The organism is Paenibacillus wenxiniae, assembly GCF_039822605.1.
In the GTDB taxonomy this organism is placed as follows: domain Bacteria; phylum Bacillota; class Bacilli; order Paenibacillales; family Paenibacillaceae; genus Saccharibacillus; species Saccharibacillus wenxiniae.
Genome location: NZ_JBCGUH010000008.1, coordinates 173,014 through 230,684, shown reverse-complemented (window position 1 = coordinate 230,684; position 57,671 = coordinate 173,014). Strand labels below are relative to the sequence as shown.

The following is a 57,671-nucleotide window of genomic DNA, read 5'->3' as shown; positions in this document are numbered from 1 at the left end:
GACCTGATTCAAGTTGAGCTGGATACCGCATGGGTACAATACAGCGGCTATGATGCGGTTGAATATATTGAGAAATATGCAGGTCGTCTGCCACTCGTACACTGGAAAGACTTTAAACGTACCGACGATGGCATTCAGATGATGGAGCTAGGCGAAGGTGAAGTTGCGGTTGCTCGTGTAGGCGATGCAGCGGATAAAGCGGGTGCAGAGTGGATCATTGTCGAGCAGGATAACAGCCTGCAAGCGCCGATGCAAAGTATCGAACAAAGCATCAACTGGGTGAAAAGCTATGGCGCTAAAGGAGGACCTGTGAATGTCTGAGCAAGTTTTGAATATCGGCATTATCGGCTGCGGCGGCATCGCGCAGGGCAAGCATTTGCCAAGCCTCGCCAAACAGCCACTCGCACGCATCGTTGCTTTTTGCGATATTGTGGAAGAACGCGCAACCGAGGCAGCTGAGCAATACGGCGCTGAAGGCGCTAAAGTATACACCGATTACAAACAGTTATTGCAAGATAGCAGCATCGATGTCATTCATGTGTGTACACCAAACGATTCGCATGCAGTCATTAGCATCGATGCGCTGGAAGCTGGCAAGCATGTACTGTGTGAAAAGCCGATGGCAAAAACGACAGAAGAAGCACGTGCAATGGTCGAAGCAGCCAAGCGTACCGGTAAAAAGCTGTCAATCGCTTACCAGAATCGTTTCCGCGATGACAGTCTGTACTTGAAGCAGATGGTGGAAGAAGGCGATCTGGGCGATGTGTATTATGGCAAAGCGATTGCACTGCGTCGCCGCGCTGTACCAACATGGGGCGTATTTCTGGATGAAGAAAAGCAAGGCGGCGGCCCGCTGATCGATATCGGTACGCATGCACTTGATCTGACACTATGGCTGATGGATAACTATAAGCCGAAAACGGTGCTCGGTTCTACATTCCACAAGCTTGGCCCACGTGCAAATTCCGCAAATGCTTTTGGTCCGTGGGATCCGGAGAAATTCAAAGTGGAAGATTCCGCTTTTGGATTTATCACGATGGAAAATGGGGCTGTGATCGCGCTGGAATCTAGCTGGGCGCTGAATGTGCGTAATTTTGGCGAGGCACAAGCATTGCTGTGTGGTACCGAAGGCGGCGCCGATATGAGCGATGGACTGCATATTAACGGCGAAAAGAACGGTCGTTTGATCGATAGCCAGGTGGATCTTGGCTCAGGCGGAGTTGCTTTTTATTCTGGTGAAGCGGAAGACGCAGGTGCACGTGAAGCGAGAATGTGGCTGGAAGCGATCGTGAACGATACAGAGCCGCTTGTGAAGCCAGAACAGGCGCTGGTCGTTACACAGATTCTGGAAGCGATCTATGAATCTGCACGTACAGGCAAAGCGATTGAGCTGCAACCGGAAGCGATCACAGTGTAATGTTGTAACCAAATGAATGGTTGTATTAACGCGGATGGAATGTAGAGAACGTTCGATTTTTTTAGAGTAAGAGGTTGGAGATGAGATCGCACAGGGACTAAGATGTGTCAGGTATTCTAATCTATATGTTTGCTGTGAACGATAGTGGGCAAGCAGATGGAAATGAGATTACGGATCGGTAATTTCCTAGCCATATTGTTTCCGCGTGATCAAAGCTATTGATATTAGATATTTATAAAATTTTATTCATAAATTAACGGAAATACCAAACTTTATTGGCGCTCGGTTCGTAGTAATAAGTAGAAGACTATTCGACACAATCGGACACGACAGCGACCATTCCTTTACCTAAAAAACGGATGAGCCAGGAGGACAAACGAATGAAATTGGGCGTATTTATGGTATTGCTGAACAACAAGAGTTTCGAGGAGGCGCTTGACTATGTAGCTGAAAAGGGAGTCAAGGCAGTAGAGATCGGTTCCGGTGGTAATCCCGGTGCTGTACACTGCAAGCCGGATGAACTGCTGGCAGATGCAGGTAAACTGCGCGAGTTCAAAAAAGCAGTAGAGTCCCGTGGTTTAACGATCAGTGCACTGAGCTGTCACGGTAACCCACTGCACCCGCAAAAAGCGATTGCACAGGAATCCCATGATGATTTTGTGAAATCCGTTCAATTGGCACAAAAGCTTGATGTACCTGTCGTTAATACATTTTCCGGTTGTCCAGGTGACAGCGACAATGCCAAATATCCGAACTGGCCGGTAGCACCGTGGCCAAATGACTACACCGAGCTGCTCGACTGGCAATGGAATCAAAAAATTATTCCGTACTGGACCGAAAACGGAAAGTTCGCTTCCGATCATAATGTAAAAGTTGGGATTGAGCTGCACGGCGGCTTCTCCGTCCATACACCAGGCACGATGTTGCGTCTGCGTGAAGCGGCTGGTGAGGCCATCGGAGCCAATTTGGACCCAAGTCATATGTGGTGGCAGGGCATCGATCCGGTGGCTGCAATAAAAATTTTGGGGAAACATGGCGCAATTCATCATTTTCATGCTAAAGATACGCTTACAGACACCGATAATATGAATATGAACGGCGTCACGGACATGCACTCCTATGCGGAGATGCAAGACCGCGCATGGCAGTTCCGCACTGTAGGCTATGGTCATGATTTGAAAACTTGGGCTGATATCATTAGTGCGCTTCGTCTTGTAGGCTATGACTATGTTGTCAGCATTGAACATGAAGACGGATTGATGTCCGTCAATGAGGGTTTTACTAAAGCCGTCCACAATTTACAACAAGTAATGATCGAAGAAGAACTTGGCGAGATGTGGTGGGTTTAATAACAGGGAGGCATTAATCGTATGATTAACGTAACAGTCTGGAATGAATTTGTACATGAGCAAATCCGCGACGACGTGAAGGCTATATATCCAGAGGGAATCCACAAAGTACTGGCAGATGGACTGTCTAAGGAAGGCTTTGCCTGCCGTACAGCTACACTCGACCAGGAAGAACACGGTCTTACCGAATCTGTGCTGAACTCGACCGATGTCATGCTGTGGTGGGGCCATACGGCTCACGATCTGGTTGACGATGACATTGCAGAAGCAGTGGTACGTCGGGTTCACGAAGGAATGGGACTCATCGTTCTTCATTCCGGACATTTCTCGAAACCGTTCAAGCAACTGATGGGTACGAGCTGTGATCTGAAATGGCGTGTAGCAGACGAGCAAGAAATTCTGTGGTGTGTGAATCCGACACATCCCATCGCTCAAGGTGTGAATCCTTCGATCACGCTTGATAAAGAAGAAATGTACGGCGAATTCTTCGATGTTCCTGCTCCAGATGAACTAGTGTACTTGAGCAACTTTGAGGGTGGAGAAGTGTTCCGCAGTGGCTGCACGTACCGTCGCGGTCATGGCAAAATCTTCTACTTCCGTCCAGGTCATGAAACGTATCCGACCTACCATAATGAAGATATTATGCACATCATTGCTAACGCTGTACGCTGGGCGTATCCAGCTACCAATGCGCGTCCACAATTTGGTCGTACCGAGCCGCAACGTGCGATTGCAGCACGTCATCTGACCATCTAATACGATTAGCGTAGATGAACGATCGACAAGCTAGCGTTTGTGCTCGGATCATCGTAGTGAACTCGAAATGAGCTAGCGGTACAGGCAAAATGATGTACGGATATAGACCAGTATAGAAGAAGGCTGTTACCTTGTTGCATAATGAAATAATATGCAGCAAGCCCCTGTTAATCATACTGAAAGTAACCGTTCATACGGTATCGATTGCCGGTAAGCCTACCTTTTATGTGTTGCCATGAGCTGCATAATCATTGTATGGCGTGTTCGAAATGCGTCTGCCGGGTAATATAGCGGCAGACGCATTTTTGCGTGGAAGTCATCAGTTATCGTCGCCACAAATCCACTCTGTCCATTGTATTCGCGATCATTCGTTACGAATATAATTTTGCCTGATATAGCATAATAGGCATCGGGAAGCGAGTCTGTACAATTGATGTCTGCACAGTGTCTGCCAGGTCATAGGTTGGGTATAGGTGAAACGTATAAGAGAGGTCTACTTCATCAAAGCAAAGGAGCGATGCAGATGGTTCATCATAGACCACATGTTGAACAGAACGCGCAGCAAGCAGCACAGTCTCAGCATTCCAACGAGCAATCTTTTCATATCGGTCATGTGCCGCTGCCGCCGGAGCTGGTGGAAGCTTGTATGCGACGTGTAGAAGGCAAGCAACTGGAAGGCTTTTTAGCTGGATTTGGAAAATGGCCGGGCGATATTATGCTTGTAGGCGAAGCACCTGGTGGCAATGAAATTGTGCAGGGCCGCCCCTTTTGCGGACAGGCAGGTAAAGTGCTGGATGAATATTTACAAATTGCAGGGTTAACGCGTGATGATCTGTATATGACCAGTTCAGTGCGTAGCCGCCCGTATCGGGATCGTCCTGTCAAAGGTCATCCAGAGCGTATGAGTCGTTCGAATCGCACGCCGACCGCCAGTGAAATTTTTGCCCATGCGCCCATTCTGGATTATGAATTATCGGTGGTGAAGCCGCGTCTATTACTCACCGTCGGTAATATTGGGCTACAGCGTTTACTTGGTAGTGGCGTGCGTGTATCCGATATTCATGGACAGCCAAGACAGAGTACGATTCAGCATGTGGATCAAGATCATCCAGAGCGCGGTTATATCGAAGGAACAGAATCGTATTGGATTTTCCCGTTATATCATCCAGCTGCAATATTATATAATCGTTCGCTGGAGTCTGTCATTGAGCAGGATTTACAGCGATTGCGTGATTTTTTGCAAGAAGAAGTATGGATATCGGGTTAAATACAATAGAACAATACGTTTGAGCGATTTTAAATTCAACTATTTGTGAGATCGCTCGAATACAGGAACTAGCGCGAACGGAGCAACCGGCAAACACGGATTTTGCAGCGGCGGTAACTTGTTCACTGGAATGAGTCTCTATGAGCATTCCAGAATTGACACAGTCGAACGGCAATCACAGCTTTCAAATATAAGCAAGAGCAAACTATTATTATAGTGGATGATTTTTCATAAGGAATCTTACAAAACCGCGTAACGAAGCGCACAAATTGGGATGTTTTCGTTTTCTTATGATAGGAAATATGGTAAGATATTTGTGCTAACTTATTGTAAGTTAAAGTCTGTGAATAATGAGTTTAATTATTATCCATATGTGATTTGGCAATGGACCAGTAAAGAGGTGAAATGATGGAACAGCATCAATTGGGATTGTGTCCGCGCTTTGAGACAGCCTTTTCGTTCCTGGGTAAACGCTGGAACGGCCTCATCATTCAATCCTTGATGAGCGGACCGAAACGGTTCAAAGACATATCGAACCTCATTCCGATGATGAGCGATAAAATGCTCTCAGAGCGTATGAAAGATCTGGAAGCTAGCGGCATACTGGTACGACAGGTATACCCGGAAACTCCAGTCCGGATTGAGTACGAATTGACAGAAAAAGGTCGCGCCCTTAAGCCGGTCATGGAGCAAATTCAGAGCTGGGCAGAGCACTGGGTAGACTAATGTATACATGCTGTCTGCAAGGCGGCGGTATCGCAACATAAAAAAGCTTTCCCCGGGACCACTCCGGTGGAAAGCTTTTTTCGCATAGTCAGCAGTACATTCACGTATATCCGGTGCAAGGGGAGGAGGGGAGTCGATTAGATCCGACAGATTTCTTTTGGACACAGCTCGCAATGACAAACTTCTTGCAGCGCCTCCAGATCATGAACAATAATCATACCGTGCTCATACTCGATCGTTTCTTTTTTACGCAGGTCGCTAAGCATACGGTTGACGCTCTCGCGTGTAGCGCCGATCATATTCGACAGATCGGTATGGGTGATCTTTTTGTTAATTAGAATCGAGCCATCTTCATTATGAGGTTCACCGTAGGTGTTGCTCAGACGAATCAATGTCGAACAGAGTGCACCCGGTTTACCGTACAGCATCAGGTCACGCACTTTCGTTTGCGTCAGACGATGATGTGTGCCCATCCATTTCATAAAATCAATCGCAAAGTCACAGTGCTGGCAAATGATCAGCTCCAGATCTTTATGATCGATCACCGATACCTCCGTATCTTCCAGTGCCTCAGCCGTGAAACCGAGTCGTGTGCCTGAGAACAGATCCGCCTGACCGATAATATCGCCAGCTTGATACATGTACAAAATGAGTTCTTTGCCTTCATCTGTCGATTTGGTTAATTTAACCCGTCCATTTTTAATGTAAAAAAGCTTATCCGAGATATCGCCTTCCCAAAATAGATGCGATCCTGCTGCTATACTGCGATCTGTCGCATAAGCAAGCATGCGCTCCAGATTGGCAGGCGAGAAGCTACTGGTGTTGCTATTTTCCAACTGCTTCGTCAATTCCATTGGTTTGTTCATCATTGTTCCTCTCCTTTATGTCCCCATTATACGTGAAAATAACCAGATTGCATTAAATTAAAGGAAAAATTGGTAAAATTAATTGATATATGTCACTTCATCTCTATATGTTATCGGTAAGAGGAAAAGAAACTTTAAATTTTAATAGTTTGTGATTATTTTCACTTATAGTATAACGCGATATGATTCAAAATGCAAAAGCAAAAAACAGGAAAAGAAAATTTTTAAAAATTAAAATTGATTGTGAAAAATATCACATTATGATTTTTGTCTCTATGCTATGATCAGTGCGTAGACAAGAGCAACACACATTCTGAGGAGGATGAGAGAAATGGCTGTTAAAAATGATGCTGCCCGTACTGTAGAGTTGACTGCACAGGAAGAGATTCAAAAGCAGATCGATAAAGCGAACAAAGCTTACTCCGCATTTATGAAAATGGATCAAGAACAGATCGATCGTATCGTACAGGCGATGGCGCTTGCCGGACTCGACAAGCATATGCACCTTGCTAAAATGGCAGTAGAAGAAACTGGCCGCGGTGTATATGAAGATAAGATTACGAAAAACATTTTCGCGACCGAATATATTTACCATAGCATCAAAAATGAAAAAACGGTTGGTGTCATCGAGGATAACGCGTATGACAACTTCCAAAAAATTGCGGAGCCGGTCGGCATCATTATGGGGATTACACCAGTCACGAATCCGACTTCCACCACGATGTTCAAAGCATTAATCGCGATCAAAACACGTAACCCGATCATCTTCGGTTTTCATCCATCTGCACAACAATGTAGCCGCGAAGCTGCGAAAACATTGCTGGAAGCAGCGGTGAAGCATGGTGCACCAGCCGATTGTATCCAGTGGATCGAAAATCCATCGATGGATAAAACGAATGCGCTAATGAATCATCCTGATGTAGCGCTCATTCTAGCTACCGGTGGTGGGGCGATGGTCAAAGCAGCGTATAGCTGTGGTAAACCAGCACTTGGCGTAGGTCCTGGTAACGTACCTGCTTTTATCGAAAAAAGCGCGGATTTGAAACAGGCGGTTACTGATCTGATTCTATCTAAATCGTTTGATAATGGGATGATCTGTGCATCCGAGCAGGCGGTTGTTATCGAAGAACCTGTATTCGATCAAGTGAAAAAGCTGATGATCGATAATGGCTGCTATTTCCTCAATAAAGAAGAAGTGGCTAAGCTGACCGCTGGCGCCATGAATGTGGACAAATGTGCAGTCAATCCGGCGATTGTCGGACAACCTGCGACCAAAATTGCGGAAATGAGCGGAATTACCGTACCGGCAGATACGAAAATTCTCGTTGCTGAGCTGGAAGGCGTGGGCACCAAATATCCATTGTCTGCTGAAAAGCTAAGCCCGGTACTTGCTTGTTATAAAGTTAAAAATGCCGATCAAGGGATCGAACGCGCTGCGCAAATCGTTGAATTTGGCGGCATGGGACACTCTTCGGCCATTCACTCGAATAATGAAGAAGTCATTCAAAAATTCGCAGATCGTCTGCAAACCGGACGGATTATCGTTAATTCGCCATCGACACATGGCGCAATCGGAGACATTTACAATACGAATCTGCCATCGCTGACACTTGGCTGCGGATCGTATGGACGCAACTCCACTTCGTCGAACGTCACTGCTGTCAATCTGATCAACATTAAAAGGGTGGCTCGCCGTACCGTGAATATGCAATGGTTCAAAATCCCATCGAAAGTATACTTTGAAAAAGGCTCGACCCAATACCTTGCCAAAATGCCAGACATTAGCCGCGTTGCGATCGTAACTGATCCGATGATGGTACAACTCGGTTATGTGGAAAAAGTAGAACATTATCTGCGTCAACGTCAAACGCCGGTAGCGATCGAAGTATTCTCCGAAGTCGAACCCGATCCATCGACGGCAACCGTAGAACGCGGTCGTCAAATGATGGAACGCTTCCAGCCTGACTGCATTATCGCACTCGGTGGCGGTTCGCCAATGGATGCTGCCAAAGGCATGTGGCTGTTTTACGAATATCCAGATGTGAGCTTTGACAATCTGAAACAGAAATTTATGGATATCCGCAAACGGATTTACAAATACCCACATCTCGGTCAAAAAGCACAATTCGTCGCCATCCCAACCACATCGGGTACAGGTTCGGAAGTAACATCGTTCGCTGTTATTACGGACAAAGAAAAAGGCAATACCAAATACCCACTGGCTGACTATGAGCTGACTCCAGACGTAGCGATCGTAGACCCTGAATTTGTCTACAGCCTGCCACGTGTAGCAGTAGCGGACACCGGAATGGACGTACTGACTCATGCGATCGAAGCGTATGTATCAAATATGGCGAACGACTACACCGATGGTCTGGCGATCAAAGCGATCCAGCTCGTATTCCAATACCTGGAACAGTCGGCATTGACCGGCGACAAACTGGCACGCGAAAAAATGCACAATGCTTCGACGATTGCCGGTATGGCATTTGCCAACGCCTTCCTCGGTATCAACCATAGTCTGGCGCACAAATGGGGCGGACAATATCACACTGCACACGGTCGTACCAATGCGATTCTAATGCCACACGTTATTCGCTATAATGCGAAAAAACCGACCAAGTTCTCGTCGTTCCCGAAATATTCGCACTTTATCGCTGACGAGCGTTATGCTGAGATTGCCCGCATTTTGGGACTGCCCGCTCGTACTACTGAAGAAGGCGTAAACAGCCTGGTCAACGCCATCCGCGATATGAACCGTAAGCTGGGCATCCCTGAGACATTCCAGGAACTTGGCTTTGATGCCAAAGATTTTGAATCGCGTGTAGACTATCTGGCTGACCGCGCATTTGAAGATCAATGTACAACAGCGAATCCAAAAATGCCGCTCGTGACCGAACTGGCGGATGTGTACCGCAATGCGTTCTATGGTCGGTTTGAGTAATTGCCGTAAGCACGTAGGCATACAATCATGGAAAGATTATTTTGAAAAGTATGCCTAGCTATTACCCGCTATTGTTTCGACTTGATATGTAGCCCATGCTGCCTATGCAATCTGTTTCTCCTCCCATCATATAGATCTTTGGCTCCTGCTTGTCCCATTGGGAATTGGGATGGGCAGGGGTCTTTTTTGTGCTGGGGGTAGGGTGAATCTGCTCATGCAACTGCGTGGATGATTCGTGTAGAGTATTATAGTTTGTACATGATGTGGGATGTGGGCGTTACTTGACTTGTGAGGGTAACATCTTTATAGAGATGGAGCCTACACCACTCCGGTAAGGAATAAGGGAACGGACTCAGATGGAGCAATGAGGATCTATGGAATAGAAGGTACTTGTAAATTCTCATCGCTCCAAAGAGATAAGATATTTTGCTTCCGCAAAAATCCCTTTTCATTGAACCCTGTGTTAGAAAATCACTAACACTAAAGCTGTAAGATATTTTGCCTTGCAAAAATCATTGTTTGATTGAACTCCGTGTTAGAAGATCACTAACACTAAAGCTGTAAGATATTTTGCTTGGCAAAAATCATTGTTTCATTGTACCTCGTGTTAGACGAGCATTAACACTATAAATCGACCTTTTCCCTTATTTCTTTCCCTCCGTTTTAGGGCGTGTTTACTAACATCAATGATCATATAGTTCTATATCATTCATATTCCAGCGTTAGAATAAGAGTTATTTCTAAAATCTATATACTCTCTGATGACAGTGGAAATCCAAAATATGTAAGTTTATATGCAACATATTCGTTACTAGCTAAGAAATAACAGCAAAGCAGTCACATCCTAATATAATTCAAAATAGCCCTTAAAAGTGCGAACCCCAAGCTCCCATAAAATCCCTAGGAGGTTCGCGCCCCTTGCTACGCAAGGGATTTGAGGTTTTTTGTTGTATTTTGAACCGATTTCCAGTAGGCTAAAACGGAGGTTCGCGATTTTGATCTGTTTTTCCCTTGCTACGAAAGGGCTGAAAAGGTATACAGTCACTCTCCGTGCGAGAGTGTGGATTGAAAGAGCGTTACGTGATTGTCGTTGTACTCGTTGATAAGTCACTCTCCGTGCGAGAGTGTGGATTGAAAGAATTTGGAGATAGGATCGATAGCTGCATAAAAAAAGTCACTCTCCGTGCGAGAGTGTGGATTGAAAGTTTTGAAAGATGGTTATATGAGAACCGATTATGGGAGTCACTCTCCGTGCGAGAGTGTGGATTGAAAGTATCGGTTATAATGAACCATTGTCTCGTCCGCTGGTCACTCTCCGTGCGAGAGTGTGGATTGAAAGCTTTAGCAGACACCTTTTGTTCGTTAACTAACGTGGTCACTCTCCGTGCGAGAGTGTGGATTGAAAGGGATAAAGTGAATGAATTCCAATCATCCGAATAACCCGTCACTCTCCGTGCGAGAGTGTGGATTGAAAGATGGTGTCCGATGCGTGTATGTACACCATAATGAAGTCACTCTCCGTGCGAGAGTATGGATTGAAATCCCTCTGGGGACTGCACCCGCTGCGGCATTCAAAAGTCACTCTCCCTACGAGAGTGACTTTAAACATCTAAATTTGTATTTTTAGTTTTAATGTAGTATCTGAGCCTTCCTAATGCGAGAATCTCAGAACAGAGGCAAGGAAACAAGAGGAAAGGACGATTTCTAGTGTTAGCGATCTTCTAACACGTGGTTCAATGAAGAGTGATTTTTGTGGAAGCAAAATATCTTACTGCTACGAAACATGGGGAATCTACCGTTACCTCTAATCCATAGATTCCCCATGTTCCACCTGAGTCCGTCCCCTTATTCCTTGACGGAGTGGAGTATGCCAATTCACCTCTGTTACCACACATCACACTAACAGGTTCATTCAAATCCCAACCACCACATTTGCATTATTCCAAATCCCCACCAACTGTATCCAAAATCCCAACCCCCTGTATGAACAAAATACATAGCCCTCCTTAGCACAATCCCCATTTCAAGCCAGCGCCTATAACAGCACACGACTTGCAATGTAAACCAACTGTACTACAAATCCAACCCATCTGTATCCACTACAGAACGTGATAAAAATCATAATAACTACCCCCAACTGTGATATTTATCACATATTTACAGCCGTCCATCCCCCATAATAAAGACATAGCCAGAACACAACTCACTGGCGCAGGATGACAAGTCAGCGCATAACAATATTTGTGATTTAATTCACAAATCATGGAGGGATTATCAATGTCCGTAATCGAACGCAACGTACAGGAAAACATCCAGCAAGCCTGGAGAGGATTCAAGCAGGGGAAATGGACAAATCATGTAGACACCAAAAACTTCATTGATGAAAATATCAAGCCTTATGTTGGTAACGAAGCTTTTCTGGCCGGCCCTACTCAAAATACAAATGATCTGTGGGACATCGTATCCCGTCTATCTCGTGAAGAACGTGAACGTGGTGGGGTATGGGATGTGGATGTGAACACACCAGCTTCGATCGTATCTCATGGACCCGGCTATCTCGACAAAGCCAAAGAGCAAGTGGTTGGCGTACAAACGGATGAGCCGTTCAAACGCGCTATTCAGCCTTACGGTGGCATTCGCATGGTGATCGATGCTTGTAAAGCGTATGGCTTTGAAGTTCCGCAATCCGTGATCGACATTTTCACCAATATCCGCAAAACGCATAATCAGGGTGTATTTGATGCTTACACCGCTGAGATTCGCGCCGCTCGCAAATCCGGTATTGTGACGGGTTTGCCTGATGCGTATGGTCGTGGTCGCATTATCGGTGACTATCGTCGTGTCGCTTTGTACGGCGTAAACTTCTTGATGAAACAAAAACAACAGGAGCATGACGAAACATTGGGCGAGTACATGGATGAAGCAACGATTCGTCAGCGTGAAGAGATTAGCGAGCAGTACAGAGCGCTGAACGAACTGAAACAGATGGCTGCGGATCATGGCTTTGATATTTCCAAACCCGCGCAAAACGCAAAAGAAGCGTTCCAATGGCTGTACTTCGGTTATCTGGCAGCGGTCAAAGAACAAAATGGTGCGGCAATGTCGCTCGGACGTGTATCTTCCTTCCTCGATATTTATATCGAACGCGACATCAAAGAAGGCATACTAACCGAAGAGCAAGCACAGGAACTGGTTGACCATTTTGTAATGAAACTGCGTATCGTCAAATTCCTGCGCACACCGGATTACAATGAACTGTTCAGTGGTGACCCTACATGGGTAACTGAATCGATCGGCGGTATGGCAGTAGACGGCACGACTCGCGTAACGAAAAACAGTTTCCGTTTCCTGCACACCCTATACAATCTCGGTCCAGCACCAGAGCCAAACCTGACCGTACTGTGGTCGGAACAACTGCCGGAAGGTTTCAAAAAATACTGTGCCAAAGTATCGATCGAAACGAGTTCGATCCAGTATGAAAATGATGATCTGATGCGTCCGATCTATGGCGACGACTACGGTATCGCTTGTTGTGTATCCGCCATGCGTATCGGTAAACAAATGCAGTTCTTCGGCGCGCGTGCGAACCTTGCCAAAACGTTGCTGTATGCGATCAACGGTGGTAAAGACGAGAAATCCGGTGCACAGGTCGGTCCTGAATATCCAGCGATCACATCCGAATATCTGGAATACGATGAAGTAATGAAACGCTACAAACCGATGATGCAATGGCTGTCCAAAGTGTATATGGATGCGTTGAACATCATTCACTATATGCATGATCGATACAGCTACGAACGGATCGAGATGGCGCTGCATGACCGTGATATTTTACGCACGATGGCTTGCGGTATTGCCGGACTGTCGGTAGCAGCGGACTCCCTGAGCGCGATCAAATATGCCAAAGTAAAACCGATCCGCAACGAGCAGGGCATCGCGATTGATTTTGAAATTGAAGGCGAATATCCTTGTTATGGTAACAATGATGATCGTGTCGATGCGATTGCAGTTGAATTGGTCGAAAGCTTTATGAGCATGATTCGTCAGCACAAAACGTATCGTGAAGCCGTACCTACTCAATCCGTACTGACGATTACGTCTAACGTTGTATACGGTAAAAAAACAGGGACAACACCGGATGGACGTAAAGCAGGCGAGCCATTTGCACCGGGTGCGAACCCAATGCACGGACGCGATAAAAAAGGTGCACTCGCATCGCTTAGCTCGGTAGCGAAGCTGCCATACGAGCATAGCCTGGACGGTATTTCCAACACCTTCTCAATCGTACCGAAAGCGCTCGGTAAAGAAGAAGAAACACGCAAATCGAATTTGGTTGCGATGCTGGATGGCTATTTCGGTAGTGATGCGCATCATCTGAACGTGAACGTATTTGACCGCGAGCAACTGATGGATGCGATGGATCACCCAGAGAACTATCCACAGCTGACCATCCGCGTATCCGGTTATGCCGTCAACTTTATTAAACTGACACGTGAACAACAACTTGATGTTATTAACCGCACGTTCCACAGCGCGATGTAATCAAATACATGGCTGTAAGTATTCGGTGAGTGCATCAACAGTAGCAGAACATGCTACCACGGATGCCTGACAGTAAGGCTCCACACCACCAATGGCTGCTGGACAGAAGGCTACAGCTGGTAGATCTGGATCGGTTCGCAACATGATCGATATATTGCAAATGGAATGATCTTTTCTTCACATCATTGTTGAGCAGGGTTCATACCATGATTGATATATTGCGAACCGGCAGACTGCTACCGTCGCTATTGGATACAAGATGATCCATATCGATCTGTTCGGTCATACTACTTATGAGAAAGGGGCTGAATGATCATGGTAACAGGCCGTGTTCACTCGCTGGAGACATTTGGTACCGTCGATGGTCCAGGTATTCGTTTCGTATTATTTATGCAGGGGTGTCTGATGAAGTGCCAATATTGTCACAATCCCGATACCTGGAATCTGGATGGAGGTAAGGTGATGCAGCTGGACGAAGTGCTGGCTGAGATTGAGCCTTATCTAAATTATTACCGTAGCTCCGGTGGTGGACTTACCGTTTCGGGCGGCGAGCCAACGCTGCAAGCCCCTTTTGTCAAAGCCTTATTCCGTGAAGTGAAGGAACGCTGGAATTTGCATACTACACTGGATAGCAATGGCTACAATGATGGTGAAAAGATTCATGAGTTGCTTGAAGTGACTGATCTGGTCATGCTCGATCTGAAGCATATTAACGATGAGAAGCATCAAAAGCTAACCGGTGTATCCAATGAGCGCACACTGAAGCTGGCACGGTGGTTATCGGATCATGGCCGCAAAATGTGGATACGACATGTATTTGTACCGGGCATCCATGATGCAGAGGAAGACCTGATCGCACTTGGTGAATTTATCGGCACATTAGATGGGGTGGAGAAGTTTGAAATTTTACCGTACCATCAGATGGGCATTTACAAATGGCAGTCGCTGGGTCGCATCTATCCGCTGGATGGCGTGCCTTCGCCGACAGAAGCCGAGGTGGAACGAGCTTATCGCCTAATTGAACAGGGGCGGCGTCAAACCGCTTGCGTTCGGTAAAAGATAAATGATAGTTGATTTGAAACACATTTGTATTCGGTTAAAAGATGTAACGATGTCAGATGTAAAGTGTAAGGTATGAGCGCTGACGTTGTGAAACACTAGGATTCGTTAAGCATAGATTACATCATAGATGGAACAGTTGCTTCTGCTTGTTTTCCTTTCCGCTCTATCTGCTGTGATACGTTCTGCTGACTGCTGAATCTTAATTCAATACAAGCTTTCCGTCGGTAAACTTATTTCCAATCGTTCATCAAGCATCTTATCGTAACGTGTATCCTGCGTGCAGGAATGATTACACGATGCGGTAAGATGCTTTTTATATGCGACGAAACTTGTTTACAACCGGTGCGGCTCCGTATAATAAATAAAAATGCAGCTAGCCGTCTTACGGACATAAGGGAGGATGAGTAGCATGAATACAGCACTAGCAGGCTGGACGTTGGAGCAGAAAGTTGGACAGCTGTTTGTATGCGGATTTCACGATATTGTACCGGATGAGCCAATCAAACAATTGATACAGCAATATCATATTGGTGGTGTCATTTATTTTCGTCGCAATATCGGTACAGCTACTCAAATCCATAGTCTATCCGCGAGCTTGCAGAATATGGCGAGCCAGCAAGGATTACCGCCGTTACTGATTGCGATTGATCAGGAAGGCGGCATGGTCAGCCGTATAGATGGGGAAGAGCTGAGTCAGATTCCAGGCAATATGTCGCTCGGTGCGGCAGATGATCTGGAGCTTACGGCAGCGGCGGCAACGATCAGTGCGCGTGAGCTGCATGCGCTCGGCATTAATGTGAATTTTGCTCCGTGTGTGGATGTGAACAATAATCCGCGTAATCCGGTCATTGGCGTACGCTCGTATTCGGAAAAGCCGGAAACGGTCGGATTGCACGGTGCGGCTGCAATTGAAGCGATGCAGGCGCAAGGCGTAGCGGCTACAGCCAAGCATTTTCCAGGGCATGGCGATACCGATGTGGATTCCCATTACGGACTTGCTTCGGTACCACATGATCGTCAGCGTCTGGAAGAGATCGAATTGCAGCCGTTTCGCTATGCGATCAAGGCAGGAGCCGATCTGATAATGACGGCTCATGTCATCTTTCCAGCGTTTGAACCAGAGCCTGTACCGGCTACGCTATCTTCATCCGTGTTGACGGGACTGCTGCGCGAACAGATGGGCTATAAAGGGGTAATCGTGACCGATTGTCTGGAAATGCATGCGATTGCAAAGCATTTTTCCATTCCAGAAGCAGCGGTTCGGGCCATACAGGCAGGAGCCGATCTATTGCTGGTCAGTCATACATTGGAAGATCAGATTGCAGCGATTGAGGCGGTTCGAGCTGCTGTGCAGCAAGGACGTATATCGAAGCAGCAGCTTGATGCGGCATTGGAACGGATTTTGGAACTGAAAGCACGGCGACAGATGGATGCACCGCCTGCAAGTGAAGCACAGTTAGCTGCATTGCTTAATGCACACGATACCGAAACCGTACTGCGACGAATCGCCGCTCATAGCATCACGATCGTGAAGGATGAGGGTCAGCTTCCACTCCGACGTTCTGCATCCGCTGTAGAAGGTGTGGTGATCTGGCCGCAGGTTATTCGCCGAACCGAGGTAGATGAGCCTGCACGTTATCAAGTGAATCTGGCTGAAGCTTTATGTTTGCAGGGCTTACCGGCACGTCAGCTTGTTATCGACGTAGAGCCAGACGAGTTGGAGCGTCAGCAGACTATGCAGCAAGCGCAGGAGGCAGGCTTTGTTGTGATGGTTACGTATACAGCCGCAGGCGAGTTACCAGAAGGACAGGCGCTACTCACAAAAACACTGCACGAGCACCTGCATGTGCCGTTTATCGTAGTCTCGATGCGCAATCCGTATGATTTGAACGCATTCCCGGACGTTAAAACGTATATTTGCGCTTATGAAAATCGTAAATATGCCGTAGAAGCAGTAGCAGCGGTGTTGGCAGGCGCAGCAACAGCAACAGGGCGTTTGCCTGTCACCTTAAATGGGCAATACGGCGTGCAGATTTGACCTGGTTGTACGGCTAAGCCTATACATTGAACATGCAGTTCTTCTTTAGATGTGAGACTGTGGTTCCGTTATCGACATCGACGAATAGACAAAATTCGCGCAGATCGTGATAAATATCAAATTCCAAAGCCTGTCCGTTCGCAGAGGACAGGCTTTTTTATTGTGATTTACAGAATATGTGTATATGATCATGTAATTGTGGCTGAAATGTGAACAACGATATTTTAACGCTGCTTTTACGAATCAGACAGAAACTTTTCCCAAATTGGAGCGTCTTATATAACGTGTCATTTCGGGGGAGTTTTATTTTGACATCTGCATGTATAGAAAAAAAGACATAAGAAGGAGTCGAACAATGAAATTCAAGAAAAGCATATTAATCGCCGTACTTGCCTTTACACAGGCAGTTGCGACATTCCCTGCATGTCAGGCATTTGCAGCAGAAGGCGATACAACAAACGGGATCGTAAAGGATGTGTATGGTGATCAATCATTAAATAATAATGGACTATCTACAGATTCCGGTGCAATGGGCACCGATCCAACAGGTATGGATAACACAGGAACAGGCACGAATGGTACGACCGTTCCAACTACACCACCTGTAACGACCACACCACCTCCTACAACCGTGCCACCAGCGACAGGTACATCTTCTGTAGTAACCGACGTGTACACGGCAGGACCTAACAAACTGATCTTTATGATGAATTCCAATCAGATTTATCGTGATGGCAAGTTGTATTTCTCCAACCAGCCGATGACCGTTAAAAATGGTGTCTCTTATGTATCTGTACGTGCACTGGTGGAACGTGTTGGCCTTACGCTTACATATGATTCCAGTACAAAAGAAACAGTAATGTCCAAAGATGGCAAAGAACTTCGTTTTAAAACAGATAGCAAAATTTACACCGTAAATGGCGTGCAATCGATGATGAAAGGTGCTTCGTTCCAACAAAAAGGAACATTTATGGTACCGCTGACTTCGATCACAGCCGCGCTGAATATTCCTTATACGGTTCAAGGTAAAATGGTCATTATGGATTTGCAAGTGAAGCCAACCGCTTCCTTTACGATATCCCCTAAAGATATTTATGCGACACAAACAACGGTAACGTATACAACCAAATCCAACACACCAGATGGCACGCCAATTACGGATGAGCGCTGGACAGGCCGTGAAGATGTGTTCGCAGAGGCTGGCGCGCATGTTGTAACGTATCAGGTTATGGATGCGAATGGACAGTGGAGCGACCCGTACAGCGTAACGATCAATGTACTTCCTCCGAACCAACCGCCTGTAGCGATGTTCACAACGAACAGCGATTCGTATCGTATGGGTGAATTGATCAGTTATACGGATATGAGTACAGATGATGAAAATGCAATTACCAAAACAGAATGGTCTAACAACCAGCTTGCTTTCTTCACACCTGGACCACAAACGATCACGCTGATTGTAACCGATAAGCACGGTGCAACAGGCACATATAGCAAAACAATTAATATTACAAACGACACATTGTATACAGCAGATGAGTTTTACCCGCTCTTCACACCAATTGGTGATTCGTTTGATTTTAATGGTGGTGAAGTGCCAGGACTTCAAGTGGCTCCATTCGAGGCTTCTTCCGAGCCTGTACGCTTGATTCGCAGTAATAGTCCAGAACGCGTAATGTCGGAAGGTATTGTGTATCAAGAGTTTGCAAATGGGCCAACTCGTTTTATGATTCACCATCTGAACGAAACAGGCAAACGCGTAAAAATGTACGTGATTGCTACGAACCCGAATGCAACACCAGCGAATATTAATCAGCTGGCAATCGGCTTTGGCGGACCAAACCAGTACGCTACAGCCGTAGGTAAAGTATCGGTTGATCGTTACTATCAATCGCTGCAATCCGGTAAAGATGCAACAACTATGACATTGCAGCCTGGACAAAGTCAGGTGATCTTCAATCAGTTGAACGCATCAACGATGCCAAATGATACCGTTATCTCACTATTTGCTGATCTGGTGAGTGACTCTAACATTCAATACACTGTGTTGATGGTGGACGAAAATGCAGATCCATTGCAGGCGATGAACACATTGCCGAAATTGGATCGCGATGGTATTCATAACCGTGGTACTTATGATAATTCGACTCGTTTGATTCATATCCCAGGTCTGATCGGAAATACAAGAGTTCGTTTGCCAATGGGCGACAACAACAGTGACCCTAATCTGGTCGGTACAGATCCATTGTCTGGCACAGATGCATCGAACGCTGGTAACTTTGGCGTATTGTACAGAATCAAACTCGATATGGTTGCACCGAATACGCTTATTTCCTTTAATGCTCGTGGCGGTCGTTACACTGGCTACATTTTTGTAAATGGCGTCAGCACACCGGTTAAGCGGAATTCGGCAGTGACAACAGCGAACGAGAATGTTGTTCTGTACCGTACAGGCAATCTGGATACGGAAGCTGTAGAAATCTGGTTCACAGCGGCACCAGGTAGTAACCTGCCTGTTAACTTGCTGTTCAACCAGATGCCAGCGAAAAAGCAATAATATAGTAGCTACGATATATGATATTGAGCTGATCTGTACAACATCACGTTGAATGGGCGTTACCGTTTCTTATTTATTTAGGATGAATAGGTTATGTCCAAAAGTACAGTTTTGCTCATGAGAAACGGAGTCGCCTCAGGCGGCTCCGTTTTTTATTTGAGATACTCGCAAAAGGACACATGATGTATACACGCTGCTTTTTGATACCCGATATATAAAACTAGAATATAGTTACAAAACCAGAACGTAGGTGCAAACTCGTCTACGTTCTGGCTATTTTACAAGATGTGGATCTCAATCCATCGATATATAGTAGGCATCAGACTAGAGAAACGATATGAAAGAACTGTAGTTCTTTTTAAAATTCGAGACGATTCCACTATAATTGTTCGGCACAGCGATTATTTTAGTGTATAATAGTTATGATTACGAATAGTGAATAGAAAGAGTGCGAAAGAACAGCACATTTATATTCACAGCAATGGAATATAGTTGAACATCCGGCAGTAGGATAGCATATGCCGGAATAATGACAGGAGGAGAACTCATGCTGTCTACAGAGCAGATTATTGACATTATGTCCAAGCAAGGGCTGCGTATTACCGATCAGCGTCGCACGCTGGCACGGCTATTTGCTGAAGCGCCGGGTTATCTGACGGCGAAGGACGTCTACGAATATATGGAACGTAAATATAGCGGACTTAGTTTTGATACGGTATATCGGAACTTGCGTGTAATGCAAGAGCTTGGTGTGCTGGAGCAGGTTGTATTTGAGGATGGCGTTAAATTTAAAAGCCACTGTAGCCAAGATCATCATCACCATCATATGATCTGTCTGCAATGCGAGAAAACGTACCCGATCGCTTTTTGTCCGATGGATATGACGGATATGCCCGAACAATTTGAAGTGATTCGACATAAGTTTGAAGTGTTTGGCTATTGTAAAGATTGTCGTGTGCAACTTGGTAATCTTCCAGGTGAGCCAGGCAGTACGACAGGTGGGGACGGTAAAGAAGGCCCGGCACTACATGTGAAAAAAAATGCGCTCGCCACCGCCGCTACAGGTGAATCTGTGGCAGGGAAAAGTCAGTGAATAAGCCGCAAAAATGGAGTCGGCGAGCGGTGCAGGTACCGATTCATTTTTATCGCAAATTTATTTCACCGCTCAAACCGCCTAGTTGCCGTTTTTACCCGACCTGCTCTCAGTATGCACTGGAAGCGATTGAGGTACACGGGGTGTTAAAAGGAAGCTGGCTTGCTGCAAGACGAATTAGCAAATGTCATCCATTTCATCCGGGTGGCATTGATCTCGTTCCACCTGCACGAGAGCGCACGCGCACATCGCTTGACAGTGCTGACGCCGATTAGGTATATTGAAGAGCATAGGAAGATGATAGTCATCCAGTGAACGGATAAGTATACAGAATAGGCACAGTGCAGAGAGCCGGAGTTGCTGCGAACCGGTCTGAGAGCCGCTGTAGAAGATGGTCCGGGAGGAACTGAAGTCGAGCGAAGCGGGATGACCGTAAGTAAGGCTACAGCGTGAGCCAGCGTTAATGGCTAGCCTGTACAGGCTAACGAGCCTGCTGTTCGTAAGGAAGCAGGGAAGTTGGGTGGTAACACGTGAGCACAGCTCTCGTCCCATAGGGGCGAGGGCTTTTTTGTGTCTGTTTGTGTCCGCACAGCTTATTGTCGCTGTTGAGCCAATTTATTTAGGAGGGGTATTCATGCCAGAAGAAAACAAAACGTTTTATATTACGACACCGATCTACTATCCGAGTGACAAGCTTCATATCGGTCATGCCTACACGACTGTCGCAGGCGATGCTATGGCGCGCTATAAGCGACTGAGAGGCTATGAAGTACGCTATTTGACCGGTACAGATGAGCACGGTCAAAAGATCGAACGCAAAGCTGCCGAAAAGGGACAAACCCCACAGCAGTTCGTCGATGGCATCGTAGAAGGGATTAAAAGCTTATGGGATAAGCTGGACATTTCCTATGATGACTTTATCCGTACAACCGAGCAGCGCCACAAAGATGTCGTACAGAATATCTTTGATCGTCTGCTGGAGCAAGGTGATATTTATAAAGGCGAATACGAGGGCTGGTACAGTATTCCGGATGAGACGTTTTATACGGAGACACAGCTTGTCGATATCGAGCGGAATGATCAAGGCGAAGTGATCGGCGGAAAAAGCCCGGATAGCGGTCACCCGGTCGAACTTGTGAAAGAAGCATCGTACTTCTTCCGTATGAGTAAATATGCGGATCGCCTGCTGCAATATTATCAGGATCACCCTGACTTTATTCAGCCGGAATCACGTAAAAATGAAATGATTAACAACTTTATTAAACCAGGACTGGAAGATCTGGCTGTATCGCGTACAACATTCGACTGGGGCGTTAAAGTTAAAAACGATCCAAAACACGTTGTCTACGTATGGATCGATGCGCTGTCCAACTATATTACAGCGCTTGGTTATGGCAGCGACAATGAAGAGCTGTTCAACAAATTCTGGCCAGCCGATATTCATCTGGTAGGTAAAGAAATCGTCCGTTTCCATACGATCTATTGGCCGATCATGCTGATGGCACTGGATCTGCCTTTGCCGAAAAAAGTATTCGGTCACGGCTGGTTGCTGATGAAAGACGGCAAAATGTCCAAGTCCAAAGGCAATGTGGTTGATCCGGTAACATTGATCGACCGTTACGGTCTGGATGCACTGCGTTATTACTTGCTGCGTGAAGTGCCATTCGGCTCTGACGGTACATTCACACCGGAAAGCTTTGTTGATCGTGTCAATTCCGATCTGGCAAACGATCTCGGTAACCTGCTTAATCGTTCGGTAGCGATGATTGATAAATATTGTAGCGGCACTGTGCCTGCTTATGCGGGTGCAGTTAATGAAGTGGATAGTAAGCTACAGGAGTTTGTGGGACAGACCATCGACAAAATCGAAACGGCGATGGAGAAGCTGGAATTCTCGGTTGCCCTGACGGCCATCAGTCAATTGATCAGCCGTACAAACAAATATATCGATGAGACACAGCCGTGGGTACTGGCGAAGGATGAAGCTAACCGTCCACAGCTCGACTCGGTAATGTATCATCTGGCGGAAGCACTTCGCATTATCTCGATCGTGCTGCAACCATTCCTGACTCGTGCGCCACAGCAAATTCGTGAGCAAATTGGCGTCGCGGATGGAGAGCTGACAACATGGGATAGCACACGTCAATTCGGGCTGGTGCCTGCCGGTACGAAGGTAACAAAAGGCGATCCGATCTTCCCACGTTTGGATGCAAAAGAAGAGGTTGCTCACATCGTAGAAGCGATGGGCGGCGTACTCAAATCTGCGGATGAGTCTGCACCTGCACCACAAGCAGACGCAAGTAAGCCTGCGGCAGAACCGGAAGAAGGCAAAGCAGAGATTAGTATCGACGATTTTGCCAAAGTAGAGCTGCGCGTTGCCCAGGTAATCGCCGCAGAACCGGTGAAAAAGGCAGATAAGCTGCTCAAACTGCAACTGGATCTTGGATTTGAGCAACGTCAGGTCGTATCCGGCATTGCTAAGTTTTACACACCGGAAGAACTCGTTGGTCGCAAAGTCATCTGCGTCACGAATCTCAAACCAGTGAAGCTGCGTGGTGAGGAATCCCGTGGTATGATTTTGGCGGCTTCCGAAGGCGATCAGCTAACACTGGCTACCGTGCCGGATAGTATGCCAAATGGTGCGCTGGTGAAATAAGATTGTACAAAAGGGATATGGCTAGGAACGGATATCGCTCATTTAGCTATTACGTAATGTAGTAGCGATCAAGGAATCGAGCGAATGTTCAAAAGAAATAATAGCTACGTTGCCACTTCAAACGGACGCTTGACGAACGCTTGAAACGGGTAGCATAGCTGCCAGAATCGAACCTTTTGCAGGCCTGGGAGCCTACATCTCACCGCCTACAAAAGGTTCTTTATCTGGCAAAAAAAGCACGCGAAAACTTGCCAATCACGCGACATTCCATGTATGATTATTGAATGAACCATAATCAATGGCCGCGTGTAATTGTCGGCACATTAACGAGAACGTGCATTCAAAGGGGGAGCAAGATGCCAACGCCCAGTATGGAAGACTATTTGGAGCGCATCTATCAATTAATTGAACAAAAGGGATATGCGCGTGTATCGGATATTGCCGAAGGGCTGGAAGTACATCCTTCGTCCGTTACCAAAATGATCCAAAAGCTGGATAAGGATGAATACCTTATTTACGAGAAATACCGTGGTCTTGTGTTAACGAGCAAAGGAAAGAAAATGGGTAAACGGCTCGTAGACCGCCACCAGTTGCTGGAGGATTTTCTGGATATTATCGGTGTAAATCCGGACTATATATACAAGGACGTTGAAGGCATCGAGCATCATTTGAGCTGGGATTCGATCACTCAAATCGAGACGCTGGTGGAATATTTCCGTCGTGATCCAGAGCGAGTGGAAGAACTCAAAAAGCTGCAAAACGAGCTAGTTAGCGACTCATAAGGCAGACATCTGTCGATTCCATGACAGATGTCTTTTATTTTGTGCGCAACTTTTGAAAGGGGATGCGGTCTAATTACATAGACAAACTCATCATGCGAAAAGAAGGCAACGATGGACGAAACGTCGGCAGTCGGTTACGAAAAGATTTACTGGAGGTACGGAGAAGATGAGATGGATGCGTTACATGTCGTTATTTCTGGCACTAATTATTCTAGTTCCGTCGATAAGCGGAACGCCAGCCTCAGCAGCATCGAATATTGCGATTGTGTTGGATGGTAAGCCTATTCAAGGAGATGCAGCTCCGTACATTACGAGCGATAGCAATGTGACGATGGTGCCACTACGCCTCATTAGCGAAAATCTAGGTGCTACCATTAACTGGGATCAACAGAGCAGTACAGTAACGATTACGAGCAATAGCAAAAAGCTGATGCTTACTGCGGGTCAGCAAACGGCAATGGTGAATGACCAGTCGGTTTCACTGGACACCTCGGTGCAAATTCGAGGTGGACGGGTGATGGTGCCGCTACGTTTTATCGGTGAAGGACTGGGCCTAACTGTAAACTGGAACCAGTCGAGTCAAACTGTAACGTTGCGGACAAGCGGGTATACGGGCGATGATGGATCGACGACTGGTAGTACGACAGGTAGCGGCAGCACACTGGGGACGCCACCAGCTAGCAATACGAAGCCAGCTACACCTTCTGCGAAAAAAGAAATGCGTGGTGCATGGATTTCCACGGTATTCAATCTGGATTGGCCAAGTACAGGCTCTTTCGGTAATGCAGACAAGCAAAAGCAGGAGTTTTCTGCGTTGCTGGATCAGCTGCAAGGCATGGGCATGAATGCGGTATTCGTACAGGTTCGTCCATCCGGCGATGCACTGTACAAATCATCCACAATGCCGTGGTCGAAATACCTGACAGGTACACAGGGCAAAAATCCAGGTTATGATCCGCTGGAGTATATGGTAGCGGAAGCGCACAAGCGCGGCATGGAGCTGCACGCATGGTTTAACCCATTCCGGGCAACAACAGATGCGAATACAGGCTCACTTGATCCGAGCAATGTGGTGCTTAAGCATCCAGACTGGGTGATCAAATTTGGTGGTAAATATTACATCAATCCGGGCATTCCAGCAGCACGTCAATCGATCATTGATACGGTGATGGAAGTCGTGAACAATTATGATGTAGACGGTGTACATCTGGACGATTATTTCTATCCATCTTCCGAAACATCCAGTAACAAATTTAACGATGATGCGACGTATGCTCAATATCAGGGCAAATTTGCCAACAAAGCTGAATGGAGACGCGGTAATATCAATAGCTTCATTCAGCAAATGGATCTCTCGATTCATGCAGCCAAACCTGCTGTACGCTTCGGTGTAAGCCCATTCGGTGTATGGCGTAACAAGTCCACCGATATTACCGGCTCTGATACGAAGGCAGGTGTGACCGCCTATGACAGCATGTCTGCGGATACACGCACATGGATCAAAAACGGCTGGATCGACTATATTGCTCCTCAGGTGTACTGGAGCCTGTCATTGCCAGTAGCCCGTTATGACAAAGTCGTGGACTGGTGGGTAAATGAAACGAAAAATACCGGTGTCGATCTGTACATCGGTCACGCGATCTACAAGCTGAACACGCCGGAGATCGGCTGGAATTCCTCGGACGAGATTATTAATCAGCTCAAGTACAACGCCAAGTACAGTACAGTGAAAGGCAGCATTTTCTTCAGTGCCAAAGACTTGAAGAAAAACCCACTGGATGTGCTGACGAAGCTGCGTTCCTACTGGGGACTGTAACACTTTCTATTCTAAATAGAGATTATATACAGAGAGCCATTTAAAAAGAGAGCAATTCGAGATATGAAAAGGTTGATGGCAGAGCGCGCGACTGCTCTATGATATAACAGCAAGCCCCCATTGCACCATGCGATGGGGGTTTGTTGTATCGTTAGCGATGAGCGGATTATTTTTGCAAATGAAACGTTAGATTGTACATATTGAATCACACCTGTAAAGAAATACAGAATCATATGTAAGCACATGTTTGAGCCAATTTCTAGTTCTTTATAGCCTTGTCTATACTAATTAAGAAAATAAAAACTCCAGCCATTTTTAGCATAACATGCCTGAAATCGAATGGCTGGAGTTGGATACATACAAATTATAGTTTTAGCTTTCGATCAATTATCTATTTCCTATCCAGTATAAGCATCGCTTCGAATCAGTGATACTTAGGCATCTCTTCATCATCTTTACCTTTATTACCCTGAATGACCTGAAATGGATAATTCTTTTTGGGCTTATTTCCACCGGAAGCGGATGTGCTTCGACCAGACGTATTCGTTTTGGCGAAAGGAGAAGATTTCGAGACGTTTTTGTAATTGCCTTGCTGTGCTTTGACTTTAGCCATCGTGCGTGCAGACGGCTTGATCTTCGGTTGTTTACGATTACCTTGAAAAGCGGGTGAAGAACGCAGTGCATAAAGCACAACACCAAGCAGCACAACGGTTACGATAATACCGCTCCAATCAAAAGTTGAAGGCATGAAAATCATCCGATATACGCCCCATCCCAGCCCGATCAGTGCGAGCAATACCATAAAGGCAACAAAAATAGCTTGAAGAGGTGACTTTCTCATCATTCATCATCCTTTCACAGGGTCAGGAGAAGCATCCGGCATCGTAGCGGTTGCGGTTTGTCTTTCCAATTGAGCATCAAGCTCACGCATCCGGTTGAACGACGCGATTGATACTTCAATCTGATCCAGTGTAGGCTCTTTGGTCGTAAGCAACTGTAGCCACAGCCCCGGATAACCAAGATAGCGCAGTACAGGAACATCCCGCAAACTATTCGTAAACTTCAAAACCTCAAATGAAACGCCGATCACGACCGGTAACAGCACAATTCGTTGAATAATGCGTTCGGTCATACCGTCCCAGTGAAAGAGTGAATAAATCAGCACACCGACAATAACGGTCAATATAATAAAACTACTGCCACAGCGATAATGCAAACGGCTAAACTGCTGTACTTTTTCCGGAGTCAGCTCCGAGCCATTCTCATACGCAGTAATGACTTTATGCTCAGCTCCATGATATTGAAACAGACGCTTGATCATCGGTGTTTGCGAAATCCCCCACAGATAGGCGAGCAGCAACACAATTTTGATAAACCCTTCAAGCAGGGTGTGTAGAAATTGGCTTTGAAACAGACGACCAAACAAAAATCCTTCTATCGTAGCAGGGACAACGGTGAAGATCAGCTTACCGACGATCAAAGATAGAATGCCGACAGCAGCAACACCAAGTATCATGCTCAAATTCGTTTTGGATTGTTCTTTTTCCTTTTCTTTTGCATATTCTTCCGGGTCCATCTGATCTTCAGAATACGCATCCGTAGCATAGTTCAAATGACGTGAGCCTTTCGCGCTTGAATCGATCAAGCTGACAATTCCGCGCAGCAGAGGAATCCGGCGCAGACTGCGAACCCACGGCTTGTCGGTACGTGGAACTTCCAGATAGGTGATTTCGCCGGATTTGCGTCGTACAGCGGTTACGTTTACATTTTTCCCGCCGAACATAACGCCTTCAATGACGGCCTGGCCCCCATAGTTGACTGGAGTAGATTGTTTTGGCAAATACAGTCACCCTTCCATAATGAATCGTCCGATGTGAACGATTGTTAAAATAGCGACTTGCCCCCTGTACCTAAGGTATCGGGATGCAAAGTGTGGATACCCTATATTGTAGCGGATTTCCCTTTCCATTACCACAACCTGTCCGTGCAGAGCGTGCGAAAGACGAATGTTACAACTGGCTATTCTCAAAAATGCTTGCGCTATGGTAAAATAATGTTTGGCTATTTGAAGACAGAACGGAGCGAAGGAGAGAGTTCATGACTACAGCACGTTTACAGCAATTGCGTAAGGCGATGAAAGAGCGTCAGCTTGAAGCACTTCTCATTACAAGCAGTGTTAACCGCCGCTATATTACAGGGTTTACAGGTTCTGCGGGTTATGTACTCGTTACGGCAGAACATGCGTATCTGCTGACTGATTTCCGTTACATGACACAGGCACCAGAGCAAGCTACAGCGTTTACGGTTGCTGAGCATGCACCGAATGTGGCCGATACGATCAAAGGACTGCTTGCTGATTGGGGTGTTGGCTCGATCGGATTTGAACAGGATCAGATGCCATATAGCCGTTATGCGGCCTATAAGGAAAAGCTGGCACCGGTAGAGCTAGTTCCGGTATCCGGTCTGCTGGAAGGCATTCGTAACTTCAAGGATGCTGAGGAGATCGCTACGATTGAAAAAGCGACCGAAATTGCGGATAAAACGTATGAGCATATTCTCGGTTACATTAAACCAGGTGTAACGGAAAAAGAACTCGAACTCGAAATGGAATTTTTTATGCGCCGTCTGGGTGCTTCCGGTCCATCGTTCGAGACGATCGTCGCTTCCGGTGTTCGCTCTGCCTTGCCACACGGCGTTGCCAGCGACAAGCCGATTGGCGTAGACGAATTTATTACGTTTGACTTTGGCGCTATCTACAATGGCTATGTATCCGACCTTACCCGTACTGTCTTTGTCGGAACGCCTTCTGACAGGCACCGCGAAATTTATGACATCGTTCTGAAATCGCAGCTGCATACACTGGACAATCTGAAACCAGGTATGGGTGGACGCGAAGCGGATGCATTATCCCGCGATATTATCGCAGCACATGGCTATGGAGATGCTTACGGACATAGCGCTGGACACGGGATCGGGCTTGAAGTTCACGAAGAGCCACGTCTGTCCAAGCTTAGCGATACGGTGCTGCAACCAGGTATGGTCGTTACGGTAGAGCCGGGTATTTACATCCCAGGCTTTGGCGGTGTTCGAATTGAGGATGATGTGTTGATTACCGAAACGGGTATTCGCGTATTGACTCATTCCAGCAAACAATTCACGATTTTACCGGCATAACATTTTTTGACAATCGGAAGGTTGACAGAACGTGTATGCCGAATAAAATATTACAGATGACGTAAAAAGTCCATTCGTAGCGTTATCGGTCACGGTCTCCATCTTTAACTGAAGAGCGTGACCGATAACAGCTATGGATGGCTATCATTCGTCCTGTGCCATACTTCGGTAACGAAGTATGCTTTCCCTAACATTAGGGTATAGTACAATATAGAGGTAGTAAGGCTGGTTGTAACCGGTTTATCGTATATTGTATGACAACTGGCTTTACCATACATGAGGAGGCGTTATTTTGATTTCAGTTAACGATTTTAAAACAGGTTTGACCGTAGAAGTGGATGGCAACATCTATTCCGTCCTTGAATTCCAGCACGTAAAACCAGGTAAAGGTGCGGCATTCGTTCGCTCCAAGCTGAAAAACCTGCGTAACGGTAACGTGGTAGAGCGTACATTCCGTGCAGGCGAAACGATTGCTCGTGCACAGATCGAAAACCGTGGCGTACAATACCTGTATGCTAATGGCGAAGAGCATGCATTTATGGATAACGAAACATACGATCAATTCGAGCTGAACGAAAGCCAGCTGGAATGGGAATTGAAATTTATGAAAGAAAACATGACGGTTAACATCGTTAGCTATCAGGGCGAAATTCTTGGCATTAACCTGCCAACTTCGGTTGAGCTGGAAGTTGTTGAAACAGAGCCAGGGATCAAAGGCAACACCGCTACAGGTGCAACGAAAAGTGCGAAGCTGGAAACGGGTCATTCCGTTCAAGTTCCATTGTTCATTAACCAGGGCGATGTACTGATCATCGATACTCGCGAAGGTAAATACGTTTCCCGCGCATAATTACGCTCCGACGTGTTTGTTTGAATAGAACGAGGCTGTTCGGTATCTTCTTCATGAAGATATGGGGCAGCCTTTTTATGATATTCGATGTATATTTATACTTTTAAAGTGATAAATTTGCATGAAATGATGAAACATTTGTAGTCGATTGCACCCGATACATAGCGTTATTATGCGAATATTGCTACAGTAGTGTAGTGCATAAAATTTGCAGTAGTGATTCGTGCGTTGTCGTATTATACTGTTAAAGAGTAATCGTTTCATACGATGTCATATCTGCATACTGGATATGTTTTCAATCCGGGCGATGGCGCAGGTCACAGCCTGTATCAAGTAGGGAGTGAAGAGGTCTTGGCTTTGTACGTAATGAAGTTCGGCGGCAGCTCCGTCGGCGATGTAGAGCGCATGCAGCGCGTAGCAAAACGTATTATTGAAAAGCAGGATGAAGGGCATCAATGTGTAGTCGTCGTATCTGCTATGGGCGATACAACCGATGATCTGATCGATCAGGCACTGATGCTGAATCCGAATCCGTCCGCACGTGAGATGGATATGCTGATGACAACAGGGGAACAGATTTCCGTGGCGATGCTGTCGATTGCCATTCAGTATCAAGGACGCGAGTCGGTATCGTTTACAGGCTGGCAAGCAGGCTTTGAGACCGAAGCAGAACACGGGCGCGCTCGTATTCGCAACATTCGTCCAGAGCGCGTACTCAAGGCACTCGGCGCAGGACAGATTGTCGTCGTAGCCGGATTTCAGGGGATTACCGCAGATGGCGAGATTACGACATTTGGTCGTGGCGGTTCGGATACGACTGCGGTTGCACTGGCAGCAGCAATTAATGCGGATGTGTGCGAAATTTATACCGATGTGGATGGCATTTATTCCACTGACCCGCGTATTGTGAAATGCGCACGCAAGCTGAAAGAAATTTCTTATGACGAAATGCTGGAACTGGCGAATCTTGGCGCTGCGGTATTGCATCCGCGTGCGGTAGAGTATGCTAAGCATAACAATGTACGACTCGTTGTGCGCTCCAGCTTTACCTATAATGAAGGAACGTTAGTGAAGGAGGAAGCAACGATGGAACAGGGAGCCGTAGTCAGCGGTATCGCTTACGACAAAAATGTGGCACGTATCACGATTAGAGGAGTAAACGATATACCGGGCGTACTCGCGAAAATGTTCAGTGAGCTGGCAACAGCGAAGATCGACGTGGATATTATCGTACAAAGCGGTGTGATGGACGGTAAAGCAGACTTCTCCTTCACGGTCAATTTGGAAGAACGCGAACGCGCGCTGCAAGTAATCGCCGCGATTCGTGGTGAATTGCCTTACGAGGAAGTGACTTCCGAAACCGATCTCGTTAAAGTATCGATCGTCGGCGCCGGTATGGTCAGCCATCCTGGTGTAGCTGCACAGATGTTTGAAGCGATCTCCTCTCAAAGCGTGAGCATCAAAATGGTCAGCACCTCCGAAATCAAAGTATCCTGCGTGATCGAAGCAGGCCGCTTGAACGATGTGGTCACTGCATTGCATACCGCATATGGTTTGGATACGGAAGAACAAGCATTTGTAGGCGGTCCACAGGATCGTCGTTGATCGGTAATTGAATCGAAAAGTAGGTAGGATGGAGATGACAGATATGGTTCTGGTCATCTCCATTTTTTATTTAGGCGTCTTAGTAGAATATATACTTAGAAGTCTTTCAAAAGAAGCTTATAAAACTCGTAAAAAAAGTATACGAAAAGGTTCGTAAGCTTTTCTGTTAAAAGTCACACCACTTCGGCAAGGAATAAAGGAACGGACTCAGTGGAGCCGCGTGAATCTACGGAGTAGGAATACATGGTAGATTCACGCCCCTCCAAAATCGTCCTTATCCCTTATTTCCTTCCCTCCGTTCCGTGCTAGTAGCAGCATATCTGCTGAATGAAATGATTCTACTGTTTTATATTCTTCTACCTCGTATGTGTTATAGTCTCTTTTCATATCATATAAAATAAAAATTATTCGAAATGAATTTATTTTCCTAATGTGTTACAGCTATGTGCAAAAGCATAGTTTGTCAGATTTCCAATCAGCGAAAATAAGGAGGTAATTTCAATGAATCATCATGTCGTCGCTATTGTTCCGTGTAATGATTTAGATGCAAGCGAAGCGTTCTATAAACGGCTTGGATTTAAGGTGTCAAGTGATTATGGTGAATATCGCATCATGGAAGATGGTCGTGGCTGGCATTTGCATTTGAATTATTCACCCGGCTGGCCACCAACGATTGAAAGCAATCCGTTCGGTCTCTATTTGTACGTAGACGATGTGGATGCCATCGCCGAGCAGGTGCGTGAGTTGATTATTGAAGAAGGCTCACCAAATATCAAACCGTGGAAAACGTATGAGTTTGCAGTGAGCGATCCGAGTGGTGTACTAGTGCGCATTGGACGGATAGTTGATTGATAACGTCAGCAATGGAAAGGAAGTATGGTGAATGATAGAGCAAGACAGACAAGTTGCATATGTATCTCTCGAAGCTAAAAGAATGTAGTTTGCTTTCATCGCCAAGCTTGATTACCATTTGATGTGTATGTGTATGTGTATGTGTATGTGTATGTGTATGTGTATGTGTATGTGTATGTGTATGTGTATGTGTATGTGTATGTGTATGTGTATGTGTATGTGTATGTTGGCATTTTGCATACGCACAGAACGAAGGCAAGGAAATAAGGGGTAAGGAGGACTTCTAGTGTTAGCGATTTTCTAACACGGGGTTCAATAAAAAGGGATTTTTGCACAGCAAAATATCGCACTGCTTTGAGCATGGGAATCTACATTTTCTCCTACTTCAGTAGATTCCTATGCGATACGGGAGTCCGGCCCCTTATTCCTTGACGGAGTGGGGTATGCTACGCCTCACAAAACCCTGTATACGTGCCAATGCAAAATTTACACCACTCACACCATATACACTAGAAATACTACAACGCTCAAAGCTAACCAACGCTCATTTCCCCTCACTTGTTGACACGCATTTAGTCCGTTTTATCCGTTTCCCACCTGCCCCAAACAAAGATATTCACGACTTTTTCAGTAATGTGCTATAATACATAGCGTTATGTGCAATTTTCCGAAATGAGCGTGTCATATTGCGCTCAGTTGCTAGGCGAAGAAGCCAAAGGAGTGAATGAATAGATGTTTAAATTAAATGAAATTAAAGAACTAATTCAACTGGTGGATGAAACTTCCGTTCAGGAAGTGGAAATTGAAAACGAAGGTTCCCGCCTCGTTATCCGCAAGCCAGGCAAATCCGAAACGGTATATGTGCAAGCTCAGGCTCCTGCTGGAGTAGCTGCACCACAAGTAAGCCAGCCGGCTACTACAACACAAGCATCCGCACCAGCAGAAACGGCTGCTGCAACTACACCTGAAGCCGATCCGACACTACATAAAATTGTGTCTCCAATGGTCGGAACATTTTACCGCTCTCCATCTCCAGAAAAAGGTCCATTTGTGAGCGCTGGCGATAAAGTCAACGGCAAATCCGTTGTTTGTATCATTGAAGCGATGAAGCTGATGAACGAGCTGGAAGCTGAAGTAAACGGTACAATCGTCGAGGTACTTGCTCAAAATGGACAACTGGTTGAATATGGCCAGCCGCTGTTCCTGGTAAAACCAGAGTAAGGCCGCGCCTACGCACACAGGCTGGAGGAGGATATACACAATGAAATTCCAAAAAATTCTAATTGCGAATCGTGGCGAAATTGCGGTTCGTATTATTCGCGCCTGCCGTGAGATGGGCATCTCTACGGTAGCGGTTTATTCCGAGGCAGATCGTGAATCGCTGCATGTTCGTCTTGCAGATGAAGCATACTGCGTTGGCCCTACACTGTCCAAAGACAGCTATTTGAACCTGACGAACCTGATGAGCGTAGCCACGCTGACCGAGTGTGATGCGGTACATCCAGGTTACGGCTTCCTTGCTGAAAATGCAGATTTCGCTGAGATTTGCGAATCATGCAATATTACATTTATCGGCCCATCTCCGGATGCGATCAACCGTATGGGTGACAAATCCGAAGCGAAGCGTACGATGCAAGATGCGGGCGTACCGGTTATTCCCGGCTCTGATGGGATCGTTGATGATCTGGACGAAGCGGTGAAAATCGCGCGTGAGATCGGCTATCCGATCATTATCAAGGCAACTGCCGGTGGTGGCGGTAAAGGGATTCGTCTTGCCGAAAATGAAGAGTCGCTCGTTAAACAAATGACGAACGCTCAACAGGAAGCGGAAAAAGCTTTTGGTAACGGTGGTGTCTATCTGGAGAAATTCCTGACTGGCATGAAGCACGTTGAAGTACAAATTATCGCTGACCGTCATGGTAATGCCGTGCATCTGGGTGAGCGTGATTGCTCGGTGCAACGTCGCCGTCAAAAGCTTGTAGAAGAAGCACCTTGTCCGGTGCTGTCACCTGAGCTGCGCGAGAAGATGGGCGCCGCTGCTGTACGTGCAGCCAAAGCGGTTAACTACTCCGGCGCAGGTACGCTGGAATTCTTGCTTGGACAGGATGGACAGTTCTACTTTATGGAAATGAACACGCGTATTCAGGTAGAGCATCCGGTTACGGAGATGGTCACAGGTGTCGATCTGATTCAGGAAATGATTCGTGTAGCCGAAGGTAACCCGCTCTCTTTCACACAGGAAGAAGTGGAAATTAACGGCTGGTCGATCGAATGCCGCATTAATGCCGAAGACCCGGAGCGTAACTTTATGCCAAGTCCAGGTAAAATCAACTTCTATCTTGCACCAGGTGGACCGGGTGTACGTGTCGACAGTGGTGCATACCCAGGCTATACGATCTCTCCATATTATGATTCTATGATCGCGAAGCTGATCGTCTGGGCGCCAACACGTGAGGAAGCGATTGCCAAAATGAAACGTGCACTGGACGAATTTGCTATCGATGGCATTCATACAACGATTCCGTTCCATCTGCGTCTGCTGAATCATGAGACATTTGTACGCGGGGACTTTGATATTAAATTCCTGGAAGAAAACGAAGTATAATGGCGATGTGATCCGGTTTGTCAACGAACCGGGTCCATGTTATATTAAGTTTACTTGGCAGGAGGTGTATAAATTATGAGTACATTCCCGACTGAATTTGAACGGACAGATATCGGTGAAATCCAGATTGCCCCTGAGGTAATCGAGGTGATCGCAGGTCTTGCTACAATTGAGGTGGATGGGGTAGCAGGCATGAGCGGCGGCTTTGCTGGTGGCATTGCCGAGCTGCTTGGACGTAAAAACCTATCCCGTGGCGTGAAGGTTGAAGTGGGCCAACGCGAGGCAGCAGTGGATGTGTCGGTTATTGTAAAATACGGCCATCGTTTGCCCGAAGTGGCGGCACATATTCAACGCAACGTGAAACGCTCGATTGAAACGATGACCGGTCTGACCGTGATCGAAGTGAACGTACAAATTCACGACGTGCATCTGGAAACCGTGGACAGACAGGAAGAAAGTGAATTTACCCACCGTGTGAAATAATACAGCTTCATGGATCATTTGCAAGCAACACCACTTTTCATAACACACGTGTCCATAACGAATGGATACGAGCAGCGGGTCGTGCTCCGTGTCGTTTGATCGTATGCGGAGCCGCTCATCATAAACCCCTGACGAGGCAGTCTGGGGTTTAGTATAATGTAAAGGGGCTGCAAGCTTTGGCTAAAATCATCGATCGGCTGCTCTTGTTTGTGTACAGTTTGAGCATCGGCATTTTGTCTGTGCTCGTTATTTTGCTGTTGAGCGGGCAGGTTCCTTTTACGCTCGACTACCGCAACGAGCAAAATGTATATATTACCGTTGTTATCATTGCGGTTATTTTGTTTTTGCTCAGTATTCGTTTTTTTTACGTCTCGATTCGAACCGAGCGCGGTTCGATGCATTCGGTACATCAACGGACTGAATTTGGAGATGTGCAAATTTCGCTGGATACGATTGAAAATATGACGCTGAAAGTAGCTGAACGCACACGTGGTGTACGCGATTTAAAAACTCGTGTACGTGTCGTTGAGTCAGGACTGGAGATTGTCATTCGCGCTGTTGTAGACGGCGAGACGCCGATTCCGGGTCTATCGGAAAGCATGCAAAAAAGCATTCATACCGAAGTAGAGGAGATTACAGGTATCCCTGTATCCTCCGTGTCGGTTTATATTGCGAATATCGTTCATTCGCCTGCATTCAAGAGCAGAGTGCAGTAGAAAGGGGCTTCGCTCATGATATGGCAACAGATCTGGGAGAACTTCGGCGGACGAATTCTCGGCGTGCTGGCAGGCATCGGCTGCGGCATTTTGTATTTGACAGTTGGATTTTGGGATATGTTGTTCTTTGCATTGTTAGTGTTCATAGGTTATACCGTCGGTCGTCACCGGGATCTCCGGTTAGGCTCATTCATTCTCTGGCAACGCGTCAGCGAATGGCTAGCCGATCGCTGGCGTCCGTTTCGATGAACCCTGTCAACCATCATTCCCGGCTTGAAGTGAGCAATAACCCCGCTTTTCCGGAAATGATGGTGGGCAGGTTTTTTTGTTTGTCTCCAGTGTTAGTGGTTTTCTAACACGGGGTGCAATCAAAAGGGGTTTTTGCAAAGCAAACTATCGTACAAATTCAGTGTTAGCGATCTCCTAACACGAGGTGCAATAAAAAAGGATTTTTGCAAAGCAAAATATCGATTCTGCTTACCAACTTGCAGAAGGCAACCGTTTTTCAATAAAATATACAGGCGACACGTCTAGGGAACATCGTAAGAATCGGAGCAGATTGCGACGAAGAATTATTGTGCGAACAGGATATGTTACCGAAAGGATATGAAGAATATGAAAAGAAGATTAGCGCGGGAAATTACCGTACAAAGTCTGTATCAAATGGAAATGAACGAAGTTCAGGCTGAAGAAGCAGTAGAAATGCTGCTGGAGGAAGCCGCTGCCGAGAACGAAGCTGAAGTTGAAGTACGTAATGAAGCACAGCTCAAAACGTATGTGCTGGATGTTGTCGGTGGCGTAAATAGCAACCGTGAGGCAATCGATGGCTTGCTCGTCGATTATTTGCAAAATTGGCAGGTTAGCCGTCTGTCTCGTGTTGATCGTCAAATTTTGCGTCTGGCCGTATACGAGATGATTTTCACCGAAGATGTGCCAGCGAAAGTAGCTGTCAACGAAGCAATCGAGCTGTCCAAGCATTTTGGTACGGATGAATCCGGTAAGTTTGTTAACGGTGTACTTGGTAAAATGATCCAGGATCTGGACAAGCTTAAAAGCTCGAAATAAGCAGTTACGAATTACGAATAGCAGGCATCACGAATGAACATAAATGATCCAGGCTCAGTGATACAAGGGCATTGCCCTCATTCATATTCATTTTTACATGTTAAAGGAGCGATTTGTCATGGCAGCAACAATTATTAGCGGTACACAGATTTCACAGGAAATTCGTCAGGATATCAAGCAGGAAGTGGAAGCGATGCAGGCGCAGGGCATTCAGCCAGGTCTGGCGGTTGTGCTCGTCGGCGATGATCCGGCTTCCCATGTTTATGTACGCAATAAAGAGAAGGCGTGCCATGATCTCGGCTACTATTCGGAAGTTCACCGTCTGGCAGCGGATACGTCACAGGATGAATTGCTAGCAATGGTCGATAAGCTGAATAAACAGGATACGATTCATGGTATTCTTGTACAGCTACCGTTGCCGAAGCAAATTGAAGAAAAAGCGGTCATCGATGCGATTTCTCCACACAAAGATGTGGATGGCTTCCATCCGATCAATGTGGGCAATCTGATGATCGGCGACGAAAGTTTGCTGCCATGTACACCGGCAGGCGTGATTGAAATGATCAAGCGTACCGGTATCGAAATGTCCGGTAAGCATGCTGTCGTGATCGGGCGCAGTAATATTGTTGGTAAACCGGTATCGATGCTGCTGCAACGTGAAAATGCAACGGTAACGATGTGTCATTCACGCACAGCAAACATGAAGGAATTAACGCAACAGGCAGACATTCTCGTTGTGGCGATCGGTCGTGCCAACTTTGTCGATGCAAGCTTTATTAAGCCGGGTGCGGTTGTCATCGATGTAGGGATGAACCGTCTGGATAACGGTAAGCTTGCCGGCGATGTTGATTTTGAAAGTGCGAAGGAAGTATCCGGTCCGATCACTCCGGTTCCGGGCGGCGTAGGTCCAATGACGATCACGATGCTGATGAAAAACACGCTCGTCGCCGCGCGCCGTGCACACGGACTCAAGTAAGAAAGGAGACCGTTATGTCGCAACAGCAGCGTATATACTCCATCAAGGAGATTAACAAATACATCCGGATGAAAATGGAGTCCGATTCGCTGCTCTCCGAAGTATGGCTGAGGGGCGAAATCTCCAATTTCACTCACCATTCAAGCGGACATATGTATTTTACATTAAAAGATGAAGGTAGCCGCATGAAGTCGATTATGTTTGCTTCGTACAATCAGCGGCTTCCTTTTATCCCTAAAGAAGGCACACGGGTTGTAGCGCGTGGCTATATTTCGGTATATGAACGTGATGGACAGTATCAATTTTATGCGACGCAGATGCAGCCGGATGGAATCGGTAGTCTGTATCTTGCGTATGAACAGCTCAAGCAACGACTGGAGCGGGAAGGGCTGTTTGATTCTGCGCGCAAGCGTGCGATTCCGCAGTATCCCAAAGTGATCGGCGTTGTCACCTCGCCAACAGGTGCGGCTGTGCGTGACGTGGTCATCACATTGCGCCGCCGCTATCCCGCGGTGAAAATTGTCGTCTATCCCGTGCTTGTACAGGGCAAAGGCGCAGCACCGTCCGTCGTGAAGGCGATCCGCGATCTGAACCGAATGAATGAAGCGGATGTGCTCATTGTCGGTCGTGGCGGTGGCTCGCTGGAAGAACTATGGGCATTTAATGAAGAAATGGTTGCGCGTGCGATTGCAGGCTCACGCATTCCGGTAATTTCGGCAGTAGGTCATGAAACGGACTTTACGATTGCCGATTTTGCAGCTGATTTGCGTGCAGCTACACCGACGGCAGCCGCTGAGCTGGCCGTACCTCATGTGAATGAATTGCGCGCCCAGCTCGTCCAAATACGTCGTCAGTTGAAGCAAGGATTATTGCGTCTGTCACAGCGTCAGCGTGAGCGTTTGATGCGTCTGCGGCGTTCTCCGGTACTGGTACAACCGAAGCGTCAGCTTGTACAGCATATGACACGTCTCGATATGCTGGAACGTCGATTGACGACAGGTTTACAGCGACGCAGTCATATTCAGCGCGAGCGTCTGGGACGTATGAGTCAGCGTTTAGCTCGTCATAATCCGCAGGAGCAGCTCATTTATGCGAAAAGACGTACTGATTCAGCACGCCGTCAATTAGAACTGCGCATGCAGCAGATTTTACGGCAAAAGCAGCAGCAGCTTGGCTTTGGCTTAAAGCAGCTGGATGCACTCAGTCCGCTTAAAGTTATGGCACGCGGATACAGTCTCGTTTACGACGAGCCAGAACAACAGCTGATCAAATCGATTAATCAGGTAGCGCCGGGCGATACCATTAAAGTGAATCTACAGGATGGACAATTGCAGTGTAATATATGGAGCATTGAGGAGGCGGACAACGATGGCGAAGGCAGCAAAGCAACAAGAGCTTAATTTTGAACAGGCGATGGACCGGCTGGAGGAAATCGTCTCCGAACTGGAACATGGCGATGTGCCGCTGGAAAAAGCAATCGATCTGTTTCAGCAGGGCATGCAGCTGTCACAAGTATGCGGCTCTAAACTGGAAGAGGTTGAACGTAAGATCGAGATGATCGTTGAAGAAGACGGAGAATTGCGTAAGAAGCCGTTCCAATCTGCTGAAAGCGGTGAAGAGATTGAGTGAGCGTCTGGAGCTGAAGCCTTATATCCATCATATTTCGGTTCAAATGGAACAGCAGCTACAAACTTTTCTACCTGCCGGCTGGGATGTACCGAGCACGCTAACCGAATCGATGCTGTACTCGCTAATGGCAGGCGGCAAGCGTCTGCGTCCGGTATTTGTCATTGCGGCAGCCGAAGCGCTTGGTGGTAGTCGCGAGGCGGCTTTGCCGGTCGCTTGTGCTGTAGAGATGGTACATACGTACTCTCTCGTTCATGATGATTTGCCAGCGATGGACGATGATGATTATCGCCGTGGTAAATTGACCAATCATAAGGTATATGGAGAAGCGCTGGCGATTTTAGCCGGTGATGCGCTGCTTACGCATGCATTTTATGCAGCAACAGGCTGTACTGCGCTTGGCGTTGCACCTGAAGCGGCGCTGGCGATTGTACGTGATCTGGCAGAATATGCAGGGCCGCGCGGCATGGTCGGTGGACAGGTCGCCGATATGCAAGGTGAGCAGGGCATGACAGAGCTGGAGCAATTGCGATATATTCATCTGCACAAAACAGCCGATCTGTTCATGTTTTCTCTGACAGCAGGTGCGCGAACCGCAGGAGCGACGGAGCAGCAACTGGATGCGCTACGACGCTTTGGCTCGGATATCGGATTGGCTTTCCAAATTCAAGATGACATTCTCGATGTGATCGGCGATGAAGCAAAGCTCGGCAAAAAAACACAAAGCGATAGCAAACTGCAAAAAGTAACCTATCCGTACTTTATCGGCTTGGACGCTTCCAAGCAGGAAGTGGAGCGTCTGACGGCAAGTGCGAAGGCAGCGCTACAGGAGGCGAATCTGAAAGACTCACGCCGTCTGGAAGAAATTGCTGACTATCTGGTGCAACGTGACCATTAATGGTTACGTATAGCCATCAGGATCTATTTCAGTCATTCATGTTATCGAACATGCGTCAGTACAACGATTGAAGAAACGGATAACGCAAGCAAACGATACCGGAGCCACGTAACGTATACGAGCATCCAGTATCGGCTGGCGTTTATCCGTTATCTGTGTTTGAATGACGATTAGGCTCTATTTTATATTAACCTACAACCGGGCAGGATGAGAGCGAGATGTTGGAGTTGTTATCGTTATAAAAATGCTCCTGATCCCGTCATAGCAGAGAACGGATTTCGTAAACGAACCTGCTTGTGGTATAGTGGATAATAATATAAAACGTAGAAACATGAATTGTGTTATTTTAGCATGTAAACAATGTTTGAACGCCGGGGGGCGTTCAAAGGAAAGCGGGGAAATGGTGTGCTGCTTCCACAGATTCATCAACCAAGTGATCTCAAAGATTTGACAACAGAACAGTTAACCGTACTGGCAGGAGAGATTCGCCAGTTTCTGATCGAGAAATTATCAGCAACCGGCGGTCACCTGGCTTCCAATCTGGGCGTAGTGGAGCTTACGCTTGCTCTGCATTATTTGTATGACAGTCCAAAAGACAAATTTATTTTTGATGTTGGTCATCAGGCGTATGTGCACAAAATTTTGACCGGACGCATGGATCGTTTTGATACATTACGTAAATACAAAGGCCTATGTGGATTTGTCAAACGTAATGAAAGCGAGCATGACGTGTGGGAAGCTGGACATAGCAGTACATCACTATCGGCAGCGATGGGGATGGCGCTTGCGCGTGACTTCAAAAAAGAAGACAACAAAGTCGTTGCCGTGATCGGTGACGGTGCGCTTACAGGCGGTATGGCTTTTGAAGCGCTTAACCATATTGGACATGAGCAGCGCAAGCTGACCGTTGTATTAAACGACAACGAGATGTCGATCGCACCTAACGTAGGGGCGATGCATAAATATCTGGGTAAAATCCGTTCGGACAGAGGTTATTTGCGTGCGAAGGATGAAGTCGAACAACTGCTCAAAAAAATTCCGGCGATTGGCGGCAAAATTGCTAAAACCGCCGAAAAACTGAAAGATTCCCTGAAATATGCGATGGTATCCGGTATCCTGTTTGAGGAGTTGGGCTTTACTTATTTTGGTCCGATCGACGGTCATGATCTGCCTAAACTGCTGGAAACATTCCATCAGGCAGACAATGTGGAAGGACCGGTATTGATCCATGTGGTCACCATCAAAGGGAAAGGCTATTTGCCTGCCGAAGCGGACTCTTACAAATGGCATGGCATTACGCCATACAAAATCGAATCCGGTCAGGTGTTAAAAGCTGCGGGTCATCCGATGTATACGGAAGTGTTTGGTAAAACATTGATCGAGCTTGCAGAACAGGATGAACGGATCGTTGCGATCACGCCTGCGATGCCAGGCGGTTCAGGTTTGTTTCCATTCGCGGCTCGTTTCCCTGAACGTATGATCGATGTAGGTATCGCGGAGCAGCATGCGGCAACGCTCTGTGCAGCGATGGCGATGGAAGGAATGAAGCCCGTCTATGCGGTCTATTCTACCTTTATGCAGCGCGCCTATGATCAGATCGTACATGACATTTGTCGTCACAATGCCAACGTTATGTTTGCGATTGACCGTGCAGGCTTTGTCGGTGCTGATGGTGAAACGCATCAGGGTGTGTATGATGTAGCCTTTATGCGTCATATTCCAAACATGGTCATTATGATGCCCAAAGACGAAAACGAACTGCGCCATATGATGAAAACGGCGCTGGAATACAATGATGGGCCGATCGCTTATCGTTATCCACGGATTAACGGTTTAGGCGTACCGCTAGATCAAGTGCTGACACCTATTCCGATTGGACAATGGGAAAAAGTGCGTGAAGGCGATGGTTACGCAATCCTTGCATCGGGTCCAATGGTACAGATGGGAATCGAAGTAGCTGAGGAACTGAAACGAGACGGTATGAATGTGTCGGTCATTAATGCGCGCTTTATGAAGCCGCTGGATGAAGAGATGCTGCTTGATCTGGCAGCGCGCGGTACACGCATGCTCGTCGTCGAAGAGGTTTCACAGGCAGGCAGCATGGGCAGTGCTGTGCTGGAGTTCTATGCAGCGCGTGGATTGCATGATGTAACGGTTGGCTTGATGGGCATTCCAGATGAATTCATCGAACACGGTAGCATCAAAGATCAGCAACGTGAAGCCGGACTCACACCGGAACATATCGCCGAATCGCTCAAGGCGCTCGCGCCAGGGCAAGCTTGGACATTCCAAAAAAATTCGGTTTAAGATTGAATGATCACCCTAGCGAAGCGGAAAGTTCCATTTTCCGCTTCGTTTGCTGTTTACACACCTGCTTGCAGCTTTGGCAGAGCTGTAATGGAGGCAGGATCAGCAGCGCTTCACAATTTAAAAATACGGAATGTGTACAGGAGATAAGCTATGGCAAGCGATAAAGAGCGTCTTGACGTCCTGCTCGTTGAACAGGGCTATTATGAAAGCAGGCAAAAAGCAAAAGCGGCGGTTATGGCAGGTCTTGTCTACGGCGGCACAGAGCGTCTGGAAAAGCCAGGGATGAAAATTCCACGTGATACCGCGCTACATGTAAAAGGAGCCGTACATCCGTATGTCAGCCGCGGTGGATTAAAGTTAGAAAAGGCAATCCAGCATTTTGGCATTGAAATGGAAGGGCGCACGATGCTGGATATCGGCTCGTCGACTGGCGGCTTCACAGACTGTGCATTACAGCATGGCGCTTCTTACGTGTATGCGATTGATGTAGGCTATAATCAGCTGGACTGGTCACTGCGTAATCATCCGCAAGTTCATGTGATGGAGCGGACGAACTTTCGCTATATGACGCCGGATCAATTGGAAGGAGCCACACCTAACTTTGCCAGCATCGATGTATCGTTTATTTCACTTCGTCTGATGTTACCACCGCTTAAGGAACTGTTATCCCGTCCAGCGGACGTGGCGGCGCTGATCAAACCACAATTTGAAGCAGGGCGTGAAAAAGTAGGCAAAACCGGTGTCGTGCGCGATCCGAAAGTGCATCAGGAAGTGCTGGAGCATGTGCTTGGCTTTGCCAAAGAAATCGGTTATGAGCTGCGCGGACTGACCTTTTCGCCGATTACGGGTGGAGAAGGCAATATTGAGTTTCTAGCGCACTGGCATTTGCCTGCGGATGGTGAAGTGTTGGATCCGATCCCTGAACTGGCGGATCTGAATGAGCTGGCTGCACGAACAGCAGCCGAAGCAGCTCATCGTTTTCGCGGTGGGGCAGCCAAGCAGTGATGAAGTAACAGTGTAGTGGTGAACGCGATAGCGTAGGATATAAAGTGATGGGTGACATTGTATCAAGCGATATACAATATAACTTACTGTATGATGCTTGACTTTGCACGAGGTGACATAGAATATCAAGTACTGTATGACGTTGCACGAAGCGATATAAGATATTATGCACTGTATGACTTTGCACGAGGTGACGTAGAATATCATGTACTGTATGACATTGCGCAAAGTGATATAGGATATCATGTACTGTATGACATTGCGCAAAGTGATATAGGATATCATGTACTGCATAGCATCGCACAGAGTAATACATGATATCACGTGCGATATAGTGTTATACGAAGCGTGGCAAAATACCACATACTAAGGGATAAGTGACGTCGTGTGAAGTGATGTATAATGACGATGTCGACAGCTCCAGCGATATGGCAGCATCTACGAGCGATAAGAGAAGACCTGTACTGGCAGCTTTTCAGCCCGGCGCAGGTCTTTTGGTTTGTATAGGGCTGAATGGATAACTGGCAATGAAGCGATATAGACGATTAAGGCGAATTTTCGATCAAAACTCAATTTGGCTATTGATTTACGAACAGATATTCCTATATAATGAGAACGAACGTTCTTCCTGTCTGGTTCATGCAGCCAGCGTTTTGACCTTTCCGTTCTTGGTGTTACAATAGGGTAATGTGCGATGCCACGTTGATGATCGATGGAAAAGCAGATATTTTCCAATTTCGAAGATGAAAAAGGAATATACCTGCATAATCACGAATAATTATAAAGTCTGTTCGGCATGAACAGGCGATGTGATCCATTCGCCATAGCGATCATTTGCATGATTATAATAGAGCATACTACCAAGCGGAGGTCTTTATGAAGGGACAGCGACATATTAAAATTCGAGAAATTATTACACATCAGGATATTGAAACTCAGGATGATCTGGTTGAAGCATTGCGTCAAGCCGGCTTCCAGGTAACCCAGGCAACGGTATCCCGTGACATTAAAGAACTTTTACTGATTAAGATTCCGACAGATGACGGACGATATAAATATTCTTTGCCAACCGATCAACGTTACAATCCGGTGCAGAAGCTGAAGCGTGCACTGGTGGACAATTTTCTGCAAATCGATTTTACAAACAATCTGGTTGTGATGAAATGCCTTCCGGGTACAGCCAATTCGATCGCTTCCCTCGTGGACAGCATGGAATGGCCGCAAATTATGGGCACAATATCGGGTGACGATACGATGCTGATCATTTGCCGTACGGAAAGTGATAGCCAGAAAGTGATCGAACAGATTATGGGCTTTATTTCTTGAAATAAAGGATAAGCTCCTGCTGTTGTGATCGTAACATCGATACAGCGAGGTCTTGTGAAGTGCCAGCTGACTGTAGAGCTTTTGTCCGGTTTCGTGTGAAGCGGGATTAAACAGTCTTTTATACGAGAAGGAGTGAGCTCCATGCTAGTTATGCTGAGCATCAAAAACCTGGCTGTTATTGAAGAAATCGACGTTTACTTTCACAAAGGATTCCATGTACTGAGCGGTGAAACCGGTGCAGGTAAATCCATCATCATCGATGCGCTCGGTCTGATTGCAGGCGGAAGAAGCTCAGCGGAGATTGTCCGCTACGGTTGTGACAAATCGGAAATGGAAGCTCTATTCGAACTGCGTTCAACGCATCCGGTCTGGTCGACACTGGCAAGACTAGGTATCCAGGGAACGGCTGAGGAGCACCTTGTAATTCGTCGTGAAGTAACGAGCAGTGGTAAAAGCACCGCACGCATTAACGGGCAGCTGGTTAATCTGTCTATGCTGCGTGAAGTGGGCGAGCAACTGGTTAACATTCACGGACAGCATGAACACCAATCGCTGATGAAACCAGAGCGTCATCTCGGCCTGCTGGATACATTTGGCGATGTAAAGATCGGTCCGGTTAAGTTGAAATACAATGAGCAATACAGCAGCTACATCAAGATTGAACGTGAATTGCGTGAATTGCAGGAAAATAGCCAGAAGACGTATCAGATGATGGATTTGTATCGTTTCCAGCTGGAAGAAATTGCTACTGCGAACTTACAACCAGGTGAAGATGAATCACTGGAAGAGGAACGTCTACGTCTGTCACATAGCGAGAAGATGATGGAAGCGGTAGCCGGTGGTTACCACAACCTGAACGGTGAAGGCACGATGGGTGCCATCAGTGTAGCGATGTCGCGTCTGAGCGATATTTCCCGTTATGATTCCAAAAATCTCGATCCATTAGTCGAGCAACTGCAATCTGCTTATTATCAGCTGGAAGACGTCGTCTATCAGTTACGTAATTATCAGGAAAACATCGAATTTAATCCAGGCCGATTGGAAGAAGTGGAATCCCGTCTCAATATGATCTCTGGCTTACGCCGTAAGTATGGAGAAAATGTAGAGCAGATTCTAGCTTATTACGCGAAAATCCAGCGTGAGACCGATTTGCTGGAAAACAAAGATGAGCATTTGCTCAAACTGGAAGCGAAGCGCGATAAGCTGCGTGCACAGCTACTGGAAACCGGCGAGCGCCTGAGCAAGCTGCGTCGTGATGCAGCAGGCGAGTTGTCCAAGCAAGTTGAAGCCGAGCTGAAAGACTTGCAAATGCAGCGTACGTCATTGCAGGTTAAAATTGACTATATCGCTGATCCAAATGGTATCGAATGGAATGACCGTCGTATTCGCATTACCCGTCAGGGCATCGATACAGCTGAATTCCTAATTTCGCCTAACCCCGGTGAGCCTTTGCGTCCAATGGGCAAAATTGCATCCGGTGGTGAGCTGTCGCGTATTATGCTAGCGCTGAAAAGTATTTTTGCCCGTCATGAACAGGTACCTGTACTTGTATTTGACGAGGTGGATACCGGTGTAAGCGGACGAGCAGCTCAATCGATCGCAGAGAAGCTATTCAAGCTGTCTTCGGAATGCCAGGTATTCTCGATTACTCACTTACCGCAGGTGGCATGTATGGCAGATCATCAATATTTGATCGAAAAGCATATCGTTGGCGACCGTACAGCTACGCATGTCGTATCACTGCATGAAGATGGCCGTGTCGATGAACTGGCACGTATGCTAGGTGGTGTGGAGATTACCGAGAAAACGAATCATCATGCGCTGGAGATGCTTAAATTAGCAGAGGCACGCAAAGATGGCGGCTCTGCCTATGCCGTTCATTAAGCAATGAAGCAGCATATGGAGGCGCAACATATAAAGAAAACCAGAGAAGCAACCTATAGAGAAAACATTAGTAGTCTAGTTCATACCATAGTGTTAGCTATGATTTTAACTAGCTATGACGAGATCAAGAAACAATTTCAGGGAAGCCTGCCTGTGTGGTAGTGCTTCCTGTTTGTATTGGAACCATATTTTGAGCTATATAAGGTTCGATTAAATAAGATGAGTTACATAAAATTATGTAATGAAATGGAGCTGCATAATTTTCCGGCCTATTCGCTCCGTAATAGGGTGGACTTTGTTGATATGAGCTTGAGTCGACCCAATTCAGCTATGGGAGTGTTAGTGATATGAGCTTGAGTTAGCCTAATTCAGCTATGGGAACGTTAGTGATGTGAATTTGAGTTAGTTAAACTCAGCTATGCGAACTTCAATATGCAGTTAAGTTAAAGGAGATTGAGCAATATAAATGATCACAGTACCAATACAATCGAATGCCATTTTATGCTAGCTTATGTCTGTTTATCACACATAGGCTAGAAAAATTGGGAAAATTATGAGATTATTGTTTTCGACAGCAGGGTTTAGGTCTTTTATGTCGAATGATATTATAATGTAAAAGTGGATCATACACAGCAAGAGAGAATGACCAAAATGAAGGAGGAATATCCATTGTCAACGATTCAAGTATTGCTAGCAGATGATAATCGTGAATTTACTAATATGCTGGCTGATTATATTTCCAATCAGCAGGACATGGAAGTTGTAGGTATCGCATTTAATGGTGAAGAAGTATTGAAAACGATGGAGAATCTTCCGCAGCTTCCCGATGTGCTTATTCTGGATATTATTATGCCTCACCTGGATGGATTGGGTGTATTGGAACGTCTGCGTGATATGAATCTAACACCAGCACCGAAGATCATTATGCTGACCGCATTTGGTCAGGAAAATATTACGCAGCGTGCGGTGCAACTGGGTGCTTCGTATTACATTTTGAAGCCATTTGATATGGAAGTGCTCGTGAACCGTGTTCGTCAGCTGGTGGGCACCAATGCTACAATCGGCGGTAACAGTAATGGCTCTGTTAATATGAGCAATTCAATGAATAAGCCAGTCACTGCAATGCCGGCAAAAGGTCGCAATCTGGATGCAAGCATTACTGCAATCATTCATGAAATCGGTGTACCTGCTCATATTAAAGGCTATCAATATTTGCGTGAAGCGATCACGATGGTATATAACAATATCGAAATTCTCGGATCGATTACCAAAACATTGTATCCGGCAATTGCAGAGAAATTCAAAACGACACCTTCTCGTGTAGAACGTGCCATTCGTCATGCGATTGAAGTTGCCTGGACACGTGGTAATATTGATTCGATCAGTCATCTATTTGGATATACGATCAATATTAGTAAGTCCAAGCCAACCAATAGTGAATTTATTGCGATGGTAGCCGATAAGCTACGGATTGAGCATAAAGTTCCGAATTAATTTGGATGGAATCCATATAATGTTCTGATTAACTTGCTTTGAGTTTATATCATTGGGCAATGTTTCATGCAACTTAGAATGTTTCATTTAGTATGGATAGTATGGATAGTATGGATAGTATGGATAGTATGGATAGTATGGATAGTATGGATAGTATGGATAGTATGGATAGTATGGATAGTATGGATAGTATGGATAGTATGGATATATAGCCAAATGGATGCTGTCATTGCTTTGGATCTTTACGCTATTGAGTTGCGTATGTAGGTGAAATCAAGCGTTTATATTATCTATTGCTTATATTATTTATTTTTGTTATCTATGGTGTATAAGTTGGTAGTGTTATACAGCAATCCAAGCATTCCATAATTATCAAACATAATTAAACGTCTTATAGATTGAATCCAATCGGCATATGATATCTATAGAAACGAAGAGCAGCTTACACTCGATATAGAGGGACAAGCTGCTCTTTTTTTACTCTAGTGGCAACGGGCTTCAATATAGTAATATAGATATAGATTGTAATCTGTTCATCTATGATCAACATGATATTCAGGAGGGAAAGAAATGGAAGGTTTTCAGGGATACTCACCACCAGAGCCGCCGCCCAAATCATCTAAAATGAGTGTGATGGCATTAGTAGCGCTTATTTTGGCCGGTCTATCGATACTTGGATGTATGATATTAACCGTCTGGAACATCGCGCTTAATGTGCAAGTAGCTGATTTGCGGCAGGCGAATGCGGCGTTACAACGTAAAACGACTGAACTTACTAATCAGCATACGGATGTAGCGCACGAGCAATCGATTATTAAGCAGGTAGCGGTATTCAATTATATGTCCCACAGCATTGAGGAAGCGGTCGTAACGGACGATTTTATTGTGGATAAAATCACATTCACACCTACTGGTGATGGAGAGCTGAAAAGCGTGCTGATCGATATAGAAAATCAGCCCGATATCGATCTGGATTATAACGGTGATGGTACGTATACATTATCGAAAAATGAGTTGCGCACTAAGATGGTCAAGCTTATTCAAGCAGCGCGAGAGTATTATGGGACGGATGAAGAAGCGCCGGAATGGAATGAATCTACTTTAGTTACGTTAACGGTCAAAAATTACGATATCGGCGATTACGCAGATAGCAAATTTCTGTTTGTAGACGAGTATTGATAGTATGCTGATCTAGTGTAATCAGCTAGACATGCTGACATGATTAATACACCAACTATAATCTACCGCCATCTATGAGAGTTTGTTAAAACAAAAGCTGTAATTTACTATGCCCTACACACAATAAATATAAAGTGAATGACAAACCATTTGAAGGAGGCAAGTTCTTGAAAAAGTCGCTCGTCTATGTAGCATTGCTTGTATTAAGTAGCAGTATGATCTATGAACTGATGGCACATCCTACTATAGCTCAGGCAACCGGGGATAGTAACATAACTGCTGTTGAGAATAATGTGGTAGCTATAGAAACTAATCCTGTTCACACTCAGCCTAAAATGATGTTAGCGCCTACGGTTGCATCCTCCGCAAACTGGGCACATGGATGGACATTAGCCCAACACACAACAAGTACAGACTTACATAATTCCCACCTATCATCTATAACAGAAACGAGTACAATAGAGACAAGCACACGATCCATATTATCAACAAACACAGCTCCTATCGTACTGGCATCAGCGTCAACTCCATCGATCACAGACCCATCTTCTTCTACTAACGGTAATAAAAATAGCACGATTAATGCTAATGAAAAGAGTAACATTGCAACTAACAATGATGCTGGCTCCAAAGTAAAAGTGAACGATCAGGTTGCTCTAGGCGACATTGCCAGTTATCATTTTCCAAATCAGCATGATATGAGTTTTGTCGGGCCAGAAGCTACACAGCAGCTGCTTGATAAAGAAGATACCGGAGATTTGATCACAGGACAGATTGTTGGAAGCTTGCTGGATCGCCAGGATAACGCATGGGTGATTTTGATGTATACCGAAGACGGACATATTTTCGATTATGATCATCAGCAGATCGATGCGCAGCGTATGCTGGAAACTTATCAACAGGCATCTCAGCAGCAAAATGAGCATCGTTCTGATAGCTCCAAACTTCATGTGTTAGGCTGGGGCAAGGAGCCGAGTTATAAGGTGGCCAGTCATACATTAACCTGGTATCTGAAATTGAAAAAGTCAGCGGGGGACGATGTCGTTAATGATGAGGCACGTATTTTGACCCGAACCGGATATATCTCCGCTATTATGGTGACGGATGAGCAACGATTTAAACAGGATGATGCTACATTTGAACACGATGTTTTGCCTAATATTGATATTAATTCAGGCTCAACATATAGCGATTATCATAGTGACACCGATAAAGATTCCAAATTAACATTAGAAGGTTTAATTTTGACAGGCGCGGGTACACAATCTGCGAAGACGTATGGAACCTTTTTAATCGTAAATAAGCTCTGGTTCATAGTTGTACCGATCATAGGTTTGTTTTACTGGAATCATCGCAATCGTTCACGACGTGAGCAAGAGCATGCCAAAGAGCTAGAAGCGATCCTATATGCGGATCATCAAATCAATGAGTTGCCCATGCGTCGACGTCCTGCACCTCCGGTGGATCAGACCGATTCAGATCAGAAATGAACGGATCAATAGAATAAATGAGATCAAGTGAGAATAATGGTGTAAGCCGTCTCTTTTGCTATGTCGATACGATTCATTTGATTCATTCCATGCATCTGCACGCTAAAAGCGGTATAATGAAGGGGATGCTAAAACAAGTCCAATCATTAGATTGACAGCTAACACGTTGATCCATTATGTCATAGGCTTGTGAACGTAAATGTAGTAAATATAATAAAGATGACAGGCTGTACATCACGGCGGCGATATGAACGATATGAATTTCAATCGAAGCCAGCTCTACCACAGGTTCATTCACAACCGAGCCTGCACCCGCAATTACGCCATAATGAAATTGGAGGGATTACAGATGGAGAAAACCAATGCATGGGTATTCGTACTGGTCACTTACGTGGTGGCAGTGGCACTCTTTTTAGGTATGTGGAAAGTAAGCGATCTGCTGTTCTTCCGCTAAGTTGTAGTGAAGCAAAACGTAGCTTCTGCTTGGATCATAGTCGCGTAGCAACATTATAGGAAGCTGTATGATGTGTTAGCATCAGCTTCTGGCGAGCGCAATCCTGATCGGATGTAGTCATGCTTCTGATTACATATTGAACTACGAATATAAGAATTTGGATAAGGAAAAGGCTGGAACGATAAGTTCCCGCCTTTTCTTTATCGATGATCCCAACCACCTTTATCGATGATCTCAACCACTTATAGTGAGCGTTCTAACAACATACTAACAGCTTCCAAACCGGATCAGCTATGTTACAACTTATTATGCGCTATGAATCATAAAGCTAGTTTGGAAACTACCCCCTTACCCGTACAGCAAGCAATAGGGCTGAATCGTCAACAAAATCGATCTTGCTCATCAACGTCATCCATATCCCTTATGTCTAAGGTAAGAGCAACAATAAACACAAACCTATCATGTCCACTCTTTTCGATACGCAAGCGGCGTGCAATCAACCCGTGCTTTAAACAGATTAATAAAATGCGACACATTGTAAATACCTACTTCGCTTGCGATCTGCTGAATACTTTTATCAGAATACCGAAGCATATGCTTCGCTGTATTGATACGAATATTGATTAAATACTCAATCGGCGGTAAGCCGATATGCTGCTTGAAATCGCGACTAAGCTGGAATTTGTTCACCGCATACTTTTTGGCTAGATCGTCCAGTGTAATCGGTTCGGTATAATGCTCCTCCAAATATTGCTGCAATTCCAGCACAGGAGCAGGAATGCGACCATGCTTATCTCCAGCATAAACAGCGTGCAATAAAATATCGGTGAGCAATTGAACAATTAATTGGGAACTGATTAGCTCTGTTTTGTTGCTGCGTGGTGTCTGAATGTTCAGCAAGCGTTGCATAAGCCCGGGAATGGCTGAATATTCGTTCACATGACAAACAGGCAGTTGACGTTGACCGAACGGTGCATAATAGCCTTCCATCGTTTCACTTCGGATGTGAAGCCACAGAAATTCCCATTCCTCTTCACGTACAGCCTCATAACGATGATAGTCCATACAATGAATAAAAAATAAATCTCCACGTCCAAGCGAATAATCGGTATTGCCATAACGCAGTTTTCCTCGGCCGGATACAGTATACAAGATGAGGTACGAATTTAGATGCTCATGTTCAGCAAAATAAGGAAAGGCAGTTTTGAAATGACCGATCTCCTGTACAAAAAAGTAAAATGCCTGTGCAGTAGAAGATGGCGTTAAAATGAGGCGAATTGAATCTTCGGTTTGTATATGCGAAGCTTTCTCCCAGTAGCTCGTCATGTAGCTCTTCCTCCTGCATAGGTAGCGTTAAAATCCATTTCATTCCGGTTCACTATGCGATCGATATGGCATGAATCAGGGATGAAGTTCAAAATTGCAGGTCATATTAAAATCATTGCGAATACTGGAAAACAGAATAAGAATCGATGTGGGAATCCCGGATCTACGGTAGCATGTATCTGGTGGTATCGGAATGATAATTAAATTGTAAGCGTTATCTTATAATTAATCAATATAATACAAAGTAAAAAGGCCACCCGCAGGTGACCTTTCTAACCCAAATGGCGCTATTTAAATCTGACCGCATCCCGCGCCACCGGAAAGTTCTAGCTGTTACGCCAGAACCTCGGCTTGGGTAAAGGACGCGTTCAACATGTGATTATTGATGTTGACGCACCTCCTTTCTGTATGGGGATAGTTTAGCATAGGTTTACATAAACATCTAGTACTATTTACAAAAAAAACAAAAAATATTTTTTTGTTCGCATTAGATAATAGTATCCTATTTGAAAATATGAACAAATATGCAGTTCTGTTCGTTTATTTTCGGATAATGAGCCATATCGAGTAAATAATTAGTGAAATTTTGTCGATTTGATGTATAATCGCTATTAAATATAGCAAAATAATTATAAGTATATAATGGCAATAATGTGCAATAATAGGTGAGGGACGAACAGGGTGGTGTTTGTTAAGTATCTAATGGTAGAATAATGACTCGGTCGTTGCAACGATGACGATCGAGAGATAAGCAAATTATACGGATCTAAGTGAAATAAGCAAGAAGCAAAGTAACACGTTAATAGTTGATCATTTATGAACGCATGGAATGAGATGAACTGTATACAAGCCACCCTTGCAACAAACAAATGCAGGATATAATGGAGAACGAGAATCCGTATGAAGTTAGCCATTGAATTAGTGCCTATTCCTACAATGAATGTGAATGTACGAAGTCATATTAGTTCCTATCGCTGGAGACAGCTTAGCTTGAACATTCAGCGCCGTGATGACTATGCCTGTGTCATTTGTGAACGGCGAAAGGGTCATGAGGTACATAAGCTGCATTGTCACGAGCAATGGGAGTTTAATGAAAAGCATGAAATTCAGCGTTTGATCGGTTTACAATCGCTTTGCTTTCAATGTCATATGCTCAAGCATATCGGTTTTGCGGATATGCAGGGATGGATCGAACAGTATGCATTGATAGAGCACTTTTGTGAAGTGAATCGGGTTGATCGAGAGCAGTTTGCTATTCATCTCCATGAAGCGGTACAGCAATGGATGCACCGTAACCGTATAAACTGGAAAGTTGATCTGAGCGCCTATACCGAATGGATTTAAATAATAGCAATAGACGACGCATGTGTGAAAATTGATGCACATATGGAGTATCCTATCGATCCTGGATAATGGCGTTGAACGATGATTAAAGTTTGCTTGATCTGGTTGGATGATACCGATTAGCGGTATGAGCTGGAGCATGTAGGGGTCGATATGATGGATAATAGTAGCGTGCGAAATGAGGCATGGAAAGAAGCAAAGACAGGCCATACGAGACGTCTCGTTAATGAGTTATTTGAGCACGTATTTGCAACCAGTGATACAATAGACTGGCAAGTACGATCATTGTGGATCATGCACGTATTTGTACCTTCACGGCAATTGAAGTATTTTAACATCAACCAGAAGTTAATGATGATAGGGAAGCAATAGGCCGAGAAAATTCACGTTCACATCCACGACTGGATGGAACGTGTTACTACGGAATATCATGAATCCAGTCAAAGCTGATTACGAATTCAATAACATGGAATTTTAGTTAAATTCACGCTTTGATTAAAACGATATTTTGTAGTACATTAGCTTTTGAAGAAAGAGGAGGTTTCTAATGTACTCAAGCAAACAGAGTGATGCTTTACACATCATGACTTACACCCTGAATAGTGGAATTAAGGGTACTGTACCCCTGTCTAATCAACAGATTGAAGAATGGCTTGAAAGTTACAGAACCAATACACGCTTTGTGACGAGTATAGGTAAGGAATTTTTTGGCCTGAATCCAGAACTTGTTGCCGACTTTAAAGTACAAAATCAATTTTCTGATTATCAGCGAGTGATTGTACCTAATCAACAACCAGATGAAGCGGAAGAACATCTGAGTAGCGCTTATAAACAAAATGACGTGTTGATCAAGGTCGATTGCAAATGCGGCACAGCGTATACAACGGATTCACCGATGATGCGTACCAAATGGTATTGCACCAAGTGTAAAGAAATCGTATTTTTGGACCCGAAAAAAGGTAAAGTCGAAACATCACGTGGTGAAGCTTACTATATGACTAATAAATATTTCGTGGAGCGCGCTCCAATCGAATAGCAAGCCAGAAAAGCAGTCTACAAGATCATCATGGAATCGGTAATCAGGAAAAGGGAAGCCTGTTCGAGACGAAAATCTCCTGACCGTAAAGTTGAATTGTATGACTGCTTTTGCTGTTGTCATTGGGATAATTAGAATAAGGATAGTCGTTGTATTATATGTGCTTATTATAAGCACATATAATGAAGAGTGAACATAGACAATCTTATATCGTAGGTAAAGTGATGAGTGGATACTAACACTAACAAACGAATCGTATAATGGATAGATACTAACAAACAAATAGGATGATAGATACCAACAAACGTATCGTTTGATTGGTTTGTTTCAGTATGATATGGAAAATATGAACGGTGCTTGCGCTAAAGCTGGCAGGTCATTTGAATAGTAGTAACGGTTACTGGTATAATACACGGCATATGTGCGAGAACGGATTTGTTTGGAAAGGAGTATTCCCTATGCGCTCAAGCTTGCCCTTCTCTGCTTCGCGATCATCCCGCCGTATTCGTCCGGTTCCACTTCTGATCTGGTCTGTACTGGCGCTCGGTTGGATGGCGTTTATGTTTATGATGTCGAATCAGCCGTATCAGGAGCAGGATGTGAAACCACTGCTTGCCAGCTGGATTGCCGAGCCTTCGCTTGCAGCGATTACACCGATGGTGGAATTTAGCTATGGTGGTTATACGGTTAGCGGTAGTGAACCGTATGCCTTCTGGGAGTTTTTTATTCGCAAAGGCGGTCATGTATCCGAGTTTGCTGTACTGACCTTTTTACTAGTACATGTATGTTCTTCTCTTACTCGCGCTGTGTATATGCCATTGATAGGGGCTGCGGTTATTGCGTATGGCTTTGCTGCTACTGATGAATGGCATCAGACCTGGATTGCAGGTCGCACCGGTCATTTTAGCGATACGTTAATTGATGCGATTGGTATTGTACTTGTTATTATCGTATATGGGATTGTCCGCTATCGGAGACAGAGAAGATAATAATGATGGATCAAAGGGGGAGCCGTGCCGGCTTGCCTTTTTTGTTATATAGCAAAGTAAGAAGCACGGACGGGTGTAATAGGGTGGGACGTTGATGCAGGATAGTAGCGCAATCGTTCATTCGTCGATGATATGCCCGAATTGTGCATACATATAGCAGAATGATGGCTATACTTTTAGTTTTGAAAGCGTTATTTTATTAGTCGATGAGTTGTTTGTTATTTCTATAGTAATAGGGATGCAGTAAAAGGGAATCGCAGTAAACTGTAGTGATGTAGTAAAAAGGAGTAGGAGTAAAGATATCGCGATGCAGTGAAATGAACTTAGAAGAAGGATATACGGACTTAGTGAAGTACATCCGGAGTAAGTAATAGCGACGCAGTGAAAGGAAGTACGAGCAAAGATATCCTAATGCAGTGAAATGAATTTAGAAGAAGGATATACGGACTTAGTGAAGTACATCCGGAGTAAGCAATAGCGACGCAGTGAAAGGAAGTACGAGCAAAGATATTGTAATGCAGTGAAGTGAACTTGAAAGAAGGATATACGGACTTAGTGAAGTACATCCGGAGTAAGCAATAGCGATGCAGTGAAAGGAAGTAGGAGCAAAGATATTGTAATGCAGTGAAGTGAACTTGAAAGAAGGATATACGGACTCAGTAAAGTACATTCGAAGTAGTTGTAACGATAAAGCGAAATGAAATTAGAGCAAGGAGATGTTGCAATGAACAAGTATGCGGCGGATCGTGTGCGGGCGGTGCAGCAGTTGTGGCGAGTGGAGGATTTAGATGCGCATCTGTTACTGACGATGCAGCAGTCCGTCTATACGGAGTGGTGGCGCGATATCGAGCGATATGCGCAGCGGGCGCTCAGCGAGCCGTTGCCCGTGCTACGATTTGAGTTGTTTCGGCAGTTTGAGGATGACGGTCAGCGGATTCCGTATGAGCAGGTTTATTTTGAACGCCGTGGCCGGCTAGGAGCGCTTGCGCTGATGTTGCTGCGATTACAAGCGGAGTATCGGTATAAGGTGACTTCAAATCAAGATGGGGTGAATGTCAATCAAGCACAGTATCAGCACGAAGGGATGGCACATCAAGCAGAGCATCATTGCGA

Annotated in this window: 45 protein-coding genes, 1 CRISPR repeat array and 1 other annotated feature (2 of these 47 only partly in view); of the genes, 41 read left to right on the top strand and 4 right to left on the bottom strand. The window is 45.6% G+C overall.

The window, feature by feature from the left end:
* The 6 genes from AAHF22_RS16125 to AAHF22_RS16100 form a co-directional block, all read left to right on the top strand.
* Window positions 1-321: the end of a sugar phosphate isomerase/epimerase family protein gene (locus AAHF22_RS16125; RefSeq protein ID WP_347326050.1), read on the top strand. Its footprint begins 447 nt before the window's first position; the window shows 321 of its 768 coding nt (coding positions 448-768); the start codon falls outside the window, past its left edge; its stop codon occupies window positions 319-321.
* Window positions 314-1,417: a Gfo/Idh/MocA family protein gene (locus AAHF22_RS16120; protein ID WP_347326049.1), complete on the top strand. Its 1,104-nt coding sequence runs from the start codon at window positions 314-316 to the stop codon at window positions 1,415-1,417. The genes AAHF22_RS16125 and AAHF22_RS16120 overlap by 8 nt, the downstream gene beginning before the upstream one ends.
* A gap of 380 nt (window positions 1,418-1,797) precedes the next feature.
* On the top strand, window positions 1,798-2,766 hold the full coding sequence (locus AAHF22_RS16115; protein WP_347326048.1) for a sugar phosphate isomerase/epimerase family protein: 969 nt from the start codon (window positions 1,798-1,800) through the stop codon (window positions 2,764-2,766).
* Window positions 2,767-2,787: 21 nt separating this feature from the next.
* Entirely contained in the window at window positions 2,788-3,522 is a 735-nt protein-coding gene (locus tag AAHF22_RS16110) for a ThuA domain-containing protein (protein ID WP_347326047.1), read from the top strand.
* A gap of 523 nt (window positions 3,523-4,045) precedes the next feature.
* A complete protein-coding gene (locus AAHF22_RS16105; protein WP_347326046.1) occupies window positions 4,046-4,789 on the top strand; it encodes a uracil-DNA glycosylase in 744 nt (247 codons plus the stop codon).
* 408 nt (window positions 4,790-5,197) lie between these two features.
* Complete coding sequence (locus AAHF22_RS16100) at window positions 5,198-5,515, top strand: winged helix-turn-helix transcriptional regulator (RefSeq protein WP_347326045.1); 318 nt, start codon at window positions 5,198-5,200, stop codon at window positions 5,513-5,515.
* A gap of 137 nt (window positions 5,516-5,652) precedes the next feature.
* Here AAHF22_RS16100 and AAHF22_RS16095 read toward each other — a convergent pair whose 3' ends face one another.
* Window positions 5,653-6,384 (bottom strand): Crp/Fnr family transcriptional regulator, encoded by a 732-nt coding sequence (locus tag AAHF22_RS16095; RefSeq protein ID WP_371834079.1) that lies wholly within the window; start codon window positions 6,382-6,384, stop codon window positions 5,653-5,655.
* Window positions 6,385-6,712: 328 nt separating this feature from the next.
* Between AAHF22_RS16095 and adhE the strand changes: the two genes are divergently transcribed.
* The 10 genes from adhE (at window position 6,713) to AAHF22_RS16045 (ending at window position 25,871) form a co-directional block, all read left to right on the top strand.
* Entirely contained in the window at window positions 6,713-9,325 is a 2,613-nt protein-coding gene (gene adhE / locus AAHF22_RS16090; protein WP_347326043.1) for a bifunctional acetaldehyde-CoA/alcohol dehydrogenase, read from the top strand.
* A gap of 1,040 nt (window positions 9,326-10,365) precedes the next feature.
* A CRISPR array of direct repeats spans window positions 10,366-10,867; the repeat unit is 32 nt; unit sequence GTCACTCTCCGTGCGAGAGTGTGGATTGAAAG.
* A 735-nt stretch (window positions 10,868-11,602) separates the two neighbouring features.
* Window positions 11,603-13,867 carry a formate C-acetyltransferase gene (gene pflB, locus AAHF22_RS16085; RefSeq protein ID WP_347326042.1) on the top strand — a complete coding sequence of 755 codons (2,265 nt, stop codon included), beginning with the start codon at window positions 11,603-11,605 and terminating at the stop codon, window positions 13,865-13,867.
* A 315-nt stretch (window positions 13,868-14,182) separates the two neighbouring features.
* Window positions 14,183-14,923 (top strand): pyruvate formate-lyase-activating protein, encoded by a 741-nt coding sequence (gene pflA / locus AAHF22_RS16080; protein WP_347326041.1) that lies wholly within the window; start codon window positions 14,183-14,185, stop codon window positions 14,921-14,923.
* A gap of 415 nt (window positions 14,924-15,338) precedes the next feature.
* The gene (nagZ, locus tag AAHF22_RS16075; RefSeq protein ID WP_347326040.1) at window positions 15,339-16,967 is read left to right on the top strand and encodes a beta-N-acetylhexosaminidase; all 1,629 of its coding nucleotides are present in this window, start codon (window positions 15,339-15,341) and stop codon (window positions 16,965-16,967) included.
* A gap of 355 nt (window positions 16,968-17,322) precedes the next feature.
* Window positions 17,323-19,524: a stalk domain-containing protein gene (locus tag AAHF22_RS16070; RefSeq protein WP_347326039.1), complete on the top strand. Its 2,202-nt coding sequence runs from the start codon at window positions 17,323-17,325 to the stop codon at window positions 19,522-19,524.
* Between the two features lie 547 nt (window positions 19,525-20,071).
* The gene (locus tag AAHF22_RS16065; protein ID WP_347326038.1) at window positions 20,072-20,617 is read left to right on the top strand and encodes a Fur family transcriptional regulator; all 546 of its coding nucleotides are present in this window, start codon (window positions 20,072-20,074) and stop codon (window positions 20,615-20,617) included.
* Complete coding sequence (gene yidD, locus AAHF22_RS16060) at window positions 20,614-20,892, top strand: membrane protein insertion efficiency factor YidD (RefSeq protein ID WP_347326037.1); 279 nt, start codon at window positions 20,614-20,616, stop codon at window positions 20,890-20,892. The genes AAHF22_RS16065 and yidD overlap by 4 nt, the downstream gene beginning before the upstream one ends.
* 27 nt (window positions 20,893-20,919) lie before the next feature.
* Window positions 20,920-21,171, top strand: a binding site (T-box leader).
* An 80-nt stretch (window positions 21,172-21,251) separates the two neighbouring features.
* Window positions 21,252-23,273 carry a methionine--tRNA ligase gene (metG, locus tag AAHF22_RS16055; RefSeq protein WP_347326036.1) on the top strand — a complete coding sequence of 674 codons (2,022 nt, stop codon included), beginning with the start codon at window positions 21,252-21,254 and terminating at the stop codon, window positions 23,271-23,273.
* A gap of 356 nt (window positions 23,274-23,629) precedes the next feature.
* On the top strand, window positions 23,630-24,055 hold the full coding sequence (gene mntR / locus AAHF22_RS16050) for a transcriptional regulator MntR (RefSeq protein ID WP_347326035.1): 426 nt from the start codon (window positions 23,630-23,632) through the stop codon (window positions 24,053-24,055).
* 166 nt (window positions 24,056-24,221) lie between these two features.
* Entirely contained in the window at window positions 24,222-25,871 is a 1,650-nt protein-coding gene (locus tag AAHF22_RS16045) for a family 10 glycosylhydrolase (protein ID WP_347326034.1), read from the top strand.
* A 424-nt stretch (window positions 25,872-26,295) separates the two neighbouring features.
* Here the strand turns inward: AAHF22_RS16045 and AAHF22_RS16040 are convergent, their stop codons facing one another.
* The gene (locus AAHF22_RS16040) at window positions 26,296-26,712 is read right to left on the bottom strand and encodes a hypothetical protein (protein ID WP_347326033.1); all 417 of its coding nucleotides are present in this window, start codon (window positions 26,710-26,712) and stop codon (window positions 26,296-26,298) included.
* 6 nt (window positions 26,713-26,718) lie between these two features.
* Window positions 26,719-27,711, bottom strand: coding sequence for a DUF1385 domain-containing protein (locus tag AAHF22_RS16035; protein ID WP_347326032.1), 993 nt, complete (start codon window positions 27,709-27,711; stop codon window positions 26,719-26,721).
* Between the two features lie 257 nt (window positions 27,712-27,968).
* Between AAHF22_RS16035 and AAHF22_RS16030 the strand changes: the two genes are divergently transcribed.
* From AAHF22_RS16030 to AAHF22_RS15930, 21 genes are all read left to right on the top strand, one after another.
* Complete coding sequence (locus AAHF22_RS16030; protein WP_347326031.1) at window positions 27,969-29,045, top strand: M24 family metallopeptidase; 1,077 nt, start codon at window positions 27,969-27,971, stop codon at window positions 29,043-29,045.
* Between the two features lie 292 nt (window positions 29,046-29,337).
* Window positions 29,338-29,895 (top strand): elongation factor P, encoded by a 558-nt coding sequence (efp, locus tag AAHF22_RS16025; RefSeq protein ID WP_347326030.1) that lies wholly within the window; start codon window positions 29,338-29,340, stop codon window positions 29,893-29,895.
* A 351-nt stretch (window positions 29,896-30,246) separates the two neighbouring features.
* Window positions 30,247-31,500 (top strand): aspartate kinase, encoded by a 1,254-nt coding sequence (locus tag AAHF22_RS16020; RefSeq protein WP_347326029.1) that lies wholly within the window; start codon window positions 30,247-30,249, stop codon window positions 31,498-31,500.
* Between the two features lie 501 nt (window positions 31,501-32,001).
* Complete coding sequence (locus AAHF22_RS16015) at window positions 32,002-32,352, top strand: VOC family protein (protein ID WP_347326028.1); 351 nt, start codon at window positions 32,002-32,004, stop codon at window positions 32,350-32,352.
* Window positions 32,353-33,084: 732 nt separating this feature from the next.
* Window positions 33,085-33,573, top strand: coding sequence for an acetyl-CoA carboxylase biotin carboxyl carrier protein (gene accB, locus AAHF22_RS16010; protein WP_347326027.1), 489 nt, complete (start codon window positions 33,085-33,087; stop codon window positions 33,571-33,573).
* A gap of 40 nt (window positions 33,574-33,613) precedes the next feature.
* Complete coding sequence (gene accC, locus AAHF22_RS16005; protein ID WP_347326026.1) at window positions 33,614-34,957, top strand: acetyl-CoA carboxylase biotin carboxylase subunit; 1,344 nt, start codon at window positions 33,614-33,616, stop codon at window positions 34,955-34,957.
* A 75-nt stretch (window positions 34,958-35,032) separates the two neighbouring features.
* Window positions 35,033-35,440, top strand: a complete 408-nt coding sequence (locus AAHF22_RS16000; protein ID WP_347326025.1) for an Asp23/Gls24 family envelope stress response protein — start codon at window positions 35,033-35,035, stop codon at window positions 35,438-35,440.
* Between the two features lie 176 nt (window positions 35,441-35,616).
* Window positions 35,617-36,156 carry an alkaline shock response membrane anchor protein AmaP gene (gene amaP, locus AAHF22_RS15995; protein ID WP_347326024.1) on the top strand — a complete coding sequence of 180 codons (540 nt, stop codon included), beginning with the start codon at window positions 35,617-35,619 and terminating at the stop codon, window positions 36,154-36,156.
* A 15-nt stretch (window positions 36,157-36,171) separates the two neighbouring features.
* On the top strand, window positions 36,172-36,405 hold the full coding sequence (locus tag AAHF22_RS15990; RefSeq protein ID WP_347326023.1) for a DUF2273 domain-containing protein: 234 nt from the start codon (window positions 36,172-36,174) through the stop codon (window positions 36,403-36,405).
* A 366-nt stretch (window positions 36,406-36,771) separates the two neighbouring features.
* Window positions 36,772-37,221, top strand: a complete 450-nt coding sequence (gene nusB / locus AAHF22_RS15985) for a transcription antitermination factor NusB (protein WP_347326022.1) — start codon at window positions 36,772-36,774, stop codon at window positions 37,219-37,221.
* 118 nt (window positions 37,222-37,339) lie between these two features.
* A complete protein-coding gene (gene folD, locus AAHF22_RS15980; protein WP_347326021.1) occupies window positions 37,340-38,197 on the top strand; it encodes a bifunctional methylenetetrahydrofolate dehydrogenase/methenyltetrahydrofolate cyclohydrolase FolD in 858 nt (285 codons plus the stop codon).
* Window positions 38,198-38,211: 14 nt separating this feature from the next.
* The gene (xseA, locus tag AAHF22_RS15975) at window positions 38,212-39,597 is read left to right on the top strand and encodes an exodeoxyribonuclease VII large subunit (RefSeq protein WP_347326020.1); all 1,386 of its coding nucleotides are present in this window, start codon (window positions 38,212-38,214) and stop codon (window positions 39,595-39,597) included.
* A complete protein-coding gene (gene xseB, locus AAHF22_RS15970) occupies window positions 39,566-39,826 on the top strand; it encodes an exodeoxyribonuclease VII small subunit (protein ID WP_347326019.1) in 261 nt (86 codons plus the stop codon). Before xseA ends, xseB begins: the two co-directional genes overlap by 32 nt.
* Window positions 39,801-40,721: a polyprenyl synthetase family protein gene (locus AAHF22_RS15965; RefSeq protein ID WP_371834081.1), complete on the top strand. Its 921-nt coding sequence runs from the start codon at window positions 39,801-39,803 to the stop codon at window positions 40,719-40,721. Before xseB ends, AAHF22_RS15965 begins: the two co-directional genes overlap by 26 nt.
* A gap of 405 nt (window positions 40,722-41,126) precedes the next feature.
* Window positions 41,127-43,028 carry a 1-deoxy-D-xylulose-5-phosphate synthase gene (dxs, locus tag AAHF22_RS15960; RefSeq protein WP_347326068.1) on the top strand — a complete coding sequence of 634 codons (1,902 nt, stop codon included), beginning with the start codon at window positions 41,127-41,129 and terminating at the stop codon, window positions 43,026-43,028.
* A gap of 153 nt (window positions 43,029-43,181) precedes the next feature.
* Complete coding sequence (locus AAHF22_RS15955; RefSeq protein ID WP_347326018.1) at window positions 43,182-44,036, top strand: TlyA family RNA methyltransferase; 855 nt, start codon at window positions 43,182-43,184, stop codon at window positions 44,034-44,036.
* Between the two features lie 876 nt (window positions 44,037-44,912).
* A complete protein-coding gene (gene ahrC, locus AAHF22_RS15950) occupies window positions 44,913-45,362 on the top strand; it encodes a transcriptional regulator AhrC/ArgR (RefSeq protein ID WP_188775217.1) in 450 nt (149 codons plus the stop codon).
* A 141-nt stretch (window positions 45,363-45,503) separates the two neighbouring features.
* Window positions 45,504-47,246 (top strand): DNA repair protein RecN, encoded by a 1,743-nt coding sequence (gene recN / locus AAHF22_RS15945; RefSeq protein ID WP_347326017.1) that lies wholly within the window; start codon window positions 45,504-45,506, stop codon window positions 47,244-47,246.
* A 669-nt stretch (window positions 47,247-47,915) separates the two neighbouring features.
* Complete coding sequence (gene spo0A / locus AAHF22_RS15940) at window positions 47,916-48,740, top strand: sporulation transcription factor Spo0A (RefSeq protein ID WP_347326016.1); 825 nt, start codon at window positions 47,916-47,918, stop codon at window positions 48,738-48,740.
* A gap of 570 nt (window positions 48,741-49,310) precedes the next feature.
* Window positions 49,311-49,919: a hypothetical protein gene (locus tag AAHF22_RS15935; RefSeq protein WP_347326015.1), complete on the top strand. Its 609-nt coding sequence runs from the start codon at window positions 49,311-49,313 to the stop codon at window positions 49,917-49,919.
* Window positions 49,920-50,086: 167 nt separating this feature from the next.
* Window positions 50,087-51,409: a DUF2167 domain-containing protein gene (locus tag AAHF22_RS15930; RefSeq protein ID WP_347326014.1), complete on the top strand. Its 1,323-nt coding sequence runs from the start codon at window positions 50,087-50,089 to the stop codon at window positions 51,407-51,409.
* Between the two features lie 913 nt (window positions 51,410-52,322).
* On the opposite strand, the gene AAHF22_RS15925 is transcribed toward AAHF22_RS15930, so the two are convergent.
* Window positions 52,323-53,189, bottom strand: a complete 867-nt coding sequence (locus tag AAHF22_RS15925) for an AraC family transcriptional regulator (protein ID WP_347326013.1) — start codon at window positions 53,187-53,189, stop codon at window positions 52,323-52,325.
* 900 nt (window positions 53,190-54,089) lie between these two features.
* Here AAHF22_RS15925 and AAHF22_RS15920 point away from each other — a divergent pair.
* The 4 genes from AAHF22_RS15920 to AAHF22_RS15905 all read left to right on the top strand — a co-directional run.
* The gene (locus AAHF22_RS15920; RefSeq protein ID WP_347326012.1) at window positions 54,090-54,533 is read left to right on the top strand and encodes a hypothetical protein; all 444 of its coding nucleotides are present in this window, start codon (window positions 54,090-54,092) and stop codon (window positions 54,531-54,533) included.
* 547 nt (window positions 54,534-55,080) lie between these two features.
* A complete protein-coding gene (locus AAHF22_RS15915; protein WP_347326011.1) occupies window positions 55,081-55,569 on the top strand; it encodes a hypothetical protein in 489 nt (162 codons plus the stop codon).
* Window positions 55,570-56,027: 458 nt separating this feature from the next.
* Window positions 56,028-56,558: a VanZ family protein gene (locus tag AAHF22_RS15910; RefSeq protein ID WP_347326010.1), complete on the top strand. Its 531-nt coding sequence runs from the start codon at window positions 56,028-56,030 to the stop codon at window positions 56,556-56,558.
* Between the two features lie 724 nt (window positions 56,559-57,282).
* Window positions 57,283-57,671: the 5' portion of a heparinase II/III family protein gene (locus AAHF22_RS15905; RefSeq protein ID WP_347326009.1), read on the top strand. 2,671 nt of this gene lie beyond the right edge of the window; 389 of the gene's 3,060 nt are visible here — the first part of the coding sequence; the start codon lies at window positions 57,283-57,285; its stop codon lies off the right edge, out of view.

Bases quoted from the DNA above. Each gene is read 5' to 3' on its own strand.
- AAHF22_RS15915 (WP_347326011.1), top strand. From the start codon at position 55,081: ATGTACTCAAGCAAACAGAGTGATGCTTTACACATCATGACTTACACC.
- AAHF22_RS16045 (WP_347326034.1), top strand. From the start codon at position 24,222: ATGAGATGGATGCGTTACATGTCGTTATTTCTGGCACTAATTATTCTA.
- AAHF22_RS15935 (WP_347326015.1), top strand. From the start codon at position 49,311: ATGGAAGGTTTTCAGGGATACTCACCACCAGAGCCGCCGCCCAAATCA.
- AAHF22_RS15920 (WP_347326012.1), top strand. From the start codon at position 54,090: ATGAAGTTAGCCATTGAATTAGTGCCTATTCCTACAATGAATGTGAAT.
- AAHF22_RS16065 (WP_347326038.1), top strand. From the start codon at position 20,072: ATGCTGTCTACAGAGCAGATTATTGACATTATGTCCAAGCAAGGGCTG.
- AAHF22_RS16105 (WP_347326046.1), top strand. From the start codon at position 4,046: ATGGTTCATCATAGACCACATGTTGAACAGAACGCGCAGCAAGCAGCA.
- folD (WP_347326021.1), top strand. From the start codon at position 37,340: ATGGCAGCAACAATTATTAGCGGTACACAGATTTCACAGGAAATTCGT.
- AAHF22_RS16095 (WP_371834079.1), bottom strand. From the start codon at position 6,384: ATGATGAACAAACCAATGGAATTGACGAAGCAGTTGGAAAATAGCAAC.
- AAHF22_RS16030 (WP_347326031.1), top strand. From the start codon at position 27,969: ATGACTACAGCACGTTTACAGCAATTGCGTAAGGCGATGAAAGAGCGT.
- AAHF22_RS16120 (WP_347326049.1), top strand. From the start codon at position 314: ATGTCTGAGCAAGTTTTGAATATCGGCATTATCGGCTGCGGCGGCATC.
- metG (WP_347326036.1), top strand. From the start codon at position 21,252: ATGCCAGAAGAAAACAAAACGTTTTATATTACGACACCGATCTACTAT.
- AAHF22_RS16100 (WP_347326045.1), top strand. From the start codon at position 5,198: ATGGAACAGCATCAATTGGGATTGTGTCCGCGCTTTGAGACAGCCTTT.
- mntR (WP_347326035.1), top strand. From the start codon at position 23,630: ATGCCAACGCCCAGTATGGAAGACTATTTGGAGCGCATCTATCAATTA.
- pflA (WP_347326041.1), top strand. From the start codon at position 14,183: ATGGTAACAGGCCGTGTTCACTCGCTGGAGACATTTGGTACCGTCGAT.
- AAHF22_RS15955 (WP_347326018.1), top strand. From the start codon at position 43,182: ATGGCAAGCGATAAAGAGCGTCTTGACGTCCTGCTCGTTGAACAGGGC.
- xseB (WP_347326019.1), top strand. From the start codon at position 39,566: ATGGCGAAGGCAGCAAAGCAACAAGAGCTTAATTTTGAACAGGCGATG.
- AAHF22_RS16015 (WP_347326028.1), top strand. From the start codon at position 32,002: ATGAATCATCATGTCGTCGCTATTGTTCCGTGTAATGATTTAGATGCA.
- adhE (WP_347326043.1), top strand. From the start codon at position 6,713: ATGGCTGTTAAAAATGATGCTGCCCGTACTGTAGAGTTGACTGCACAG.
- AAHF22_RS16110 (WP_347326047.1), top strand. From the start codon at position 2,788: ATGATTAACGTAACAGTCTGGAATGAATTTGTACATGAGCAAATCCGC.
- accB (WP_347326027.1), top strand. From the start codon at position 33,085: ATGTTTAAATTAAATGAAATTAAAGAACTAATTCAACTGGTGGATGAA.
- ahrC (WP_188775217.1), top strand. From the start codon at position 44,913: ATGAAGGGACAGCGACATATTAAAATTCGAGAAATTATTACACATCAG.
- AAHF22_RS16070 (WP_347326039.1), top strand. From the start codon at position 17,323: ATGAAATTCAAGAAAAGCATATTAATCGCCGTACTTGCCTTTACACAG.
- AAHF22_RS15925 (WP_347326013.1), bottom strand. From the start codon at position 53,189: ATGACGAGCTACTGGGAGAAAGCTTCGCATATACAAACCGAAGATTCA.
- AAHF22_RS15990 (WP_347326023.1), top strand. From the start codon at position 36,172: ATGATATGGCAACAGATCTGGGAGAACTTCGGCGGACGAATTCTCGGC.
- accC (WP_347326026.1), top strand. From the start codon at position 33,614: ATGAAATTCCAAAAAATTCTAATTGCGAATCGTGGCGAAATTGCGGTT.
- nusB (WP_347326022.1), top strand. From the start codon at position 36,772: ATGAAAAGAAGATTAGCGCGGGAAATTACCGTACAAAGTCTGTATCAA.
- nagZ (WP_347326040.1), top strand. From the start codon at position 15,339: ATGAATACAGCACTAGCAGGCTGGACGTTGGAGCAGAAAGTTGGACAG.
- xseA (WP_347326020.1), top strand. From the start codon at position 38,212: ATGTCGCAACAGCAGCGTATATACTCCATCAAGGAGATTAACAAATAC.
- AAHF22_RS15910 (WP_347326010.1), top strand. From the start codon at position 56,028: ATGCGCTCAAGCTTGCCCTTCTCTGCTTCGCGATCATCCCGCCGTATT.
- recN (WP_347326017.1), top strand. From the start codon at position 45,504: ATGCTAGTTATGCTGAGCATCAAAAACCTGGCTGTTATTGAAGAAATC.
- AAHF22_RS16000 (WP_347326025.1), top strand. From the start codon at position 35,033: ATGAGTACATTCCCGACTGAATTTGAACGGACAGATATCGGTGAAATC.
- AAHF22_RS16040 (WP_347326033.1), bottom strand. From the start codon at position 26,712: ATGAGAAAGTCACCTCTTCAAGCTATTTTTGTTGCCTTTATGGTATTG.
- AAHF22_RS16115 (WP_347326048.1), top strand. From the start codon at position 1,798: ATGAAATTGGGCGTATTTATGGTATTGCTGAACAACAAGAGTTTCGAG.
- pflB (WP_347326042.1), top strand. From the start codon at position 11,603: ATGTCCGTAATCGAACGCAACGTACAGGAAAACATCCAGCAAGCCTGG.